General features: G+C 67.5%; 51 protein-coding genes and 2 tRNA genes (1 of these 53 only partly in view). 32 read left to right on the forward strand and 21 right to left on the reverse strand.

Annotated elements, in window-relative coordinates; all coding sequences use genetic code 11:
- From tuf to VES41_RS09105, 17 genes are all read left to right on the forward strand, one after another.
- The coding region (gene tuf, locus VES41_RS09025; protein ID WP_324815780.1) for an elongation factor Tu at positions 1 to 1,152 on the forward strand (1,152 nt) is incomplete at its 5' end.
- A 12-nt stretch (positions 1,153 to 1,164) separates the two neighbouring features.
- Positions 1,165 to 1,240, forward strand: a tRNA-Trp gene (locus tag VES41_RS09030).
- Positions 1,241 to 1,351: 111 nt separating this feature from the next.
- Positions 1,352 to 1,735, forward strand: a complete 384-nt coding sequence (gene secE / locus VES41_RS09035; RefSeq protein WP_324815782.1) for a preprotein translocase subunit SecE — start codon at positions 1,352 to 1,354, stop codon at positions 1,733 to 1,735.
- Positions 1,736 to 2,320, forward strand: coding sequence for a transcription termination/antitermination protein NusG (gene nusG / locus VES41_RS09040; protein WP_324815784.1), 585 nt, complete (start codon positions 1,736 to 1,738; stop codon positions 2,318 to 2,320).
- A gap of 131 nt (positions 2,321 to 2,451) precedes the next feature.
- Positions 2,452 to 2,883 (forward strand): 50S ribosomal protein L11, encoded by a 432-nt coding sequence (rplK, locus tag VES41_RS09045; RefSeq protein WP_324815787.1) that lies wholly within the window; start codon positions 2,452 to 2,454, stop codon positions 2,881 to 2,883.
- A gap of 3 nt (positions 2,884 to 2,886) precedes the next feature.
- Complete coding sequence (gene rplA / locus VES41_RS09050; RefSeq protein WP_324815789.1) at positions 2,887 to 3,588, forward strand: 50S ribosomal protein L1; 702 nt, start codon at positions 2,887 to 2,889, stop codon at positions 3,586 to 3,588.
- Positions 3,589 to 3,846: 258 nt separating this feature from the next.
- Positions 3,847 to 4,383: a 50S ribosomal protein L10 gene (gene rplJ, locus VES41_RS09055; RefSeq protein ID WP_324815791.1), complete on the forward strand. Its 537-nt coding sequence runs from the start codon at positions 3,847 to 3,849 to the stop codon at positions 4,381 to 4,383.
- A 51-nt stretch (positions 4,384 to 4,434) separates the two neighbouring features.
- Positions 4,435 to 4,809, forward strand: coding sequence for a 50S ribosomal protein L7/L12 (rplL, locus tag VES41_RS09060; protein ID WP_324815794.1), 375 nt, complete (start codon positions 4,435 to 4,437; stop codon positions 4,807 to 4,809).
- Positions 4,810 to 5,149: 340 nt separating this feature from the next.
- Complete coding sequence (gene rpoB / locus VES41_RS09065; protein WP_324815797.1) at positions 5,150 to 9,274, forward strand: DNA-directed RNA polymerase subunit beta; 4,125 nt, start codon at positions 5,150 to 5,152, stop codon at positions 9,272 to 9,274.
- Between the two features lie 77 nt (positions 9,275 to 9,351).
- A complete protein-coding gene (gene rpoC / locus VES41_RS09070) occupies positions 9,352 to 13,608 on the forward strand; it encodes a DNA-directed RNA polymerase subunit beta' (RefSeq protein WP_324815799.1) in 4,257 nt (1,418 codons plus the stop codon).
- A gap of 115 nt (positions 13,609 to 13,723) precedes the next feature.
- Entirely contained in the window at positions 13,724 to 14,431 is a 708-nt protein-coding gene (locus VES41_RS09075) for a lema family protein (protein WP_324815801.1), read from the forward strand.
- Positions 14,432 to 14,508: 77 nt separating this feature from the next.
- Complete coding sequence (gene rsmB / locus VES41_RS09080) at positions 14,509 to 15,867, forward strand: 16S rRNA (cytosine(967)-C(5))-methyltransferase RsmB (protein WP_324815803.1); 1,359 nt, start codon at positions 14,509 to 14,511, stop codon at positions 15,865 to 15,867.
- Between the two features lie 34 nt (positions 15,868 to 15,901).
- A complete protein-coding gene (locus VES41_RS09085; protein WP_324815806.1) occupies positions 15,902 to 16,486 on the forward strand; it encodes a DUF4390 domain-containing protein in 585 nt (194 codons plus the stop codon).
- Complete coding sequence (locus VES41_RS09090) at positions 16,483 to 18,825, forward strand: sensor histidine kinase (protein WP_324815808.1); 2,343 nt, start codon at positions 16,483 to 16,485, stop codon at positions 18,823 to 18,825. The genes VES41_RS09085 and VES41_RS09090 overlap by 4 nt, the downstream gene beginning before the upstream one ends.
- Positions 18,826 to 18,846: 21 nt before the next feature.
- Positions 18,847 to 19,542 (forward strand): response regulator, encoded by a 696-nt coding sequence (locus VES41_RS09095; RefSeq protein ID WP_324815810.1) that lies wholly within the window; start codon positions 18,847 to 18,849, stop codon positions 19,540 to 19,542.
- A gap of 36 nt (positions 19,543 to 19,578) precedes the next feature.
- Positions 19,579 to 19,654 (forward strand) — tRNA-Phe (locus tag VES41_RS09100).
- Positions 19,655 to 19,858: 204 nt separating this feature from the next.
- Complete coding sequence (locus VES41_RS09105; protein ID WP_324815812.1) at positions 19,859 to 20,449, forward strand: GAF domain-containing protein; 591 nt, start codon at positions 19,859 to 19,861, stop codon at positions 20,447 to 20,449.
- A 56-nt stretch (positions 20,450 to 20,505) separates the two neighbouring features.
- Here VES41_RS09105 and VES41_RS09110 read toward each other — a convergent pair whose 3' ends face one another.
- Complete coding sequence (locus tag VES41_RS09110) at positions 20,506 to 22,011, reverse strand: DASS family sodium-coupled anion symporter (protein WP_324815815.1); 1,506 nt, start codon at positions 22,009 to 22,011, stop codon at positions 20,506 to 20,508.
- 191 nt (positions 22,012 to 22,202) lie between these two features.
- Between VES41_RS09110 and VES41_RS09115 the strand changes: the two genes are divergently transcribed.
- The gene (locus VES41_RS09115) at positions 22,203 to 22,991 is read left to right on the forward strand and encodes an HpcH/HpaI aldolase family protein (RefSeq protein WP_324815817.1); all 789 of its coding nucleotides are present in this window, start codon (positions 22,203 to 22,205) and stop codon (positions 22,989 to 22,991) included.
- 173 nt (positions 22,992 to 23,164) lie between these two features.
- The gene (locus VES41_RS09120; protein ID WP_324815820.1) at positions 23,165 to 23,656 is read left to right on the forward strand and encodes a YbhB/YbcL family Raf kinase inhibitor-like protein; all 492 of its coding nucleotides are present in this window, start codon (positions 23,165 to 23,167) and stop codon (positions 23,654 to 23,656) included.
- Between the two features lie 24 nt (positions 23,657 to 23,680).
- Here the strand turns inward: VES41_RS09120 and VES41_RS09125 are convergent, their stop codons facing one another.
- The gene (locus VES41_RS09125) at positions 23,681 to 24,001 is read right to left on the reverse strand and encodes a hypothetical protein (RefSeq protein WP_324815823.1); all 321 of its coding nucleotides are present in this window, start codon (positions 23,999 to 24,001) and stop codon (positions 23,681 to 23,683) included.
- A 374-nt stretch (positions 24,002 to 24,375) separates the two neighbouring features.
- On the opposite strand from VES41_RS09125, the gene VES41_RS09130 reads away from it, so the two are divergent.
- From VES41_RS09130 to VES41_RS09140, 3 genes are all read left to right on the forward strand, one after another.
- Positions 24,376 to 26,604, forward strand: coding sequence for a sensor histidine kinase (locus VES41_RS09130; protein ID WP_324815825.1), 2,229 nt, complete (start codon positions 24,376 to 24,378; stop codon positions 26,602 to 26,604).
- Positions 26,595 to 27,302 carry a response regulator transcription factor gene (locus VES41_RS09135; protein ID WP_324815827.1) on the forward strand — a complete coding sequence of 236 codons (708 nt, stop codon included), beginning with the start codon at positions 26,595 to 26,597 and terminating at the stop codon, positions 27,300 to 27,302. Before VES41_RS09130 ends, VES41_RS09135 begins: the two co-directional genes overlap by 10 nt.
- A 140-nt stretch (positions 27,303 to 27,442) precedes the next feature.
- On the forward strand, positions 27,443 to 28,243 hold the full coding sequence (locus tag VES41_RS09140; RefSeq protein ID WP_324815829.1) for a winged helix-turn-helix domain-containing protein: 801 nt from the start codon (positions 27,443 to 27,445) through the stop codon (positions 28,241 to 28,243).
- Between the two features lie 99 nt (positions 28,244 to 28,342).
- On the opposite strand, the gene VES41_RS09145 is transcribed toward VES41_RS09140, so the two are convergent.
- From VES41_RS09145 to VES41_RS09170, 6 genes are all read right to left on the reverse strand, one after another.
- Positions 28,343 to 29,017, reverse strand: a complete 675-nt coding sequence (locus VES41_RS09145) for a hypothetical protein (RefSeq protein WP_324815831.1) — start codon at positions 29,015 to 29,017, stop codon at positions 28,343 to 28,345.
- A gap of 8 nt (positions 29,018 to 29,025) precedes the next feature.
- Positions 29,026 to 29,847: a hypothetical protein gene (locus VES41_RS09150; protein ID WP_324815834.1), complete on the reverse strand. Its 822-nt coding sequence runs from the start codon at positions 29,845 to 29,847 to the stop codon at positions 29,026 to 29,028.
- Positions 29,844 to 30,347, reverse strand: a complete 504-nt coding sequence (locus VES41_RS09155) for a hypothetical protein (protein ID WP_324815837.1) — start codon at positions 30,345 to 30,347, stop codon at positions 29,844 to 29,846. Before VES41_RS09155 ends, VES41_RS09150 begins: the two co-directional genes overlap by 4 nt.
- Positions 30,348 to 30,360: 13 nt before the next feature.
- Complete coding sequence (locus tag VES41_RS09160; RefSeq protein WP_324815839.1) at positions 30,361 to 31,008, reverse strand: hypothetical protein; 648 nt, start codon at positions 31,006 to 31,008, stop codon at positions 30,361 to 30,363.
- Positions 31,009 to 31,031: 23 nt separating this feature from the next.
- Positions 31,032 to 31,625, reverse strand: coding sequence for a hypothetical protein (locus tag VES41_RS09165; RefSeq protein WP_324815841.1), 594 nt, complete (start codon positions 31,623 to 31,625; stop codon positions 31,032 to 31,034).
- A gap of 146 nt (positions 31,626 to 31,771) precedes the next feature.
- Positions 31,772 to 34,006: an SdrD B-like domain-containing protein gene (locus tag VES41_RS09170; RefSeq protein ID WP_324815843.1), complete on the reverse strand. Its 2,235-nt coding sequence runs from the start codon at positions 34,004 to 34,006 to the stop codon at positions 31,772 to 31,774.
- Between the two features lie 484 nt (positions 34,007 to 34,490).
- Here VES41_RS09170 and htpG point away from each other — a divergent pair, with 484 nt between their 5' ends.
- Entirely contained in the window at positions 34,491 to 36,413 is a 1,923-nt protein-coding gene (gene htpG / locus VES41_RS09175; RefSeq protein WP_324815845.1) for a molecular chaperone HtpG, read from the forward strand.
- Positions 36,414 to 36,444: 31 nt separating this feature from the next.
- Here the strand turns inward: htpG and VES41_RS09180 are convergent, their stop codons facing one another.
- The 7 genes from VES41_RS09180 to VES41_RS09210 form a co-directional block, all read right to left on the reverse strand.
- Positions 36,445 to 36,873 carry a PaaI family thioesterase gene (locus tag VES41_RS09180; protein ID WP_324815848.1) on the reverse strand — a complete coding sequence of 143 codons (429 nt, stop codon included), beginning with the start codon at positions 36,871 to 36,873 and terminating at the stop codon, positions 36,445 to 36,447.
- 65 nt (positions 36,874 to 36,938) lie between these two features.
- Positions 36,939 to 37,964 (reverse strand): serine/threonine protein kinase, encoded by a 1,026-nt coding sequence (locus tag VES41_RS09185; RefSeq protein WP_324815850.1) that lies wholly within the window; start codon positions 37,962 to 37,964, stop codon positions 36,939 to 36,941.
- A gap of 75 nt (positions 37,965 to 38,039) precedes the next feature.
- Positions 38,040 to 39,155: a DUF2855 family protein gene (locus VES41_RS09190; RefSeq protein WP_324815854.1), complete on the reverse strand. Its 1,116-nt coding sequence runs from the start codon at positions 39,153 to 39,155 to the stop codon at positions 38,040 to 38,042.
- Between the two features lie 141 nt (positions 39,156 to 39,296).
- A complete protein-coding gene (locus VES41_RS09195) occupies positions 39,297 to 39,722 on the reverse strand; it encodes an organic hydroperoxide resistance protein (protein ID WP_324815856.1) in 426 nt (141 codons plus the stop codon).
- A 46-nt stretch (positions 39,723 to 39,768) separates the two neighbouring features.
- Positions 39,769 to 40,239: a MarR family transcriptional regulator gene (locus VES41_RS09200; protein WP_324815858.1), complete on the reverse strand. Its 471-nt coding sequence runs from the start codon at positions 40,237 to 40,239 to the stop codon at positions 39,769 to 39,771.
- Positions 40,240 to 40,325: 86 nt separating this feature from the next.
- Positions 40,326 to 41,144: a crotonase/enoyl-CoA hydratase family protein gene (locus VES41_RS09205; protein WP_324815860.1), complete on the reverse strand. Its 819-nt coding sequence runs from the start codon at positions 41,142 to 41,144 to the stop codon at positions 40,326 to 40,328.
- A 44-nt stretch (positions 41,145 to 41,188) separates the two neighbouring features.
- Positions 41,189 to 42,040 carry a 3-hydroxybutyryl-CoA dehydrogenase gene (locus VES41_RS09210; protein WP_324815863.1) on the reverse strand — a complete coding sequence of 284 codons (852 nt, stop codon included), beginning with the start codon at positions 42,038 to 42,040 and terminating at the stop codon, positions 41,189 to 41,191.
- A gap of 101 nt (positions 42,041 to 42,141) precedes the next feature.
- Here VES41_RS09210 and purT point away from each other — a divergent pair, with 101 nt between their 5' ends.
- A complete protein-coding gene (gene purT, locus VES41_RS09215; RefSeq protein ID WP_324815865.1) occupies positions 42,142 to 43,347 on the forward strand; it encodes a formate-dependent phosphoribosylglycinamide formyltransferase in 1,206 nt (401 codons plus the stop codon).
- Between the two features lie 139 nt (positions 43,348 to 43,486).
- Positions 43,487 to 43,630 (forward strand): hypothetical protein, encoded by a 144-nt coding sequence (locus VES41_RS09220; RefSeq protein ID WP_324815867.1) that lies wholly within the window; start codon positions 43,487 to 43,489, stop codon positions 43,628 to 43,630.
- 10 nt (positions 43,631 to 43,640) lie between these two features.
- Here VES41_RS09220 and VES41_RS09225 read toward each other — a convergent pair whose 3' ends face one another.
- From VES41_RS09225 to VES41_RS09235, 3 genes are all read right to left on the reverse strand, one after another.
- Complete coding sequence (locus tag VES41_RS09225) at positions 43,641 to 43,805, reverse strand: hypothetical protein (RefSeq protein WP_324815869.1); 165 nt, start codon at positions 43,803 to 43,805, stop codon at positions 43,641 to 43,643.
- A gap of 136 nt (positions 43,806 to 43,941) precedes the next feature.
- Positions 43,942 to 45,399, reverse strand: a complete 1,458-nt coding sequence (locus VES41_RS09230; protein WP_324815871.1) for an NAD-dependent succinate-semialdehyde dehydrogenase — start codon at positions 45,397 to 45,399, stop codon at positions 43,942 to 43,944.
- Between the two features lie 52 nt (positions 45,400 to 45,451).
- On the reverse strand, positions 45,452 to 45,685 hold the full coding sequence (locus VES41_RS09235) for a DUF3820 family protein (RefSeq protein ID WP_324815873.1): 234 nt from the start codon (positions 45,683 to 45,685) through the stop codon (positions 45,452 to 45,454).
- A 142-nt stretch (positions 45,686 to 45,827) separates the two neighbouring features.
- Between VES41_RS09235 and VES41_RS09240 the strand changes: the two genes are divergently transcribed.
- Both VES41_RS09240 and VES41_RS09245 read left to right on the forward strand, forming a co-directional pair.
- Positions 45,828 to 46,421 carry a DUF4124 domain-containing protein gene (locus tag VES41_RS09240; protein ID WP_414719078.1) on the forward strand — a complete coding sequence of 198 codons (594 nt, stop codon included), beginning with the start codon at positions 45,828 to 45,830 and terminating at the stop codon, positions 46,419 to 46,421.
- 138 nt (positions 46,422 to 46,559) lie between these two features.
- Entirely contained in the window at positions 46,560 to 46,895 is a 336-nt protein-coding gene (locus VES41_RS09245) for a hypothetical protein (RefSeq protein WP_324815876.1), read from the forward strand.
- Between the two features lie 56 nt (positions 46,896 to 46,951).
- Here VES41_RS09245 and VES41_RS09250 read toward each other — a convergent pair whose 3' ends face one another.
- Positions 46,952 to 47,419 (reverse strand): CopD family protein, encoded by a 468-nt coding sequence (locus VES41_RS09250; RefSeq protein WP_324815879.1) that lies wholly within the window; start codon positions 47,417 to 47,419, stop codon positions 46,952 to 46,954.
- A 116-nt stretch (positions 47,420 to 47,535) separates the two neighbouring features.
- Between VES41_RS09250 and VES41_RS09255 the strand changes: the two genes are divergently transcribed.
- Entirely contained in the window at positions 47,536 to 48,483 is a 948-nt protein-coding gene (locus VES41_RS09255; protein WP_324815882.1) for an alpha/beta hydrolase, read from the forward strand.
- Position 48,484: 1 nt separating this feature from the next.
- On the opposite strand, the gene VES41_RS09260 is transcribed toward VES41_RS09255, so the two are convergent.
- A complete protein-coding gene (locus VES41_RS09260; RefSeq protein WP_324815885.1) occupies positions 48,485 to 49,396 on the reverse strand; it encodes a LysR family transcriptional regulator in 912 nt (303 codons plus the stop codon).
- A 105-nt stretch (positions 49,397 to 49,501) separates the two neighbouring features.
- Between VES41_RS09260 and VES41_RS09265 the strand changes: the two genes are divergently transcribed.
- The 3 genes from VES41_RS09265 to VES41_RS09275 are packed head-to-tail and all read left to right on the forward strand — an operon-like array spanning position 49,502 to position 54,108.
- Complete coding sequence (locus VES41_RS09265; protein WP_324815888.1) at positions 49,502 to 52,378, forward strand: molybdopterin oxidoreductase family protein; 2,877 nt, start codon at positions 49,502 to 49,504, stop codon at positions 52,376 to 52,378.
- Between the two features lie 31 nt (positions 52,379 to 52,409).
- On the forward strand, positions 52,410 to 53,168 hold the full coding sequence (locus VES41_RS09270) for a 4Fe-4S dicluster domain-containing protein (RefSeq protein ID WP_324815891.1): 759 nt from the start codon (positions 52,410 to 52,412) through the stop codon (positions 53,166 to 53,168).
- Between the two features lie 4 nt (positions 53,169 to 53,172).
- Positions 53,173 to 54,108: a dimethyl sulfoxide reductase anchor subunit family protein gene (locus tag VES41_RS09275; protein WP_324815895.1), complete on the forward strand. Its 936-nt coding sequence runs from the start codon at positions 53,173 to 53,175 to the stop codon at positions 54,106 to 54,108.
- A gap of 33 nt (positions 54,109 to 54,141) precedes the next feature.
- On the opposite strand, the gene VES41_RS09280 is transcribed toward VES41_RS09275, so the two are convergent.
- Positions 54,142 to 54,558, reverse strand: a complete 417-nt coding sequence (locus VES41_RS09280) for a PaaI family thioesterase (protein WP_324815898.1) — start codon at positions 54,556 to 54,558, stop codon at positions 54,142 to 54,144.
- 233 nt (positions 54,559 to 54,791) lie between these two features.
- Between VES41_RS09280 and VES41_RS09285 the strand changes: the two genes are divergently transcribed.
- Positions 54,792 to 56,457 carry the 5' portion of a peroxidase family protein gene (locus tag VES41_RS09285; RefSeq protein ID WP_324815900.1) on the forward strand. The gene runs 5 nt beyond the window's last position, so only the first 1,666 of its 1,671 coding nucleotides appear in the window; the start codon lies at positions 54,792 to 54,794; the stop codon falls past the right edge of the window.

The following is a 56,457-nucleotide window of genomic DNA, read 5'->3' on the forward strand; positions in this document are numbered from 1 at the left end:
AACGTGGGCACGATCGGTCACGTTGACCACGGCAAGACCACGCTGACGGCGGCGATCGCGACGGTGCTGTCGTCCAAGTTCGGCGGCATGGCCAAGAAGTACGACGAGATCGACGCTGCGCCCGAAGAAAAGGCGCGCGGCATCACGATCAACACCGCCCACGTCGAATACGAGACGGCCAACCGCCACTACGCTCACGTGGACTGCCCGGGCCACGCCGACTACGTCAAGAACATGATCACCGGCGCTGCCCAGATGGACGGCGCCATCCTGGTGTGCTCGGCCGCTGACGGCCCGATGCCCCAGACGCGCGAGCACATCCTGCTGGCCCGCCAGGTGGGTGTGGGCTACATCATCGTGTTCCTGAACAAGTGCGACATGGTCGACGACGCCGAGCTGCTCGAGCTGGTCGAAATGGAAGTTCGCGAGCTGCTGGACAAGTACGAGTTCCCTGGCGACGACACCCCGATCATCCACGGTTCGGCCAAGCTGGCGCTCGAAGGCGACAAGGGCAAGCTGGGCGAGGAAGCCATCATGAAGCTGGCCGATGCGCTGGACAGCTACATCCCCACGCCTGACCGCGCGGTGGACGGCACGTTCCTGATGCCCGTCGAAGACGTGTTCTCGATCTCCGGCCGTGGCACGGTGGTGACCGGTGCCGTCGAGCGCGGCGTGATCAAGGTCGGCGAAGAAATCGAGATCGTTGGCCTGAAGCCGACGCAAAAGACGACCTGCACGGGCGTGGAAATGTTCCGCAAGCTGCTGGACCAGGGCCAGGCGGGCGACAACGTGGGTGTGCTGCTGCGCGGCACCAAGCGCGAAGACGTCGAGCGCGGCCAGGTGCTGTGCAAGCCCGGTTCGATCAAGCCGCACACGCACTTCACCGCCGAGGTGTACGTGCTGAGCAAGGACGAAGGTGGCCGTCACACGCCGTTCTTCAACAACTACCGTCCGCAGTTCTATTTCCGCACGACCGACGTCACCGGCTCGATCGAGCTGCCCAAGGACAAGGAAATGGTCATGCCTGGCGACAACGTGTCGATCACCGTCAAGCTGATTGCCCCGATCGCCATGGAAGAAGGCCTGCGCTTCGCCATCCGCGAAGGCGGCCGTACCGTCGGCTCGGGCGTGGTTGCCAAGATCATCGACTGATCGAGAGATCGTAGGGGTATAGCTCAATTGGCAGAGCGTCGGTCTCCAAAACCGAAGGTTGTAGGTTCGATTCCTACTGCCCCTGCCACCTGATGCCGGTGGCCCCGCAAAACGAGCCCGTCACGCGTGACGGGCTTGCGCGTCTTGTCAAAGGCGCAATGCATAGCTGGCCGAGAGGCCTTTGGAATATTTGCCCAAGATGGCCACATCTCAAATAGAAACCGTCACCACGACGGCCGACAAGGCCAAGCTGGCCGCGGCCGTGGTGTTGGCGGTCGGCGCCATCGTGGCGTTCTACCTGCTGACGCGCCAGGGTTCCCTGGCGCAGTGGGCTGCGCTGCTGGTCGGCCTGGCTGCGGCGGTGGGCGCGTTCGGTTCGTCCGAGCATGGCCGCCAGCTGTGGGCTTTCGGCCGCGACGCCTGGCGCGAGGTCAAGAAGGTCGTGTGGCCGTCCCGCAAGGAGGCCATGCAGATGACGGCGTACGTGTTCGGCTTCGTGCTGATCATGTCCATCTTCCTCTGGCTCACCGACAAGACCTTGGAGTGGGTGTTCTTCGACCTCATCCTGGGCTGGAGAAAGTAAATGACCGACGACGTCGATAGCCCCGAGCCGATCCTGGCGCCGCCCGCCAACCCGGACCTTCGCTGGTACGTGGTCCATGCCTATTCGGGCATGGAGAAGGCGGTGGAGCGCAACATCATCGAGCGCATCAATCGCGCCGGCATGCAGGACAAGTTCGGCCGCATCCTGGTCCCCACGGAAGAAGTGGTGGAAATCAAGAACGGCCAGAAGCGCACCACCGAGCGTCGCTTCTTCCCGGGCTACGTCCTGGTCGAGATGATCATGGACGACGAGTCCTGGCACCTGGTCAAGCACACCAACAAGGTGACCGGCTTCGTCGGCGGCGCCAAGAACCGTCCGGCGCCGATTTCGCAGAAGGAAGTCGAGGACATCGTCAGCCAGATGCAGCAGGGCACCGAGAAGCCGCGCCACAAGGTCGAGTTCACCGTGGGTGAGTTCGTGCGCGTCAAGGAAGGCCCGTTCACCGACTTCAACGGCACCGTCGAGGAAGTCAACTACGAAAAGAGCAAGGTGCGTGTGTCGGTCATGATCTTCGGCCGTGCCACGCCCGTGGAGCTGGAGTTCGCGCAGGTCGAGAAGACCTGAGCAACCCACGTCCCGTTCATCGGGGCCGGCGCGCATTCTGGCTCGGCGCGCGGGCCCGTCATCCCGAGAGCCTCAACCCCGGGGAGCCGTGGCGAGTCCACGGCGCTATCACCCGCAAGGAGTACTAAAGCATGGCGAAGAAAATCGTCGGCTTCATCAAGCTGCAAGTGCCAGCTGGTAAGGCCAACCCGTCGCCGCCGATCGGCCCGGCACTGGGTCAGCGCGGTCTGAACATCATGGAGTTCTGCAAGGCGTTCAACGCCCAGACCCAGGGCGTCGAGCCCGGTCTGCCGCTGCCGGTGGTCATCACCGCGTTCGCGGACAAGAGCTTCACCTTCATCATCAAGACGCCCCCGGCGATCACCCTCATCAAGAAGGCGATCAAGCTGGACAAGGGCTCGGCCAAGCCGCACACCGACAAGGTCGGCAAGATCACCCGGGCGCAGCTCGAGGACATCGCCAAGGCCAAGATGAAGGACCTGACGGCTGCCGACCTGGACGCCGCCGTTCGCACCATCGCCGGCTCTGCCCGCTCGATGGGCGTGACCGTGGAAGGGGTGTAAGACATGGCCAAGATCACCAAGAAGCAAAAGGCCCTCGAGGGCAAGGTCGACAGCAACAAGCTGTACGCCCTGACCGATGCCCTGGGCATCGTCAAGGAAGCCGCCACGGCCAAGTTCGATGAGTCCATCGACGTCGCCGTGCAGCTGGGCATCGACGCCAAGAAGTCCGACCAGGTGGTGCGTGGCGCCGTCGTGATGCCCAACGGCACCGGCAAGACCAAGCGCGTGGCGGTGTTCGCACAAGGCGCCAAGGCCGAGGAAGCCAAGGCTGCCGGCGCCGACATCGTGGGCATGGACGACCTGGCCGCCATGGTCAAGGCCGGTGACATGCCTTTCGACGTCGTGATCGCCGCACCTGACGCGATGCGCGTGGTCGGTACGCTCGGCCAGATCCTGGGCCCGCGCGGCCTGATGCCGAACCCGAAGGTCGGCACCGTGACGCCCGACGTCGCCACGGCCGTGAAGAACGCCAAGGCCGGTCAGGTGCAGTTCCGCGTCGACAAGGCGGGGATCATCCACGGCACCATCGGCCGTCGCTCGTTCGACACCGACAAGCTGCAGGGCAACCTGGTGGCGCTGATCGAGGCGCTGAACAAGGCCAAGCCGGCCTCGAGCAAGGGTGTCTACCTGCGCAAGGTGGCTGTGTCGTCGACCATGGGCGTGGGCGTTCGCGTCGACACCCAGTCGATCTCGCAACAGGGCTGATGCAAGAAATGCACCGCAACGCTTCCAACAGGAGCGGTGCGGTGATGTGGTGGGCCGTCGCGGCAAGCAACGCGCGACGGGCCATCCAAGACCGCTGGCGTGCACCCTTCCGGGACGCACTTAATCGCCGCAAGGCAGCCAGCGCAGATGGCGATCCCACTGCAAGGAACGGTTTTATCGGATCCGAACAGTTGGTCGCTGCATGAAGCGCACTTCGAAGCCCTCCGGGGCGACGCGGTGCATTGAAAGGAGTAGACCTTGAGTCTGAATCGCAGTGAGAAGGAAGCGGTCATCGCAGAAGTGACCGGCCTCGCCGCTAAAGCTCAAACGCTCGTGATGGCGGAATACCGTGGCATCACGGTGGCCGACATGACCCGTCTGCGTGTGCAAGCCCGTGAAAAGGGTGTGAGCCTGAGTGTTCTGAAGAACACCCTGGCCCGCCGTGCGGTGGCTGGCAGCGCGTTCGAGGTCGTCGGCGACCAGATGACCGGCCCGCTGATCTATGGCTTCTCCGAGGATGCCGTGGCTGCCGCGAAGGTGGTGGCCGATTTCGCGAAGACCAACGACAAGCTGGTCATCCGCGGCGGTGTTTTCGGTGGCAAGGCCCTGGATGTCGACGGCGTGAAGCAACTGGCCAACATCCCTTCGAAGGAAGTGCTGCTGGCCCAGCTGCTGGGCTTGATGCAATCCCCGATCTCGCGCACGGCCCGTGTTCTGGCCGCGCTTGCCGAGAAGCGTGGTGGTGGCGAAGTCGCACCGGAAGCAGATGCACCGGCAGAGGCAGCGGCGGCCTGATCGGCCAAGCCTTGCTTTCTAGAAATTCAACCCAATTGTTAGGAAACCCAAATGGCATTCGATAAAGACGCATTTCTGACCGCGCTGGACAGCATGACGGTCCTGGAACTCAACGACCTGGTCAAGGCCATCGAAGAGAAGTTCGGCGTGAGCGCCGCTGCAATGGCCGCTCCGGCCGCTGGTGGCGGTGCCGCCGCTCCGGCCGCCGAAGAGAAGACCGAGTTCAACGTCATGCTGATGGAAGCTGGCTCGAACAAGGTCGGCGCCATCAAGGCCGTGCGCGAAATCACGGGCCTGGGCCTGAAGGAAGCCAAGGACCTGGTGGAAGCCGCTCCGAAGGCCGTCAAGGAAGGCCTGTCGAAGGCTGACGCCGAGGCCGCCAAGAAGAAGCTGGAAGACGCCGGCGCCAAGGTCGAACTCAAGTAAATCGGTCTGGAGCTACTGCGCGACGCGATCTCGGCACCCCGGTGCTCGCCGTACGAAAGTACGGCTGCGCTCCTCCTGCCGACCTCGCGCCGCTCGCCACGCTCCATCCTCGATTTACCCAGGCTGGTTTCAACGCCAGCCTTTTGCGCTTTCAGAGCGCACTCAAAAATCGCCTCGCGGCAGACGGTTTTTGAGTGTCTTCTGACCCCGACTGCAGAAGACCCCTTGGTTCGGGTGGCGTGCAACGCGCCATCGTCCGCCATCGGCTGGTAGTGGCCAGCCGCCAAGCGGCGCGCAAGCGCTGAGACAAGTCGCGCAAGATCTCATGTCCGGAGCTCTCATGGCCCAATCGTCCACGTACAGTTATACCGAACGCAAGCGCATCCGAAAAAGTTTCGGCAGCCGCGACAGTGTTGTCGAGATCCCCTACCTGCTGCAGATGCAAAAGGACGCCTACACCGCGTTCCTGCAAGCTGGGGTTCCGCCGCAGAAGCGTTCGCTCGACGGGCTGCAAGCCGCGTTCAACTCCGCCTTCCCCATCGTCTCCCACAACGGTTTCGTGGAGATGAAGTTCCTCGAGTACAACCTGGCCAAGCCGGCCTTCGATGTGCGCGAGTGCCAGACCCGTGGCCTGACCTTCTCCTCGGCCGTCCGCGCCAAGGTGCAGCTGATCATCTATGACCGCGAGTCCTCGACGTCGCAGTCCAAGGTGGTCAAGGAAGTCAAGGAGCAAGAGGTCTACATGGGCGAAGTGCCGCTCATGACCGACAAGGGTTCCTTCATCATCAACGGCACCGAGCGTGTCATCGTCTCGCAGCTGCACCGTTCGCCTGGCGTGTTCTTCGAGCACGACAAGGGCAAGACGCACAGCTCGGGCAAGCTGCTGTTCTCGGCGCGGGTGATCCCCTACCGCGGCTCCTGGCTGGACTTCGAGTTCGACCCGAAGGACATGCTGTACTTCCGCGTCGACCGTCGCCGCAAGATGCCGGTGACGATCCTGCTCAAGGCGATCGGCCTGACGCCGGAGACCATCCTGGCGAACTTCTTCGTCAACGACAACTTCCGCCTGATGGACAGCGGCGCGCAGATGGAGCTCGTCTCCGATCGCCTGCGCGGCGAAGTCGCGCGATTCGACATCACCGACAAGTCGGGCAAGGTCGTCGTCGCCAAGGACAAGCGCGTGACCGCGCGCCACACCCGCGAACTGGAGCAGTCCGGCACCACGCACATCAGCGTGCCCGAAGACTTCCTGGTCGGTCGCGTCCTGGCCCGCAACATCGTCGACCCCGATTCGGGCGAGATCCTTGCCAAGGCCAATGACGAGCTGACCGAGGCGCTGCTCAAGAAGCTGCGCGCCGCCGGCGTGCTGGACATCCAGTGCATCTACACCAACGAGCTCGACCAGGGCCCGTACATCTCGCAGACGCTGCGCATCGACGAGACGGTCGACGAGTTCGCCGCCCGTGTCGCGATCTACCGCATGATGCGCCCCGGCGAGCCGCCGACCGAGGACGCGGTGCAGGCCCTGTTCCAGCGCCTGTTCTACAACCCGGACACGTACGACCTGTCGCGCGTGGGCCGCATGAAGTTCAACGCCCGTGTCGGTCGCGACGAGCCGACCGGCCCGATGGTGCTGACCAACGACGACATCCTGGCCGTCGTGAAGATCCTGGTCGACCTGCGCAACGGCAACGGCGAGGTGGATGACATCGATCACCTGGGCAATCGCCGCGTGCGCTGCGTCGGCGAGTTGGCCGAGAACCAGTACCGCACCGGCCTGGCTCGCATCGAGAAGGCCGTCAAGGAGCGCCTGGGCCAGGCCGAGCAAGAGCCGCTCATGCCGCATGACCTGATCAACAGCAAGCCGATTTCGGCGGCACTGAAGGAATTCTTCGGCGCTTCGCAGCTGTCCCAGTTCATGGACCAGACCAACCCGCTGTCGGAAATCACGCACAAGCGGCGCGTCTCGGCCCTCGGCCCGGGCGGCCTGACGCGCGAGCGCGCCGGCTTCGAAGTGCGCGACGTGCACGTGACGCACTACGGCCGCGTCTGCCCGATCGAGACGCCGGAAGGTCCGAACATCGGCCTGATCAATTCGCTGGCCCTGTATGCCCGCCTGAACGAGTTCGGCTTCATCGAGACGCCGTACCGCCGCGTGGCCGACGGCAAGGTGACCCACGACATCGACTACCTGTCCGCCATCGAGGAAGGCAAGTACGTCATCGCCCAGGCCAATGCGGCCCTGGACGGCGAAGGCCGCCTGACCGGCGACCTGGTGTCGGCGCGCGAGAAGGGCGAATCCATCCTGGTCAGCGCCGAGCGCATCCAGTACATGGACGTGTCGCCGGCGCAGATCGTGTCGGTGGCCGCGTCGCTGGTGCCGTTCCTCGAGCACGATGACGCCAACCGCGCACTGATGGGCGCCAACATGCAGCGCCAGGCGGTGCCGGTGCTGCGTCCCGAGAAGCCGCTGGTCGGCACCGGCATCGAGCGCGTCTCGGCCGTCGACTCTGGCACGGTGGTCACGGCCACCCGTGGCGGCGTGGTCGACTACGTCGACGCGACGCGCATCGTGGTGCGCGTGAACGACGCCGAGGCTCAGGCCGGCGAAGTGGGTGTGGACATCTACAACCTGATCAAGTATCAGCGTTCGAACCAGAACACCAACATCCACCAGCGTCCGATCGTCAAGCGCGGCGACAAGATCGCCAAGGGCGACGTGGTGGCCGACGGCGCCTCGACCGACCTGGGCGAGCTGGCGCTGGGCCAGAACATGCTGATCGCGTTCATGCCCTGGAACGGCTACAACTTCGAGGACTCGATCCTGATCAGCGAGCGCGTGGTTGCCGACGACCGCTACACCTCGATCCACATCGAGGAACTGGTGGTGATGGCCCGCGACACCAAGCTGGGCGCCGAGGAAATCACCCGCGACATCCCGAACCTGGCCGAGCAGCAGCTCAACCGCCTGGACGAATCCGGGATCATCTACGTCGGCGCCGAAGTGCAGCCGGGCGACGTGCTGGTGGGCAAGGTCACGCCGAAGGGCGAGACCACCCTGACGCCGGAAGAGAAGCTGCTGCGCGCCATCTTCGGCGAGAAGGCGTCCGACGTGAAGGACACCTCGCTGCGCGTGGACCAGGGCAGCTCCGGCACGGTCATCGACGTGCAGGTGTTCACCCGCGAGGGCATCCAGCGCGACAAGCGCGCCCAGCAGATCATCGACGACGAGCTCAAGCGCTTCCGCCTTGACCTGAACGACCAGCTGCGCATCGTCGAGGCCGACGCGTTCGACCGTATCGAGAAGCTGCTGGTGGGCAAGGCTGCCAACGGCGGGCCGAACAAGCTGGCCAAGGGCACGAAGCTGGACAAGGCCTACCTGGCCTCGATCGAGAAGTTCCACTGGTTCGACATCCGCCCGGCCGATGACGACATCGCCATGCAGCTGGAGTCGATCAAGAACTCGCTCGAGCAGACGCGCCACAGCTTCGACCTCGCCTTCGAGGAAAAGCGCAAGAAGCTCACGCAGGGCGACGAGCTGCCCGCGGGCGTGCTCAAGATGGTCAAGGTGTACCTGGCCGTCAAGCGCCGCCTGCAACCGGGTGACAAGATGGCCGGCCGCCACGGCAACAAGGGCGTGGTGTCCAAGATCGTTCCGGTCGAGGACATGCCCCACATGGCCGACGGCACGCCGTGCGACATCTGCCTGAATCCGCTGGGCGTGCCCTCCCGGATGAACGTGGGCCAGGTGCTGGAAGTCCACCTGGGCTGGGCTGCCAAGGGCATCGGCCACCGCATCGGCGACATGCTGCAGCGCGAGTCGCAGGTGGCCGAACTGCGCAAGTTCTTCGACGAGCTCTACAACAAGTCGGGGCGCAAGGAAGAGCTGGCCCAGTTCAGCGACACCGAGGTGGTCGAGATGGCGCGCAACCTCGCCACCGGCGTTCCGTTCGCGACGCCGGTGTTCGACGGTGCCTCCGAAGAGGAAATCCGCGCCATGCTCAAGCTGGCGTACCCGGACGACCTGGCCGCGCTCAAGGGCCTGACCGATACGCGTACCCAGGCCCACCTGTTCGACGGCCGCACCGGCGAGCAGTTCGAGCGTCCGGTGACCGTCGGCTACATGCACTTCCTGAAGCTGCACCACCTTGTCGACGACAAGATGCACGCGCGCTCGACCGGCCCGTACTCGCTGGTCACGCAGCAACCGCTGGGCGGCAAGGCCCAGTTCGGTGGCCAGCGCTTCGGTGAAATGGAAGTGTGGGCGCTGGAGGCCTACGGCGCGTCCTACGTGCTGCAGGAGATGCTGACGGTGAAGTCAGACGACGTTCAGGGTCGTACCAAGGTGTACGAGAACATCGTCAAGGGCGAGCACGCGATCGAGGCCGGCATGCCGGAGTCGTTCAACGTGCTGGTCAAGGAAATCCGTTCGCTGGGTCTCGACATCGAGCTGGAGCGCTCCTAAGGGCTTTGCGGGCCGGGCCGCGAATTGCAAGGCAGTTCGTGCTCCGGCCCCAACCGATCAGAAAAGGATAGAGTCAAATGAAATCGCTACTCGACCTGTTCAAGCAGTTCACCCCGGATGAGCATTTCGATGCCATCAAGATCGGCCTGGCTTCGCCCGAGAAGATCCGCTCGTGGTCCTTCGGCGAGGTGAAGAAGCCCGAGACCATCAACTACCGTACCTTCAAGCCCGAGCGCGACGGCCTGTTCTGCGCCAAGATCTTCGGGCCCATCAAGGACTACGAGTGCCTGTGCGGCAAGTACAAGCGCCTGAAGCACCGCGGCGTGATCTGCGAGAAGTGCGGCGTCGAAGTGACCCAGACCAAGGTGCGCCGCGAGCGCATGGGCCACATCGACCTGGCCGCCCCGTGCGCGCACATCTGGTTCCTCAAGAGCCTGCCGTCGCGCCTGGGCCTCGTGCTCGACATGACGCTGCGCGACATCGAGCGCGTGCTCTACTTCGAAGCCTACGTGGTGACCGACCCCGGCATGACCCCGCTGAAGAAGTTCGGCATCATGAGCGAGGACGACTACGACAACAAGCGCAAGGAATACGGCGATGAGTTCATCGCCAAGATGGGCGCCGAGGGCATCAAGGACCTGCTGCAGGGCATCGAGCTCGACATCGAGATCGAGCGGCTGCGCGGCGACCTGACCGGCTCCGAAGTCAAGGTCAAGAAGAACTCCAAGCGCCTGAAGGTGCTCGAGGCCTTCCGCAAGTCGGGCATCAAGCCGGAGTGGATGGTGCTGGACGTGCTGCCCGTGCTGCCGCCGGACCTGCGTCCGCTGGTGCCGCTCGACGGCGGCCGGTTCGCGACCTCCGACCTGAACGACCTGTACCGCCGCGTCATCAACCGCAACTCGCGCCTGCGCCGCCTGCTGGAACTCAAGGCTCCGGAGATCATCGCTCGCAACGAGAAGCGGATGCTGCAGGAGGCTGTCGACAGCCTGCTGGACAACGGCCGCCGCGGCAAGGCCATGACCGGCGCCAACAAGCGCGCGCTCAAGTCCCTGGCCGACATGATCAAGGGCAAGAGCGGCCGCTTCCGCCAGAACCTGCTGGGCAAGCGCGTCGACTATTCGGGCCGTTCGGTCATCGTGGTGGGCCCGACGCTCAAGCTGCACCAGTGCGGCCTGCCCAAGCTGATGGCGCTCGAGCTGTTCAAGCCCTTCATCTTCTCGCGCCTGGAGGCGATGGGTATCGCCACCACCATCAAGGCGGCGAAGAAGGAAGTCGAATCCGGCACGCCGGTGGTCTGGGACATCCTCGAGGAAGTGATCAAGGAACACCCGGTCCTGCTCAACCGCGCGCCGACGCTGCACCGCCTGGGCATCCAGGCGTTCGAGCCGATCCTGATCGAAGGCAAGGCGATCCAGCTGCACCCGCTGGTGTGCGCGGCGTTCAACGCCGACTTCGACGGCGACCAGATGGCCGTCCACGTGCCGCTGTCGGTGGAAGCCCAGATGGAGGCGCGCACGCTGATGCTCGCGTCCAACAACGTGCTGTTCCCGGCCTCGGGCGAACCGTCCATCGTGCCGTCGCAGGACGTGGTGCTGGGCCTGTACTACACCACCCGCGACCGTATCAACGGCAAGGGCGAGGGCCTGATGTTCTCCGACATCGGCGAAGTGCAGCGCGCCCTGGACGCCGGCGTGGTCGACCTGACCACCAAGGTGGCCGTGCGCATCACCGAGTGGAACAAGAACAAGGAGACGGGCGAGTTCGTCCCATCGACTTCGCTGGTCGACACCACCGTCGGCCGCGCACTCCTGTCCGAGATCCTGCCCAAGGGGCTGGCCTTCTCGAACATCAACAAGGCGCTCAAGAAGAAGGAAATCTCCAAGCTCATCAACGCCTCGTTCCGCAAGTGCGGCCTGAAGGAAACGGTGGTCTTCGCGGACAAGCTGCTGCAGAACGGCTTCCGCTTGGCGACCAAGGCCGGCATCTCGATCGCCATCGACGACATGCTGGTGCCTTCCGAGAAGCACGACATCATCGAGACGGCTTCGAAGGAAGTGAAGGAGATCGAGCAGCAGTACGTCTCGGGCCTGGTGACCGCCGGCGAGCGCTACAACAAGGTCGTCGACATCTGGGGCAAGGCGGGCGACGCCGTGTCCAAGGTGATGATGTCCAAGCTGTCGAAGCAGAAGGTGATCGACCGCAACGGCAAGGAAGTGGACCAGGAGTCGTTCAACTCCATCTACATGATGGCCGACTCCGGTGCCCGCGGCTCGGCCGCCCAGATCCGCCAGGTGGCCGGCATGCGCGGCCTGATGGCGAAGCCGGACGGCTCCATCATCGAGACGCCCATCACGGCCAACTTCCGTGAAGGCCTGAACGTGCTGGAGTACTTCATCTCCACCCACGGCGCCCGCAAGGGCCTGGCCGACACGGCACTGAAGACCGCGAACTCGGGCTACCTGACCCGCCGCCTGGTCGACGTGACGCAGGATCTGGTCGTGACCGAGCAGGATTGCGGAACCAGCAACGGCTCGACGATGCGCGCCATCGTCGAGGGCGGCGAGGTGATCGAGTCGCTGCGCGACCGTATCCTGGGCCGCAGCGCCGCTGACGACGTGCCGCATCCCGAGACCCGCGCCGTGCTGGTCAAGGCCGGCGACATGTTCGACGAGGACAACATCGAAGAGCTGGAGAACGCCGGCGTCGACGAGGTGCGCGTGCGCACCGCGCTGACCTGCGAGACCCGCTTCGGCATCTGCGCCAAGTGCTATGGCCGCGACCTCGGCCGCGGCGGCCTGATCAACATCGGCGAAGCGGTCGGCGTGATCGCTGCCCAGTCGATCGGCGAACCGGGCACGCAGCTGACGATGCGTACCTTCCACATCGGTGGCGCCGCTTCGCGTGCCGCCATCGCCTCGAGCGTGGAAGCCAAGAGCAACGGCGTGATCGGCTTCAACGCCACCATGCGCTACGTGACCAACTCCAAGGGCGAGCTGGTGGTGATCGCGCGCTCCGGCGAAGTGATCATCCACGACGAGCACGGCCGCGAGCGCGAGCGTCACAAGGTGCCCTACGGCGCGATCCTGTCGGTCAAGGCCGACCAGCAGATCAAGGCCGGCCTGATCCTGGCCACCTGGGATCCGCTGACCCGCCCGATCATCACGGAGTTCGCCGGTTCGGTGAAGTTCGAGAACGTCGAGGAAGGTCTCACCGTCGCCAAGCAGGTGGACGAGGTCACGGGCCTGTCCACGCTGGTGGTGATCGATCCCAAGCGCCGCGGCGCCGCCAAGGTGGTGCGTCCGCAGGTCAAGCTGGTCGACGCCTCGGGCGGCGAGGTGAAGATCCCCGGCACCGACCACTCGGTGACCATCGGCTTCCCGATCGGCGCCCTGATCCAGGTGCGTGACGGCCAGGACGTGGGCCCCGGCGAAGTGCTGGCCCGCATCCCAGTCGAAGGCCAGAAGACGCGCGACATCACCGGCGGTCTGCCGCGTGTGGCCGAGCTCTTCGAAGCCCGTTCGCCCAAGGACAAGGGCCTGCTGGCCGAAATGACCGGCACCGTGTCGTTCGGCAAGGAGACCAAGGGCAAGATCCGCCTGCAGATCACCGACCCCGAAGGCAAGGTCTGGGAAGACCTCGTGCCCAAGGAAAAGAACATCCTGGTGCACGAAGGCCAGGTGGTGAACAAGGGCGAAGTGGTGGTGGACGGCCCGGCCGACCCGCAGGACATCCTGCGCCTGCTGGGCTCGGAAGAGCTGGCGCGCTACATCGTCGACGAAGTGCAGGACGTGTACCGCCTGCAGGGCGTGAAGATCAACGACAAGCACATCGAGGTGATCGTTCGCCAGATGCTGCGCCGCGTCGTGGTCGAGAGCGCGGGCGATTCGAACTACATCGTGGGCGAACAGGTCGAGCGTTCGGAGATGTTCAACACCAACGACGCACTGCGCTCGGCTGGCAAGATCCCCGCGACGTACACCAACCTGCTGCTGGGCATCACCAAGGCCTCGCTGTCCACCGACAGCTTCATCAGCGCCGCGTCCTTCCAGGAGACCACGCGCGTGCTGACCGAAGCCGCCATCATGGGCAAGCGCGACGAGCTGCGCGGCCTGAAGGAAAACGTCATCGTCGGCCGCCTGATTCCGGCGGGCACCGGCATGGCGTACCACCAGGCACGCAAGGCCAAGGATGCGATGGACGAGGCCGAGCGCCGCGCCATCGCCGAGTCCGAGGCGGCCGAGCTGGATGCGGCGCTCGCCGCGACCGCCGAGGCCGAGGCCGACGCCGGTGGCGCCACCGCGGCTGCTGCCAGCGAAGGCACTGCGACCGAGTAAGGACGACGCGGCCCAGCGCCTTCGCGCGCCATGACCGTATGACCTGCCTTCCGGCTGGCCCGCAACGCCTCTCTGCCTCACGGCAGGGGGGCGTTTTTTTTCACCGTGCCTCTTCATGAACGGATTGACTCAACTCATTCCGGCGTCCTTCCACTGGTGGGTGGTGGGCGCCGTCCTGGTGTTCTGGTTCGTCGGTGCGTACAACCGCCTGGTGCGGATGCGCTCGGCGGCGCAGGCGGCATACACCGCGTTGGACTCGGCCTTGAACAGGCAGATCGACTACGTCAAGGCGCGGGTCGGCCAGGCGCGCGATGGCGCGGCCGAAGGCCGGTCCGGCGGCGGTGATGCGCCGCCGGCCGGCAGCCTCAACGCAGTGCCCGAAGGCGCCGGCGGCGCGGCCCTGGACCTGGACGCCGCCAACTCGCTCTGGGCTGCCGCCGCGCAGACTTCCGCGATGATGGGCGTGGCCCGGCTCAAGCCGCTGGACCCCGTCAGCATCGCGGCGCTGGGCACCGCGCTCGATGTGCTGCTGCAAGCCTGGGAGCGCCTTTTTCCGGGCGAGGCAGTCCGGTTCGACGCCGAGGGCTCGCTGTCGCGGCCGGCGCCGCTGGGTGGCGCGGCGCTTGCATCGGTGGACGCGGCGGGCGCCGAGTCGAGCGGCCTGCCATCGTCCCTGGCCTGGCCGGAGCCGTCCGCGGCGACGGAGATCACGCGGGGCCAGTTCAACCTCCTTGTGCTTCAGTACAACCGGGCGATCGGCCAGTTTCCAGCCGTGCTCGTCGCCTGGGCGTTCCGCCTGCAGCGGGCCGCGCCCCTGCTGTAGACGCCGCGGGCCTCAGCCGCCCCAGCGCAGGGCTTACTATCGCCTGAATCTTGCCGTCCAATTCTTCACTTCCCCCGATGCCTGAACCCGCTGCGCCGCCAGGGCAGCCCGCCCTGTGGCGCCAGCTGCAGGCATGCGCCGCGGCCATTGCGGCGATTCGTGCCGGCCAGTCCGGCACTGCGGCGTTCGACGCGGTCGAGCCGGGCCTGCGCCCCGGCGTGCAGGCCTTGGGTTTCCAGGTCCTGCGCTCGCTGGGCCGGGCCGAGGCCTTGCGGCGCCACCTGGCGCGCCGCACGCCGCCTCCGGCTGCCGATGCGCTGCTCTGCACCGCCCTGGCGCTCGCCTGGCGGCGCGACGTGGCCCCCTTCGAGCCGTTCACGCTGGTCGACCAGGCTGTCGAGGCGGCCAAGCGCCATGCCGGCACGCGCGCGCAGGCCAGCTTCATCAACGCCTGCCTGCGGCGCTTCCTGCGCGAGCACGACGAACTCGTGGCCGCGACCGACAGCGAGCCGGTTGCCCACTGGAACCATCCGCGCTGGTGGATCGAACGGCTCAAGCATGATCATCCGCACGACTGGCAACAGGTGCTGCGGGCCGACAACACGCAGGCACCCATGACGCTGCGGGTGAACCTTCGGCGCATCGGTGTCGGTCCCTACCGCGAAGCGCTTCAGCACGAGGCTGGCCTGGCAGCCCAGCCGGTCGCCGGCAGCGGACTGCAGTTGGCCCGGGCGCGTCCGGTTCGGCAGTTGCCCGGCTTCGCCGAGGGCGAGTTCTCCGTGCAGGATGCCGCAGCCCAACTCGCCGCCCCCTTGCTGCTGGACGGGCTGGCCTGGCCAGCCGGGGCGCCGCTGCGCGTTCTGGACGCCTGCGCCGCGCCAGGAGGCAAGACCGCCCACCTGCTGGAACATGCGCAGGACCGGCCGATCGAGGTGACGGCGCTGGAGGTGGATGCCGGGCGAAGCCAGCGCATCGGCGAAACCCTCGAGCGCCTGGGCCTGGTCGGCCAGGCCCGCATCGTGGTGGCCGACGCCGGGCGCCCGAACCAATGGTGGGACGGCCGACCCTTCGATGCCATATTGCTCGACGCGCCATGCACCGCCTCCGGCATCGTGCGGCGCCATCCCGACGTGCGCTGGCTGCGCCGCGAGACCGATGTCGAGCAGTTGGCGGTCCAGCAGGCCACCCTGCTGGCTGCTCTGTGGCCCCTGGTCCGGCCGGGCGGGCGGCTGCTCTATTGCACCTGTTCGGTATTCCGCGCGGAGGGTGTGCACCAGATTGATGCGTTCCTTGCGCACAACACCGACGGCCGATTGATGCCTTCGCCAGGGCATTTGCTGCCCCAAAGCGGGCGGAATGGGGGTGGCCTCCCGGAAAATCCCTTGGGTGACCACGACGGCTTCTTCTACGCCCTGCTCGAGAAACGCCCCGCCTGAAGCTCGCCGCCCGGCTCGTTTCGGGGGGATCCTCGTGGTTCTCGCCCTGTGCCTGTCGCTTCTGACGCTGTCGACGGGCGTGCGGGCCGACGACGCCAACACCGAACTGACCCAGTTGCGGCTGGTGCGCATCGACGACGGCGTCTACCTGAGCGCGGCCGTCCAGTTCGATCTGCCCGAACTCGTGGGCGAGGTCCTGGAAAAAGGGATCGCCGTCTATTTCGTCGCCGAAGCCGAGGTCTACCGGGAACGCTGGTACTGGTGGGACACAAAGGTTGCCTCTGCAGCGCGACACATGCGGCTGGCCTATCAGCCGCTGACCCGGCGCTGGCGGCTCAACGTTTCGCCGGTGCCCATCAGCAATGCCGGCTTCGGCGCCTCGGTGGCCCAGAACTTCGATTCGCTGCAGGAGGCGCTGGAGGCGATCAAGCGCATCGGCCGGCTCCGGCTGGCCGACGCCGCCGCCATCGGCGACGATCCCGAGCACGCGGTGGTGTTTCGCTTCCGGCTCGATACTTCGCAGTTGCCCCGGCCGTTCCAGATCGGCGCCGTCGGCCAGTCCGACTGGAACATCTCGGTCGAACGCAGCGTGAAGCTTCCCATGGAGAAAGGCCCGTGAGCGACAAGTCCGTCCGGCCTCCGGCCTCGCCCGAGGCACGCCGGGCGCGTGCCCGGCGCTGGACGCTGGGCGTGGTCGCCGCGCTGGTCACGGCCATCGGCCTGGTGCTGATGTTCCTGCTGGCCCAGGCCACCAACAACCGCACCTTGTACGAGCGCAATTACGCGCGCCTGTTCGGCATCAACGTGGTGGTGGCCGTGCTGCTGGCACTGGTGCTCGCATGGGTGGCGTTCCGGCTCGTCAAGCGCCTGCGCCAGGGCAAGTTCGGCAGCCGCCTGCTGATCAGGCTGGCTGCCATCTTCGCGCTGGTCGGCGTGGTGCCGGGCTTGCTGATCTACGTCGTGTCCTATCAGTTCGTCTCCCGCTCCATCGAGAGCTGGTTCGACGTCAAGGTCGAGGGCGCGCTGGACGCCGGCCTCAACCTCGGCCGGGCCACGCTGGACTCGCTGTCGCAGGACATGTCCAACAAGGCGAGGGCCGGCGGCGCCCTGCTGTCCGACGTGCCCGATACCGCGGCGGGCTTGGCGCTCGAGCGGGTACGCGAGCAGTTCGGCGCCACGGACGCCCTGCTGTGGACCGCGAACGGCCAACTGATCGCCGGTGCCGGTGCCTCGCGCTTCCAGATCAACCCCGAGCGCCCGCCGGCGCAGATGCAGCGGCAGGCCCGCGCCAACGGGGCCGTCGCGCAGATCGAAGGCCTGGACGACACGCCCACCGTCGCTGGCACGCCCCCGACGGCGACCGTGCGTGCGCTTGCGCTGGTGCGTCGGCCGGGCTTCGAGCTGGGCGCTGAAACGCGCTTTCTCGAGCTGACCGTTCCCTTGCCAACGGCCGTCGTCGCCAATGCGCTGGCGGTGCAGGAGGCGAACCGCGAATACCAGGAGCGGGCGCTGGCGCGTGGCGGACTGCTGCGCATGTACATCGGCACCCTCACCCTGAGCCTGTTCCTGGCCGTGTTCGGTGCCGTGCTGCTGGCGGTGCTGTTCGGCAACCAGCTGGCGCGGCCTCTGCTGGTGCTGGCCGATGGCGTGCGCCAGGTGGCCGGCGGCGATCTGCGTCCCACCACCGTGCTGCCCGGCAAGGACGAACTCGGCGGCCTGACCCGCTCCTTCGCGCTCATGACCCAGCAACTGGCTGACGCGCGCGGCGCCGTCGAGAAAACCCTGGGCGAACTCGACGCCGCGCGCGCCAACCTCCAGACCATCCTGGACAACCTGACGTCGGGCGTGATCGTGCTGGCGGTCGATGGCACGGTGCTGTCGACCAATCCCGGCGCTACGCGCGTGCTGCGCATGCCGCTTGCCGCCTACGAAGGCCGCAACCTGGCGGAAGTGCCGGGCCTCGAGGAATTCGGCCGGGACGTGCACCAGCAGTTCGAGGAGTTCGAGGTGGAGCGGTCGCAGCATGGCCTGGACCATTGGCAGCATGCGTTCGAGCTGCATTCGGGCGGCATGGCCGACGACACCGTCAACCTGGTGGCGCGCGGCGCCGAGCTGCCGGGGCCGGCGCGCCTGCTGGTGTTCGACGACATCTCCGAGATCGTCTCGGCGCAGCGGGCCCAGGCCTGGGGCGAGGTGGCCCGGCGCCTGGCGCACGAGATCAAGAACCCGCTGACGCCGATCCAGCTGTCTGCCGAGCGGCTGGAGCTCAAGCTTGCCGGCAAGCTCCAGGGCAGCGCCGAGCAGGCGATACTGGCCAAATCGGTCAAGACCATCGTCGACCAGGTGGATGCGATGAAGCGGCTGGTCAACGAGTTCCGCGACTATGCCCGCCTGCCGGCCGCCGACCTGAAGGCGGTGGACCTGAACGCACTCGTCTTGGACATCCTGCACCTGTATGAAAGCGACAGCAACCACGACCGGGTGCAGGCAGAGCTGGATCCGCGTTGCCGCTCGATCCGCGGCGACGCCCAGCAACTGCGCCAGGTGATCCACAACCTGCTGCAGAACGCGCTCGACGCCACCGAGGCCGCGCAGGCCGCCCGTCACCAGGCCGAGGGCGACGCGCCCCCCGTCCCGCCGGTGGTGGTGCGGACCCGGTTGAGCGAATCGGGCGAGCGCGTGCGCATGACCGTGCAGGACTCTGGCACCGGATTTGCTGAGAACATCCTCAAGCGCGCCTTCGAGCCGTACGTCACCACCAAGGCCAAGGGCACGGGGCTCGGCCTGGCGGTGGTCAAGAAAATAGCTGACGAACACGGGGCCCGTATCGAACTTTCCAATCGCGTTCAGGACGGGGCTGTGGTAGGGGCCCAAGTCTCGCTATCATTCGCGCTGTCGCCGGAACGGCCCGCCGTTGCTGCGGCGCCGCATTCTTCTCAAGAACATCCCGTCATCTGAGCATCGCCGCAACAAGCATTCATGGCAAATATTCTCGTGGTCGATGATGAGTTGGGCATTCGCGACCTGCTCTTCGAAATCCTCAATGACGAAGGCCACAACGTCGAACTGGCCGAAAACGCCGCCGAGGCGCGGGCCGCGCGCCAGCGTGCCCGGCCCGACCTGGTGCTGCTGGACATCTGGATGCCCGACACCGATGGCGTCACGCTGCTCAAGGAGTGGTCCACTGCCAACCTGCTGAGCATGCCGGTCATCATGATGAGCGGCCACGCCACCATCGACACCGCCGTCGAGGCCACGCGCATCGGCGCGTTTGCGTTCCTGGAAAAGCCGATCACCCTGCAGAAGCTGCTCAAGGCCGTGGAGCAGGGGTTGGCCCGCGAAAGCGCCCGCCGCGCCGCCGCCGCCGTCGTGCCGCCCGCGAGCCCGTACGCCACGGTCGTCACCACCACCGGCGAGAGTGCGCTGCTGCCGTCGGCGGCATTGGCGCCGCTGCCCGACCCCGGTCCGCAATCGACCCAGAGCTTCGACCTCGACCGCCCGCTGCGCGACGCGCGCGACGGCTTCGAGAAGGCCTACTTCGAGTTTCACCTGGCGATGGAGAACGGCTCCATGACCCGCGTGGCCGAGAAGACCGGCCTGGAGCGCACCCACCTGTACAGAAAGTTGAAGCAGCTGGGCGTCGACCTGTCGAGAGGCCGCAGAAGCACTGTATAATCGCAGGCTCGACGCAAATATGCGTTGAGCCCAAAAGGCCCGGTAGCTCAGTTGGTAGAGCAGCGGATTGAAAATCCGCGTGTCGGTGGTTCGATTCCGCCCCAGGCCACCAGATTCAAACCTTGAGCAATCAAGGACTTAGACGGCCTCCTCGAGAGGCCGTTTTCGTTTCCGATCCGGAATGCGTCGCCAAGACGGCCGGTGAGGTCGGTGTCTGGAAATCGTCGGCGCAACGCTGACGCAACGGCCGCGCGCGGTCCCGGCGCCATGCTGCGTATCATCGAAGCCGACCAACGATCCACGATCAAGAGTGACGATGAATCCGCTGCACGATACCGGCTACACCCCCGACGCATTCGAGGTCCGCATCTCCGAGTTGCTGGTGGCAACCCCGGAACAGGGCGACGCGCTGATCAGCGGCGCTGTGCCGCAGGTGCTGCGCCAGTTGCGCGAGCACCTGAAGATGGACGTGATCTTCGTGTCCGAGTTCTGCGACGGTCGGCGCGTGTTCCGCCGCGTCGATACCGCCGCCGATGCGCGCGTGATCAACGAAGGCGAGTCCGCTCCGCTGGAGCAGAGCTTCTGCCAGCGCGTGGTCGACGGGCGCCTGCCTGAGCTCGTGCACGATGTCGCCGCGCTGCCCACCGCGGGCGAACTGCCCGCCACGCCGTTTCCCGTGGGCGCGCACCTGAGTACGCCGGTCGTGCTGAACGACGGCCGCATCTACGGCACCTTGTGCTGCTTCAGTTTTGCGCCCAACCCGACGCTGAGGGAGCGCGATCTTCACAAGCTGCGCATGTCCGCGCGGCTCACGGCCAAGCGCATCGACGACCAGCGGGCGCGCGATGCCGAGCGTGTCATGGCCAACTGGTCGATCGACGACGGCGCGCCGCAGCGCCGGCGGTAGAAGCGCCCGGCCGGTGCCGGTCCGTCGCGGCGCCGGCTGCGGGTTGGTGGGCGTGCCTACCAATGCCCAAGCACCTTCCACCACAGCAACCCGACCGTCGCGAATACCAGCAGTTCCAGCACGGCCATCACGAAGCCGACCGACCACCACTTGCCCATGCTCACGTAGCCGCTGCCGAAGATGATCGGCGACGTGCCGGTGGCATAGTGGGTCAGCGTCATCATGATCGCCGAGCCCGCGGCCATCATCAGCAGGAATGGCGTCAGGTAGTCGGGCGGCACCATCGCAGCGCCCACGGTCAGAAACGCCAGCATCATCGCGCTGATGTGTGCGGTGGTGCTGGCGAAGAAGTAGTGCGAGAACACGAAGACCAGCACCAGCACCCCGGCCGCATAGGGCCAGGCCATGCCGCTGGCCTGGATGGTCGATTGCAGGCCCCCGGAGAACCAGGCGATCACGCCGGCCTTGTTGAGCTCGCCGGCCAGCATGACCAGCGAGCCGAACCAGATCAGCGTGTCCCAGGCGCTTTTTTCCGAGAGCACGTCGTCCCAGTCGAGGGTGCCGGTGATCAGCAGCACGAACAGACCGAGCATGGCCACCACGGTGGCATCGAGCCTGAATGCCGGGCCGAAGAGCATGGCAGGTACGTCGGCCCACAGCAGGAGCAGCATCGCGAAGGTGCCGATCATGACGCGCTCCTTCGGTTGCAGCGACCCCATCGCCGCCAGCTCGCTGCGCGCGAACTGAACCGCGTCCGGCGTCTTCTTGAGCTGCGGCGGCGACAGCAGGTAGATCACCAGCGGCATCAGCAGCATGCACACCAACCCGGGCAGCAGCATGGCCAGCGCCCAGGTGCCCCAGCTCAGGTGGAAGCCCTGGTGCGTCACCTTGGCCACGTAGTCCACCACCAGCGGGTTGGGTGCCGTGGCCGTGACGAACATGGCTGAGGTGATGGGGTTGGCGTGGTAGTTGACCAGCGCCAGGTACGTGCCAACCTTTGCCTCGGTCTTCTGCTCGGGATCGGAGCCGAAGGCACTTGCGATCGATCGCATGATGGGGTGCACGATGCCGCCGCCGCGCGCCGTGTTGCTGGGCGTGAACGGTGCCAGCACCAGTTCGCACGCCGCCAGGCCGTAGCCGATGCCGATGGTGCGGCGCCCCAGCAGGGCGATGAAGCTCAGGCCGATGCGCTGGCCGAGCCCCGTCTTCTTGAGGCCGCGCGAGATCATCACCGACACCACGATGAGCCAGATGAGCGGATTCGCGTAGCTGGCCAGCGCGTCGGCGATGGCCTGCCTGGACGAATCGGCCGTGACCTGCGAGAGCGCGACGATCATCACGGCCATCAACGCCATCACGCCGATCGGCATGACCTTGAGGATGATGGCCACGATGGTGGTCAGGAATATCGCCACCAGCCCCCAGGCCTTCGGCGTCAGGCCGTCGGGCGTGGGCACGAGCAGGAGCCCTGCGAGCACCAGCGTGGTGATGATCGCGGGCACGATGCGAAAGGGCACCGCGCGCTTGAAGTACTTCGCAGCGTCGATCAGTCGTTGCAGCATGGCAAAGCACCTCCGTTTGGCGGGTCTCGGTCCGGGCGGGCGATTCGTGCGCCGGCGGATTCTCGCACCCGGCCGGATCCGCCGTGTCCCGCGCCGGGCCGCTTCACGCCCGCTTGGAACCATGCCAGACTGCGCCCGGACGCCTGGAGTCGAATCGACAGCCAATGCCTGCCTGAACAAGGAGCCAGCCCATGATCTCGTCCGATACGCAGCGGGTCCCGCGTCTGAATCGACTTCGAGACCTCTGGGCCGAGGGAGGCTGCGCCTACGGCGTCATCGCCACGATACCGTCCGTGCAGACGGTGCAGGTCCTGGCGCGCTCCGGGCTCGACTTCATGATCATCGACATGGAGCACGGGCCGATCGACCCGCTCAGCGCCCACGCGATGATCGCGGCAACTGGTGGAACGCCCTTGGTGCCCCTGGTGCGGGTGAGCGGCAAGGAGCCTTGGCATGCAAAGATACCGCTGGACATCGGGGCGATGGGCGTGTGCTTTCCAATGACGAGTGAACGTGCTGATGCAGAGGCGGTCGTCAGGGCGGTGCGCTATCCACCGGCCGGCGAGCGCTACTGGGGACCGTTCTTCGCGCCCTTGCGATGGGGCGTCACCATGCGCGACTACCTCGACCGCGCGGATGAAGAGGTGCTCGCCGTCGGCGTCCTCGAGTCCGTCGATGCGCTCGGCACTGCCGGCGAGGTTGCGGCCACCCCCGGCCTCGACATGGTGTGCATTGGTCCCGGCGACCTGGCCACGAGCATGGGCCTGCGCGGCCAGAGCGACCACCCCGACGTACAGGCGGCCATCGCGAGTTTCGAGACCGCGGTCCGCGGCAGCCAGGTCGTGCTCGGCGGCGTCGCGCTGAACGCGCAGCAAGGTCGCGCCATGCGCGAGCGCGGCTACCGCGCCTTGGTGATCGGTTTCGACTGGTCGCTGCTGCAACGCGGCATCAACGCGGCCATGGAAGGCATGTCGAACTAGCGCCGTCAGCCATCACCGCAAGCGCCGCCGCCGAATGGCCTCGGCCTTCCTCCGGCCGCCCGTTGGTTCAAAATGCCCGGTCATCCCGACGCGCGGCCGATCGGCCGCGATGCGGCGGGCACCCCGCATCCGTGCATGCAGCGGATGCCATTCATTTCTCAGGAGCACGACACATGGCATTCACCTTGCGCAGCCCCAGCTTCAATGAGCAGGACAGCCTGCCGCGCCAGTTCGTCCACCAGGCCATGGGCGCTGGTGGCGACAACATCTCGCCGGAACTGGTGTGGGAAGGCGCACCCGAAGGCACCAAGAGCTTCGCGCTCACCATGTACGACCCGGACGCGCCAACCGGCTCGGGATGGTGGCACTGGGTGGTGTACGACATCCCGGCCGATGCGACCGGCCTTGCGCAAGGCGCCGGCGCGGCCGGTGGCGCGTCTCTGCCCAAGGGCGCCCGCCTGGGCCGGACCGATTTCGGCACTGCCGAATACGGCGGCGCCGCTCCGCCGCCCGGCCACGGCCCGCACCGCTACATCTTCACCTTGTACGCGCTCAACACCGACAAGCTGGACGTGCCGGCCGACGCCACGGCGGCCTACGTCGGCTTCAACATCCACTTTGCCAAGATCGGCGAGGCCAGGCTCACCGCCGTCTACCAGCGCTGAGCAGCCAGGCGCCGCCTCCGGCTGCTACAGCCCGGGGGCGACGTACAGCGCATCGGGCGGCGTCGGCAGTTCCATCGTGGATTCGCCGACGTGGTCGAAATGCACCAGCCGCCCGTTGAAATGCGCCGACGGCATGTTGGTCCAGACGTGGTAGCGATAGCCGCCCGCAACGCGCTCGACCCGCAGGATGTTGAACACGGGCGGCACCACCACGCGCAGCGTGACGCGCACCGACGCACTGTCGGTCCCTACAGAGGATCCGGCAATGCATGGCAACACCAGCAGCAAGGGCGCTGCCACCGCGGCACACGCACTGCGGCCGCTCAACCCGTTCCGATTCAACATGACATTCCATCTGCCAAGGGTCTGGCGTTGTGGATATCGGCACAAAGATCGAAAACTTGAGCGGGCCGGCGTTTGGCGCCGAACAGGCCGGGTGTCTGCACGCGCCAAAGGTCGCGATGCCCGGGTCGATGCAACCATCTTCTCAGTCTGTGCGGCTGAATTCCATTCTCATATTAGTAACAAAGTGCGCGGATTTGCGCAGAAGGCGGCAAGAACATCCGAGTACAGGGGTGAAGCATCCGCTGCGCCGCAAGTGACTGCTTTAATAAGAGGGTGACATCGAGGTTTCTCGATGTTTCGTGAAGGCCTTGCGCGCATCCACCGTCTCGGGTGGGCGTCAGTGCAAGCGCCAAGGAAAGGGAGCAGTCAGAACAATGAAGCCCGCGGTCAAGGGGCGGTGGCGGTGTGCCTGCGCCATCGCCGTATTGCTCGGTGCACCGGCCGCTGCCGGCGCCACATCGGCCGACGTCCTGGTCGTCTATTCCCAGAACCGCCTCTTGCCGGCGAGCGTGCAGTTCGACCGCGGATTGAACCCGCCGGCAGAACGCTGGCGGCCGAACGCCAGGCTGCGCTTCTTTACCGAGTTTCTGGACCATCCGGATTTCACCGGCCTGGCGTACGAGACGCGCACGGCCCGGTACCTCGGCCAGAAGTACGCGGCGCGCAAACCCCGCCTGATCGTGGCCGTGGGCTACGTCGCGCTGACGTTCCTGCTGCGGTTTCGCCAGCAGATGTTCCCCGGCGTCCGCATCGTCCACGCAGGCGTGGACCGCGACTTCCTGAATGCGGCCGTGGGGCTGCGCGCCGGGCTGACCGGGATACCGGTGGACTACGACGTCGCCGGAACGATCGAGCTGGCACGCCGCCTTCATCCGAACGCTCGCCGTCTGGTCGTCGTCACCGGCGCGGCGCCGTGGGCCGAGGACCGCCTGGCCGACGTGCGCGACGCGCTGGCGCAGAGCAAGCCCGGTCTGCAGGTGCAGTACTGGTCGCACCTGAGCACCGACGTGTTGTTGCGGCGCCTGCGTACGCTCGACGCCGGCACCATCGTCTACACGCCCGGCTACTTTCGCGACGGGGCCGGCCAGAGCTACGCGCCACGGGAATCGGTGCGGCTCATGGCGGCCAACTCCGCAGCGCCGATCTATACGGTCGTTCCCAGCCACATCGGCTCAGGCGTGGTCGGGGGGCGGATGAGCACGTTCATCGACATGGGCCGCGCCACGAGGATGCTGATCGACGACATTCTCGAAGGAAGCGATGCTTTTCCCGCCGCGGCGTTGCCTGCGCTGCCCGCGTCGGCGCAACTCGACTGGCGGCAGTTGCGCAAATGGGATGTGTCCATGGATCGGGTGCCACCCGATGCGCTCTTGCGCTACCGCACGCCCACGTTCTGGGAGCTCTATCGTTCCCAGGCCTTGATGGGCGCGCCCGTCGTGCTCGGCCAGGCCGGCTTGATCGTCGCGCTGTTGTTCGAACGCCGCCGGCACCAGCGCACGGCGAACGCCTTGGCGGCCAGCCAGGAGCGCATGCGCGTCGCGGCCAAGGCGGCACGCCTGTCCATGTTCATCTGGGACATGGCCGGCACGTCGCCGGGCCACGCCGGCTGGCGCAATCCCGCGCCGCCGGGGCGCGGCGAGGCGAGGGGTTTCGACGCGGTGATCGAACAGGCGCACCCCGGCGACCGGGAGCGCTTGCGCGTCGCGGCCCAGCGCACCCTGGAGCACGGCGAGGACCTGGACACCGAATTCAGGACCGTAGCGGACGACGGCGGCGTTCGCTGGTTCGCCGCGCGGGGCCACCTCGGCCGGGGCGACCAGCTCACCGGCGTGGTGATGGACATCAGCGAACGCAAGGCCGCCGAACTGCAGGCCGCACAGGACCGCGCGGCCCTCGCGCACCTCGCGCGCGTCTCGACCATGAGCCAGCTGTCCGCCGCGATCGCGCACCAGATCAACCAACCCCTGACATCCATCCTCTCGAACGCCGAGGTCGCGCAGAAGATGCTGGGCCGTGCGGTTCCGCCTGTCGATGCGCTGCAGGAGATCCTTGGCGACGTGATCGCCGAGCAAGGCCGGGCGGTGGGCATCATCCGCCAACTCACGGCCCTGTACCGGCGGGGTCCGGCCGAACGCGCCAGCTTCCAGATGAACGGCCTGGTGCGCGAGACGCTCGAGCTGGTACACGCCGAGGTGGCCGGCCGTCAGGTGTCGACACGCCTGGCGCTCGGCGTCGCCATGTCGCCCGTCGAAGGCAGTCGCATACAGCTGCAGCAGGTGCTGCTCAACCTCGTCATGAACGCCATGGACGCCATGGCGGAAATTCCCGCGCCCGATCGCATCCTTGAAATTCGCACGTCGCAGGCGGGTGCGCAAATCGAAGTCAGCGTCTGCGACCGCGGCAAGGGGATGGGGCCGGAGGCGCTCGAACGCGTCTTCGCCCCGTTCTGGACCACCAAGCCCAACGGCGTCGGCGTGGGGCTGGCAATCAGCCGCGCCGTCGTCGAGGCGCACGGCGGCACGCTCGTCGCCGGCAACCGTCTGGACGGCGGGGCCTCGTTTCGCATTTCCCTTCCGCTACCGGCGACCAACCCATGCAAGTGAACACCGCAAATCCCGTCGTGTTTCTCGTCGACGACGACCCAGCCGTTCGAAGTGCGCTGTCGCGCGTGCTGCGCGAAGAAGGCTTCGACGTGCACGCCTACCCGTCCGCCGAAGCCTTCCTCGAGCGCCCGGATCCATCGTCGTACGGCTGCATCGTGCTGGACGTTTCCATGCCCGGTCTCGACGGCCTGGCTTTGCAGCAGCAACTGTCGAGCACCGGCGTGACGCTGCCGATCGTGTTCCTCAGCGGGCATGCCGACATTCCGATGACCGTCAGCGCCATCAAGGGCGGCGCGGCGGACTTCCTCACCAAGCCGGTCGGCAGCGCGCAGCTGGTCGAGGCCGTGCGCGATGCGATGGTCACCTGCGAATTCGCGCAACGCGAATACGAGGCGTTGACCGAACTCCTACGGCGCTTCGGCACGTTGACGCCGCGGGAGCGCGAGGTCCTCGACGCGCTCGTCGAAGGCAAGCTCAACAAGCAGATTGCGGCCGATCTGGGCGTGGTCGAACAGACCGTCAAGTTCCATCGTGCGCGTGTGATGGAGCGGATGCAGGCACGCACGGTGGCCGAACTCATGCACATGGCGGCAAGGCTCGGCACGACCCGCATGTCGCGTCATCGTCCTGAACAGAGGCTGCAACCACCCTTAAACCAAGGTCTAGTTTGCGCAGCGACCATTGGCAGCAACAATTAATTCATGGCGTGACATAAAGCACGGACGGGCTTCGAGCGGGCGGTGTCTGTGCTGAAAGCGCACGTGTGGATCTGGGATCGCCGCCGGCTCGCCGGCGCGTGATCTTCGTTGTGAAAGCTGTCGAAAAAGGGAGGCAAAGAATGAACATCGCTCTTGAAGCCGAGGCTGGCGACGCGTTGGCCGAACTCAACGGCCCCGACGAGAACATCCATCTCCAGGTCTGCCTGGCGGAGACAGAGTTGCGCGTGCGGCAACTGGTGCTCTGGGCGATCAAGGAAGCCGGCCACGACGTGGTGCTCGCCAAGGAGGCGCGTGACCTCGTGCGCTACCAGCGCCAGGGCATCGAGCCGAACGTGCTGGTCGGTTCATCGGCATTCATGCAGGCCACGGCGCGGGCGGGCGTACAAGGTGCCGCCGGGCCGGCGCTGCTGCTCGCCCGTACCCGCGACACGTCCTTCCTTCCCGCGTTCATGCGGCGCAATCCGGCCAACGACATCGTGGTGCTGCCCCAGTCCGACGATGCATTGCGGATGTGCGTCGCCGATTTCCTGCGGCGCCAGCAGCAGCACCGGCCACTTCGTTCATCGATCCGCGGGGACTACCTGTTCATGCCGCAGGTGTCGCAGGTGCATTTCGCGGGCCGGCTGGTCGTGCTGTCGCGCAGCAAGTTCGCGCTGGCGCAGGCGCTGTTTCTCAACCCCGACATGCCCATGTCCAGGGCGACGCTCTACAAGTTGGCATGGGGCGGAAAGCGCCGCGAAGTATCGCGGCTGATCGATTCGAATGTTTCACTGCTGGCGCATCTGCTGGAACTCGATGGGCGCCACGGCTACCTGATCAGGCACCACTTGCCGGACGCGTACTGCCTGGCCAGCACGCCGGAGCGCGTCGCGTCGCGTCAGCCTGGCAGGACCTCGGCGCGGGCGATGACCGTGCATTGATTTTTGAGCACCGGCCAGTCTCGGAGTGGCGTCAAGAGACGCCAGGGAGGCCCGGGCGGCCGGTGCTCGCCTTCTCGTGCAGGCCGCGGCTCGCGGCGCTCAGGGAACGCTTGCGGTGAAGCGGACCTGGCCGCTGTAGTTGCCGGCCAGCGGCATCTGCGCACCGGTGGGCGCATAGGTGAACGTCCAGGTGGCATTGCGCACCGTCACCCGATTGCCGAATGCCGTGCCCGCGACGTTGACCGAGGCGCCGTTGCCGGAGTCCGCCAGCGGCGGCGCCGGCAGGCCGCTGTCGCTGCTGCTGATGCCGATCCGCGACATCGGGATGGTGGCGCTGCCGCTGGCCAGCGGCGTGACCGTGGTCGCCCGCAGCGAAACGGTGCCGCCGTTGCTGCGCACCTCCACCGGCAGCGCGTTGCCGCTGGCCGAGACGGTGAAGGTGGGCGCTGCGCCGCTCCAGGCGCCGGTGCGGTTGTTGCCGTTGCTCGGCGCCGGGCCGCCCGGAACCGCCGGCGCCAGCGTGTAGGCCACGGTGGGAACGTCGCTGCCTTCGCCGCCCAGCTTCAGGTAGACGAACTTGTCGATGTTGATGGCAAAGCGCAGCGATGCGCTGGCCGGGCTGCCCAGCCCGTTGCTGTCGCCGGTGTCGGCCCGTCCCTTGCCGGGCGCCGCCGCCATCGCAATCGCGAGCGCGATCGGCAGCGCCAGCGCGACGCCATGCAGCCGCGCGCGTAATGGCGCGGGCCGCGGGCATGGGCGGGTGCGGACCGGCATCGCGTGGGTCAGCGCAGTTCGGCCTCGACCTTGAAGCCGCCCTTGTCCCAATCGATCACGCCCTTGAGCTTGATCGGGTACACCGGCTGCACGGTCTTGCCCGCCTCGCCACGCGCCAGCAGCGCGATGTCGCGGGTCTGGCCGGGCATGACGGGCGTGCCTTCGGGCGCCATCTCGAACTCGGTGCCGCGGGCGTCGATGGCCTGCAGGCTGCCGTCCAGCCGTCCGTGCGCATCGCCGGCGTTGCTGACCGTGACCACCGGCGTGCGCTTGCCGCCGACATCCTTCATGGCAACCCGGCTGAGCGTCATCTTCGGCTCGGCGCCGTTGAGCGCCACATACACCGCCACCGCGACGCGCCCTGAAACCGGAAGGGACAGGCTGGCGCCGCCGCGGGCGATGTCGGCGCGATAGGCCGGCTCCGCGCCTTCCAGCGCGATCATGAAGCGGCACTCGCCGCGCGGTGCGTCGGCCGGCGGCTCGAGCTGGAAGCGAAAGCTCGCCTTGTCGCGCGCGCCGACCTTCACGGTGCGGCGCTCGAGCGTCACCCAGGGGCGGCAGCTGCCCGGTTGCAGCGCGTCGTAGTAGCCGACCTCGCCTTCGGGCGAGTAGGTCCAGTCGAGTGTGCGCACGTTCACCTCGGTGGCCTCGCCGCCGAGGTTGTGGATCTCCAGGGACTGGCCCAGGCGCTTGCCGGACTGGGCCGACAGCTCGAAGCGCGACGGCGTCACCGCCACCTCGAAGGGGGCGGCCGAGGCCTGGCCGGCCGCGAGTAGTACCGGCAGCAGCGCGCAAGCGGCGGCGCGTCGGGAAAGGGAGAGGAAGTTCATGGCAAAAGTTCGATCTCGAAATAGGCCTCGAAACCCAGCGGCATGCCGGGCGACAGGCGCAGCTCGCGCATATCCACGCGCCAGGACAGGTCCAGCGACTCCTGCAGCCACGGGCCCGGCACGACGCCGTTCCACACCGGGATGCGCTGGCCGGGCCGGCCCTGGCCGCTGGCGAACAGGCCCTGGGTGTTCCACTGCACCGTAATGGCGCCGGGGGTGCGCACCCCGGGCACGCCCGCAGGCAGGACATAGTAGACGCGCGCACGGCGGCCCACGTAGCGGGCGGTGTTCAGCCGGTACTCTATGCGGCCGAACGACACCCGCGCAAATGGCGTGACCGGAACGCCCGGGCGCGCGATGCCGCCGTCGTCGAAGGTCGCCTGGACCTGGGCGCGTGGCGAGGCCGAGTCGTCCAGGCGCTCGACTTGCGCCCGCGCCGGCAGGGCGGCTGCCAGCAGCAGGGCCGCGACGGCGGCGGCGGCGCGAATGGCGCGTTGCATCCGGCGCATCATGTCAGAGCATGGTCGCCGTGAAGCGCACCGTGCCGCGATAGGTGCCGGCCGGATACACGGTGCTGTTGGCGTATTCGAAGTTCAGCGTGTTCGACAGCTGGCGCGAGCCCTGCAGCAGGGCAACCGGGTCGAACCGGGCCAGTTGCTGCCCCGCGGTGCCGCTGAAGGTGCCGTTCTGGATGTCGATGTTCGCGCCGGCCGACGAGCTGGCGTCGGTGGAGGTCCAGCGGATGCTGGTGAAAGGGATGCTCACGCCGCTGCAGGTTGCGGGCGTCTGGCAGCTCAAGGCCAGCGACGAGTCCACGGTCAGCGTGACCGTGTCCGGCTGCAGCCCGAAAAAGGGGCGGCTGGGCGTCACCCGCACGGTGACGCCGGCCTGGTTGGTGGAACTGTTGGTTCCGGCGACGGGCGCGGGCGTCAGGCCCACGTTGTTGCCCGCCACGTTGAAGACGATCTCGTCGATCGCGTTCGCCGAGCCCACCTGCAAGGTCAGGCCGTAGGAGCCGTATGCATTGGTGAAGGTGAATACGGCGCCCGCGTCGCGCGCGCCGCCCAGCAGCGCCGCCAGGCCCAGCAGCGCATGCGCGAGGCGGCGCCCCGGGCCGATGCGGCCCGGGCGGAGCATTGCAGCAAAGCGTTGCAGGTCCATGGCGTCGGTCGTGGCGCTGACGCTCAGAGCGTCGTGGCGGTGTAGGTCACCGTCGTCGTGTAGGTGCCGGCTTGCCAGCTGGACGGCGTGCCGCCGCTCAGCTGGTACGTCCAGGTCGACGTCTTCAGGTCGTTGGCGCCGAACGTGGTTGCGGAGCCGCTGGCCGTGGCCAGGGCGCCGCCGGGGTGGTTCAGCGTGCCATTGTTCTGGACCGTGAAGTTGGCCAGCTTCGGGCCGGTGCCGGTGAACTCCGTCGCCGCGTACGAGAGGCTGCCGCCGCCCGCCGCGTTGGTCCACGCGTAGACCTGCAGGCCGGTGGGGTTGGCACTGGTGCCGGTCGTGGGAGCCGCGCCGTTCCAGTCGAACTGCTTGTTGCTGCCGTCGGTCAGGCCGCTCAGGCTCAGGCCGGCCGTCCAGCTGAGCGTGTTGATCGTTGCGTTGGCATCGCCGATGCGCAGCAGCACCAGCTTGGGCACCGCGACGCTGAGCTTGACGTTCGCCTTCGCGGTCACGGTTGCGCTGCCGGCAGCGTCGTATCCGTATTGGCTCTCGGCCAGGGCGGTGCCGGTTGCAAGGGCCAGGGCGGCCGCGGCCACGAGGGTGTAGATCGATTTCATTTTGAAGGTCCTAGGGAAGAAAACGTTGGAACGGGAGATGAGAAAGAAGCCCGCAACGGGCGCTCGACTGGAAAGAGCTCGGTCGGCTGCGCTCGCCCCTTGGAGGGGGCGTGCGTAAAGCGCCTGGCCCGTTGTCTGCTGCATGGTCATTCCCCCACCTTGATCACGGGGATGTCGGCGTAGGCTCGGCCACGCAGCGGAACGAAGGCGCTCGACGCGGCGTCGGCGTTCGTGCCCCAGGGCAACGGAACGCTTTCGGGCGTGAGCGTGATCTGGTGACTGCCGGTGGTCACCATCGGGAATTCATAGCGGCCGTCGCGGTCGGTCACCGCTCGGTAGCGGCCGTCGAGCACCACCTCGACGTTGGCAACGCCGTTCTCGCCGGGTTGCTGGCGCCCGTCGCGGTTGGCGTCCTGGAAGATGCGACCCGACAGGCTGCCGGTGCCGGCACCGCCGTTGCGCACGCCCACGGTCTGGAACGGCACGCCGGTGCTGCCGTCGTAGCGCAGGTAGACGTACACCGTCTTGTCGTCGCTGCGGTAGACGTTCGGGCTGTTCAGCGGCGCCTGGAACGCCGTGGAGCGCGCCTGGTTGAGGTTGGCCGACACGCCGGCATGCCAGCCGGGCGCGAGCTGTTTCTCGGCCGAGATGGCGCCCGACAGGCCGCGGCTGGTGTACAGGTCGCTGTCCTGCGAGGTCCAGCGCAGGTTGGCTGCCACGTAGAAGTCGCTGTCGAACCAGTAGCGCGCGATCACCCCGGCGGTCGGGTATTGGCGCGTGGTGCCGCCGCTCTGGTCGTTCGCCCAGCCCAGCGTGGTCGTCAGCTCGGGGCGCTGGGCCTCGTAGCGGCCGCTGATCCAGTCCTGCTCCCACTGCACTTCCTGGCCGGTGGCCTTGTCGCCGAACAGCACGATCTGTTCGTTGCGCAGGGCCGTCACGCTCAGGCGGGTGCGCGGGAGATCGAAGAACTGCGTCTGGTAGTAGAGGTTGGCGTACACGCCGCGGTTGTCCGCGGGCTGGTAGCCGCTGGGCGCGTCGTCGAACTGCGTCTGATAGACATTGAAGGTGCCGCCCACCGAGCTGACCCGGTCCAGCGTGAACTGGAAGTTGCCGCTGGCGCCGGTGCGTGCGTAGGCATAGGGGCTGAACAGGGCGTCCGATTCGCCGCGCTCGTAATCCAGCCCGCCGCCCCACGACAGGCGGTAGCCGTTGTGGTCCACCCGCCAGTAGGCGCCGCGCGTGCCGTTGGCCAGCGACATGTCGCCGAAATGCAGGTCGGGGTCGGCGGTATAGGCGCCGACCTGATGGGCATAGCGGCCCAGGCGGGCGCTGGCCTCGACGAACACGCCCTCGGCTCCGCCGGTGGGAACGCCGAAGGTGTCCGAGCCGACCTGGCTGCCGACCACCGTCGTGCGCACCCGTACGTCCTGCTCGGCCAGGGCACGGGGGGCGTAGGCCACCGAACCAGCCCAGCTGGACACATCCTTGGAACCCAGGCCCAGCGGCGAGTAGAGGCTGTAGTAGTAGGCCGGGACGTCCTGCGCGTGGTCGAATTGGCCGGAGACCGTCCACTCGTCCGACAGGCGGCGCGTCGCGCCGAGCCAGCTCAGGTTGCCCTGGCTCTTTTCGAAGCCAGGATAGGGGCCGCCGGCCCAGTAGCCGCGCTGGCCGGTGCCGGCGCGCACGTCGAGCCCGTCGCCGAACACCCGGGTCGACAGGCCGCGAACGGTGCTGCTGCCCAGGGAAAGACGGTAGTTGCGCGACAAGCCGTCGGTCACCTCGCTGTACATGTCGCCGAGCGTGTTGTCGGCGAACAGGCCGGGCGTCAGCGGCATGCCGACGTTGCGCAGCGTGATGCGATCGCTGGTGGTCTCGCGCGCATAGCCCAGCGTGCCGATGCCCCCGAAGTCGGTGAAGCGGTCGCCTTCCAGGTGGCGGGTATCGATCTGCAGGCGGATGTCGCCCCAGTTGAGTGTTTCCTGCCGGTATTCGGCGCGCACGCCCATCTCGGTGGCCTGGCGGCTCGGATAGTCGCTGTCGTTGCTCTGGCCCCAGCCGATGCGGCTTTCCAGCGACCAGGCGCGCAGGCCCTGCGGCGCGTCAGCGGCCGCCTGCGCGTCGTCCACCGACGCCGCGGCGCCGGCCTCGGACTCGCTCATGACCTTGTCCTCGTAGGCCGGCGGCTGCGCATCCTGCTTGGCGCGCAGGCGCTCCTGCTCGGCCTGCAGGCGATCGATGGACTGGATCTGGGCGTCGGCCACGGTCAGTTGCTTCGTGGATTCAGGCGCGCCGGCCGCACGCGTCGGCGCCGCGGGAAGGCCCAGCAAGCCGAAGACGACGCAAAGCAACTGCGTGCGCGGCGCGGCAAGTCTCTGCGTCAAAAAAGTCTCGGCTGTCAATTGGGAACATCTCCAGGCCTTTGAATCGTTGTCGGTGTGGACTGTAGGAAATTTCCCTCAAAGAGAGGAGAGATAAAGTTCTCACTTTTAACATTTCGCACAACGTTCGTTGCAATCAGGAACAATTTGGCATTCAAACGTTGGCCGGGTGTTGTGCCTATGCCATTGAGAGCGGCAGCCGCATCCGGACGTAGGCCGGCGCCTACACATCGTTGCCGAGGTGAGACAAGGCGTCTTCAACATTCCGGCTAACGTTTCCGTTGACAGGGTCCAGGCGCAAACGTGCAGGACTTGGCGGTCGGGCGGCCTGTGCGATGCCCTTCGGGCCGGCTGGCGATGCCGCCGCCGGTCCTTGAAAATGGGCCGTTTCGCCTCACCTGCGGCCCAGCCGCACCCGGGGCCGCCCGCGCGAGGGGGCACCGCGGCGTCACATCACCAACAACTCTTGCGTTTTTCTGATCGATCCATGACCAGCGCCACCAGCAAACATTCCTTCCAGGCCGAAGTCGCACAGCTTCTGCATCTCGTCACGCACTCGCTGTATTCGAACAAGGAGATCTTCCTGCGCGAGCTGATCTCGAACGCGTCGGATGCCTGCGACAAGCTGCGCTTCGAGGCCATCAACAACGATGGCCTGTACGAGGACCAGCCGGAGCTGAAGGTGTTCGTCAGCTTCGACGAGGCGGCCCGCACGCTGACCATCCGCGATACCGGCATCGGCATGTCCAGCCAGGAGGCCATCGACCACCTGGGCACCATCGCCAAGAGCGGCACGCGCGAATTCATGAACCGGCTGACCGGCGACCAGAAGGCCGACGCGCAACTGATCGGCCAGTTCGGCGTGGGCTTCTACTCCGGCTTCATCGTGGCCGACCGCATCACGGTGGAGTCGCGCCGCGCGGGCCTGCCGGCCGACCAGGGCGTGCGCTGGTCCAGCACGGGCGCCGGCGATTTCGAGGTCGAGACCATCGACCGCGCCGAACGCGGCACCAGCGTGATCCTGCACCTGCGCGAAGACGCCGCCGAATACCTCAACGGCTGGAAGCTGAAGTCGGTCATCGGCAAGTACTCCGATCACATCTCCTTGCCCATCCTGATGGAAAAGGAGGAGTGGAAGGACGGCGAGAACGATCAGCCGGGCGCCATGGTCAAGACCGGCGAGTGGGAGGCCGTGAACAAGGCCAGCGCTTTGTGGACGCGCCCGAAGAAGGACATCACCGAGGAGCAGTACGTCGAGTTCTACAAGACCCTGAGCCACGACTTCGAGCCGCCGCTGGCCTGGAGCCACAACCGCGTCGAAGGCAGCAGCGAGTACACGCAGCTGCTGTACGTGCCGGCCAAGGCGCCGATGGACCTGTGGAACCGGGAGCGCACCGGCGGCGTCAAGCTGTACGTCAAGCGCGTGTTCATCATGGACGATGCCGAGGCGCTGCTGCCGTCGTACCTGCGCTTCGTCAAGGGCGTGGTCGATTCGGCCGACCTGCCGCTCAACGTCAGCCGCGAGCTGCTGCAGGAAAGCCGCGACGTCAAGGCCATCCGCGAAGGCAGCACCAAGCGCGTGCTGTCCATGCTGGAAGACCTGGCGCGCCAGGAGAAGGAGGGCGCGGACGAGGGCGGCGACGAGGCCAGCCGGGGCAAGTACGGCAAGTTCTACGCCGAGTTCGGCGCCGTGCTCAAGGAGGGCCTGGGAGAAGATTTCGGCAACCGCGACCGCATCGCCAAGCTGCTGCGCTTCGCCAGCAGCACCACCGACACCGTCAGCGTGAGCCTGGCCGACTACAAGGCTCGCATGAAGGAAGGCCAGGAGGCGATCTACTACATCACCGCCGACACGCCGGCCGCGGCCAGGAACAGCCCGCAACTCGAGATCTTCCGCAAGAAGGGCATCGAGGTCCTGCTGATGACCGACCGCGTCGATGAATGGGCGCTGTCGTACCTGCACGAGTTCGACGGCACGCCGCTGCAAAGCGTGGCCAAGGGCGCGGTGGACCTGGGCAAGCTGCAGGACGACGACGAGAAGAAGGCCGCCGAGGAGGCCGCCGAATCCTTCAAGCCCCTGCTGGAGAAGCTCAAGGAAGCCCTCAAGGACAAGGCCGAGGACGTGCGCGTGACCACGCGCCTGGTGGACTCGCCCGCCTGCCTGGTGGTCAAGGACGGCGGCATGAGCACCCAGCTGGCGCGCATGCTCAAGCAGGCCGGCCAGCCGGTGCCGGAGGTCAAGCCGGTGCTGGAGGTCAATGCCCAGCATCCGTTGGTCAAGAAGCTCGAGGGCAGCGCACACTTCGACGACCTGGCGAACGTGCTGTTCGACCAGGCGCTGCTGGCCGAAGGCGGGCTGCCGGAAGACCCGGCCGCCTATGTGCGCCGGGTCAATGCCCTGCTCGCCTGAGCGGGCGCGCTGATCGGGGCGCGGGCGCGGACTACGCGCTCGCCGCCTTGCGCTCGACCAGCTTGAAGGTGCCGGTGGCCAGCGCGAGCAACTCGCCCTGTTCGCTGCGCGCTTCGCCGCGCACGAAGCACAGCGAGCGGCCGCGGCGCTCGCAATGGCTGACGGCGATCACGTCGCCGTCGCTGGGCGCCACGAAATGCAGCGTCATGTCCACGGTGACGACGCCGAAACCGGTCGGCGAATGGGCCCGGGCGGCGCACGCCAGCGCGCAATCGAGCAGCACGGCGAGCGCGCCGCCGTGCACTTCGCCGCGGCTGTTGCTGTGGATGCGGTTGCGCGGCATGCGCACGCGGGCCCGGTCGTCGCCGATGGCTTCTCCCTTGAGGCCGAAGGCCTGCACCATGGGCATGGGCAGGCCGAAGAGATGATCGGGGGTGTCGTTGAAGCGAGAGGTTTCCATGAGGCCGCCAGCCTACCACCGCGCGTGCGAATGGCTGGGCCGAGCGACGGCCCGGGCGTGCGCGCTCAGGCGTAGATCGGCTCTTCTGCCATCGCCTCGCACTGGTCCTGCAGCATCTGGATCTGGCCCTTCCAGTAGTCGCTGGTGCCGAACCATGGGAAGTTGATCGGAAAGATCGGGTCTTCCCAGCGCCGCGCCAGCCACGCGCTGTAGTGGATCAGGCGCAGCGTGCGCAGCGGCTCGATCAGCGCCAGCTCGCGCCGGTCGAACGGGCGGAACTGTTCGTAGCCGTCCAGCAGGCCGCTCAGTTGGGTGGTGCGCTGCGCGCGGTCGCCGGACAACAGCATCCACAGATCCTGCACCGCAAAGCAGGTGCGTGCGTCGTCGAGGTCGACGAAGTGCGGGCCGCCGCCGGGGCGGTCGGTCGGCGTCCACAGGATGTTGCCGGGGTGGCAATCGCCATGCACGCGAAGCAGGGTGCCGCTGGGTGGCGAAGCCCCGGCGCCGGCAAGCGCCGTGGCGCCGATCATCTGCAGCGCCTCGTTGCAGGCGCTTTCCCATTCGCGCTGGACGTCCAGCGGCACCTTGTCGTTGCGCAGGAGCCAGTCGCGCGTGGCGATGCCGAAGGCATGCAGGTCCAGCGCCGGACGATGGGCAAACGGCTTCGTCGCGCCGACCGCGTGGATGCGCGCCAGGAACCTGCCGATCCACTCCAGCACCTCGAAATCGTCCAGTTCCGGCGGGCGCCCGCCGCGGTAGGGGCTCACGCAGAAGTCGAAGCCGGCGTGATGGTGCAAGGTGGCGCCGTCGAGCACCAGCGGGGCCACGGCGGGCACTTCGGCGGCGGCCAGTTCGGCGGCGAATTCGTGTTCTTCCTCGATCTGCTCGCGACTCCAGCGGCCCGGCCGGTAGAACTTGGCCACCACGACCTGGCGGTCTTCCAGGTGGATCTGGTAGACCCGGTTCTCGTACGAACTCAGCGCCTGCAGCCGGCCGTCGCCATGCAGGCCCAGCGTGGCCAGGGCGTCGAGCACCACGTCCGGGGTGAGCGATTCATAGGGGTGCACGCTCGTGGGCGCCGGGGATGTCATGGCGCGATTGTCGCCTTGCAAGGTAAAGCGCGGCGCGATGGCCACGCCGGCGCCGGTCTTTGCGCGCGGCGCCGGTCAGCGCAGCGCGATCAAGTGGCCGGCGCGCGGATCTGCGCGTCCTGCCGCAAGCGCCTCCCAGACCATGCTGGCCGCGGCAATGCCCTGCGTCCGCTCGATCCGCAGCCACGGCGCATGGGCGTCGGTCGCGCGTGCCGAAAAGTCCCGCCAGGCGCGGGCCATGCGCTGGCCGAACGTTTCTGCGCCCCATTCGCGCGTGCGGATCCTGATGTGGTCGGGCGCGAAGAAGAACACCATGCGCGGGCCCGGCAGTGTCTTGCCGTTGCCGGACGGGGCCACTTCGTCCAGGTGCGTGCTGCCGATGGCCAGGCTGTGCGCGAGCGCGGTCAGGCGCGTGTGAATGGCGCGGCGCAGGTCGCCGCTGCCGGCAAAGTCGACGAACACGCATGGCGTTTCGGGTGCCAACTGATCCAGTGCGTCATAGCGCAGCACCCGGTGGTAGCAGCCCAGGCTCCGGCAGAAGGCCTCGTTGGCGGCGGAGGTGAGGCCGATCACCTGCACGTCCGGGCGCTGCGACAGTGCCCAGGCGGTGCCGTAGGCGGCCTTGCTGGACGCGCTGGACAGGATGACCAGCGCCTTGCCCTGCGCGTCACGGGCGCCGAAGAACTGGTTGCCCGCCAGATGGTCGTCGATCAGCCAGGAAGTGATGAACAGGGGCCTGAGCAGCGCCTGCACCGCTTCGTCGTCGTCGCGGTACAGCGGATCCGCCGTCACCCTGAAGTACTGGTTGTAGGCCGCCGCGAGCGTCGCGCGGTGCGGCGTGGCATCGCAAATGCGCGCTGGCGACAGGCGGTCGGGCGCCAGCACGGCATGCGTGGCCACGGGCCAGAAGCCGTACAGCCGCTCGCCGACCGCCACGCCCGGGTGCAGCGACTGCACCACGTCGCCGAAGCCCCACGCCGGCACGATGCCCCATCCGGGTTCGCCGCTGGGGTAGAAGTCCCAGTAGTGCATGGCGTCGCCGAAGCCGGCGTAGGTGACGTTGTTGCTGGTCAATGCCAGCAAGTCGATGCGCACGCGCACCTGCCCGGGGTCGAGTGGCGTGTCGGCGCGGGTGCGCACGCGCGTGCGCAACAGCGCGTCGCGGGCGATGAGAAGTTCGGTGGTGGCCATGCGCGCTCCGGTGATGACGCAGGCGCAACTTAGCGCATCCGCGCACGCGCTGCGATGACGCTGGCATGTCCGCCGTCGCGCAGGTGACGGCGGGCTCCCGGTGGCCGGGCAGGCGGCGGCCGGGAGGCGCAGGCCGATCGATCAGGCGATGCTGAGGTCGACGTCGATGTTGCCGCGGGTGGCGTTCGAATAGGGGCAGACCTGGTGTGCCGTGTCCACCAGCTTCTTCTTCTGCTCGGCATCCAGTCCGGGCAGGCTGACCGCCAGCTTGACGGCAATGCCGTAGGCCGCGCCCTCGCGGATCGGGCCGAGCGAAACGCTCGAGTCGATCGACACGTCGTCCGGCACCTTGACGCCGATCTTCGGGCCCACCGCCTTCATGGCGCCGATGAAGCAGGCGGCGTAGCCCACCGCGAAAAGCTGCTCGGGGTTGGTGCCGGCCTTGTTCTGGCCGGGCGAGACGAGCTTGACGTCGAGGTTGCCGTCGCTGGTCTTGCCGGCGCCTTCGCGGCCGCCGACCACGTGCGCTTCGGCGGTGTAGAGCACTTTGTCCAGGGGAGTCGTCATGGTCTTTCCTTAGGGAGGGTTGGGAAACGGAGGGAAATGGCGGCGGTCAGGCCGCCGAACGGGCGATGCGGTCGCGCAGTTGCTGCACCTGCCGGGTCAAGGCCACAACCTCGTCGACCGGGCACTGGGTGGCCGCGAACAGGCAGGCGGGCAGTCGCGCCGCGCGCGATTTCAGGCGGCGCCCGGCGGGGCTGAGATGGATGTGCACCCGGCGCTCGTCGCTGGCGTCGCGCCGGCGATCGACGAAGCCGGACGCCTCCAGGCGCTTGAGCAGGGGGGTGAGCGTCCCGGAATCGAGCGAGAGTCTGTGTCCCAGTTCGGACACCATGAGCCCGTCTTGTTCCCACAGGACCAGCATCACGAGGTACTGCGGATACGTCAGGCCCAGCGGCTCCAGCAAGGGCTTGTAAAGCCGCGTCATCGCCAGGGAGGCGGAATAGACGGCAAAGCACAGCTGGTTGTCCAGGCGCAGCATGTCGTCGTTGGACGCCGTGCGCGCTTGCGGCTTGGAAGACATGCGCAAATGTTAGGCATCAATTAAATTGTGCGCAATCTAATTGGCGGCAACCCTGCGTGGCGCAAGGTCTATGGGAGGCTGGCCGCTTAGCGGCCCGAAAAGCGTGCAGGCCGGCGTTCGACGAAGGAGCGAACGCCTTCGGCCGCGTCTTCGCTGTTCGACAGGCGCTTTTGCGTCTCGACGAAGTCGGCCATGGCGGCCAGCGGGCCGTGCTCGACGGCCTTGAGCACGTTGAGGCGGGTTGCGACCACCGCCAGCGGCGCCTGTGCGGCGATGCGCCCGGCGATGTCGAGCGCTTCGTCCAGCACCTGCGCGTTGGGCACCACTTTCTGGACGAAATTCAGGCGCAGCGCCTCGGCACTGCCGAATTCATCCGCGGTGAGCAGGTGCAGCATGGCGTTGCCCAGGCCGGCGCGCTCGGCCATGCGCAGCGTGGCGCCACCGGTGGCCATGATGCCGCGCTGCACCTCCAGCTGCGAGAAGCGGCACTCCTCACCTGCCACGACGATGTCGGCACCCAGCATCAGCTCGATGCCCACGGTGAAGCAGATGCCCTTGACCGCCGCCACCATCGGCTTGGTCCGGCGGCGCCAGCCGGGCATGCCCAGGTCGTGCGGCTCGACCAGGCCGAACGGCACCGCCTTTTCGCCGCGCTTCATGTACTCGGCGATGGCCGGCAGGTCCAGGCCGGCGGTGAAATGGTCCCCGAACGCGTGCAGCACGCCCACACGCAGTTCGGGGTCGTCGTCCAGCCGGGTGTAGGCCTCGGCCAATTGGCGGAACATCGGTGCGGTCCAGCCGTTTCGCTTGGCCGGCCGGTTGATGCCGATCAGCAGCACGTGACCGCGTACTTCGGTGTCGATGCAGCCTTCGGCCGGCGGCGTGGTGGGTTCAGGGGCACTCACTGGCTTGTCTCCGGTTCTTGCCTGTGGATGGGCGACGGTCCGTCTCAGTACGTGTAGACGCCGCTGCCGGTCTTGCGGCCGAGCCGGCCTGCGGCGACCATCTCGCGCAGCAGGGGGCACGGCCGGTACTTGGAGTCGCCGAACTCCTTGAGGTAAACCTCCATCACCGCCAGGCACACGTCCAGGCCGATCATGTCGGCCAGCGCCAGCGGGCCGATGGGCTGGTTGCAGCCGAGCTTCATGCCGGCGTCGATGTCCTCGGCGCTGGCGGTGCCTTCGGCCAGCACGAAGAAGGCCTCGTTGATCATCGGCACCAGGATGCGGTTGACCACGAAGCCGGGCGAGTTCTTCACGGTGATGGGCGTCTTGCCCAGGCGCTCGGCCAGGTCCTTGACCGCGTCGTGGGTGGCGTCGCTGGTCTGCAGGCCGCGGATGATCTCCACCAGCGCCATCATGGGCACGGGGTTGAAGAAGTGCATGCCGACGAAGCGGTCGGCCCGGCCGGTGGCGGCGGCCAGCTTGGTGATCGAGATGGACGAGGTGTTGGTCGCGACGATGACCTCGGGCGCCAGCAGGGCGTCGACCTGCTTGAGGATCTTGAATTTCAGGTCCTCGTTCTCGGTGGCCGCCTCGATCACCAGTTGGGCCTGCTTGAGGTCGTCGTAATTCGTGCTGCCCTGGATCAGGGCCAGCGCGGCGGCCTTCTGCTCGGCCGTGAGCTTATCCTTCTTGATCAGGCGATCGAGGCTGCCGGCCACGGCGGCCAGGCCCTTGTCGACCGCGGGCTGGGCGATGTCGACCATGACGACGCGCACGCCCGAGGTGGCGCAGGCCTGCGCGATGCCGTTGCCCATGGTGCCGGCGCCGATGATGCCGACGGTCTGGATGGTGTTCATGATGGGATCGATCCTCCGAAAGTAAGCAAACGAAACCGCGGGTGGTCCCGCGCTGCACAGCCTCCATTGTCGCGATCCGGCGCTCGATTACAGTCGCCGGCATGACCACGATCGGCACCCCGCTTTCCCCTTCCGCAACCCGCGTCATGCTGCTGGGCTCCGGCGAACTCGGCAAGGAAGTGCTCATCGCCCTGCAGCGCCTGGGCGTCGAGACGATCGCGGTGGACCGCTACGGCAACGCGCCAGGCCACCAGGTGGCGCACCATGCGCGCACCATCACCATGAGCGACCCGGCACAGCTCAAGGCGCTCATCGAAGCCGAGCGCCCGCAACTGGTGGTGCCGGAGATCGAGGCGATCGCCACGCCGATCCTCGAGGAACTGGAAGCCGCCGGCGTGGTGCGCGTGATTCCCACCGCGCGTGCAGCCCGCCTGACGATGGACCGCGAGGGCATCCGCAGGCTGGCCGCCGAGACGCTGGGCCTGCCGACCAGCCCCTACAGATTCTGCGACTCGCTGGCCGAACTGCAGGCCGCCATCGATGGCGGCATCGGCTATCCGTGCGTGGTCAAGCCGGTCATGAGCAGCTCCGGCAAGGGCCAGAGCAAGATCGACGGCCCCGCGGACGTGAAGAAGGCCTGGGACTACGCGATGGCCGGCGGCCGCGTGAGCCACGGCCGCGTCATCGTCGAGGGCTTCATCGACTTCGACTACGAGATCACGCTGCTGACCGTGCGCGCGCGCGGCGAAGACGGCCAGGTCGCCACCGCGTTCTGCGCGCCGATCGGGCATCTGCAGGTCAGCGGCGACTACGTGGAAAGCTGGCAGCCGCACCCGATGGCGCCGGCGGCGCTGGCCAGGGCGCAGCAGATTGCCGCGGCCGTGACGGCCGACTTGGGCGGGCAGGGGCTGTTCGGCGTGGAGCTGTTCGTCAAGGGCGAGCAGGTCTGGTTCAGCGAAGTCAGCCCGCGTCCGCATGACACCGGCATGGTGACCATGGCCACCCAGTGGCAGAACGAGTTCGAGCTGCACGCCCGTGCCATCCTGGGCCTGCCGGTGGACACCGGCCTCAAGAGCCCGGGCGCCAGCGCCGTCATCTATGGCGGGGTGGACGCGCAAGGCATCGTCTTCGAGGGCGTCGACCGCGCGCTTCGGGTGCCGGGTTCCGAACTGCGGCTGTTCGGCAAGCCCGAGAGCTTCGCCCGGCGCCGGATGGGCGTTGCGCTGGTCCACGCCCAGGACACCGACACTGCGCGCCGGCTGGCCCGCGAATGCGCCGCAGCGGTCGAGCCCCGCGCGGCCGGTTGACGCGCCCCGGCGCCCTGAGGGAAATCCCCTGAGGCGGCGGCGCCACTTCCTGGGGTGATCCCGAACCCCGCCGCGCGCTGCATCGCCTAGTCTCGAGTGCGATCTCCACCGTCGATCAAACAAGAAGAAAGGCGCGCAGATGCACGTTGCTATCGCAATGCTGGCCGGGGCCCTGGTCCTGTTGTGTGTGGCCTCGCTGGCCTATGTCTATCGCCACCAGCGCCAAGGCGCAGTGGACTCCGACGAGGCCTCGCCGAACTCGGGGCCCGACCGGGCCGGCTGACGCGACGGTCTCAGGCCGCGTTCTGGTAGCGATCGATCTGGCAGGCATAGCTGCCGGGCTGCTCCGCGCACACCCCGTACCCGCCGGGCGGCGGGGCGGCGTTGCCAGCGCATCCGGCCAGCACGGCCAGCATGGCCGCCAAGGCGGCACCGAGGGCGAATTGCTTGAGGTTCATGCCGCGCAACATAGCAGATGCGCAATGCCCACTGCGTCGCCACGACGCCGATTGGCGCGGTGGTTCGCGATGGGCGTGGCGCGGGCGAAAAAAAGCCCGGGCGAGCCCGGGCCTGGTGTCATGACACCGGTCTGGTTCAGACCGCCGTCATCATGACCGCCTTGGCGACGAGGTAGGCCTCCATCGCTTCCGGGCCGCCTTCCGAGCCGTAGCCCGAATCCTTGACGCCGCCGAAGGGCGCCTCGGGCGTGGGCGTTGCCGGCTGGTTGATCCACAGCATGCCGACTTCCATGTTGTGCATCAGCGTGTGGGCGTTCTTGATCGACGCGGTGTAGGCATAGCCGGACAGGCCGAACGGCAGGCGGTTGGCTTCGGCAATGGCCTCGTCCAGGTTGTCGAAGCCGCGGATGGCCGCAATCGGGCCGAATGGCTCGTTGTTGAACACGTCGGCCTCCAGCGATACCTCGTCGAGCACGGTCGGGGCGAAGAAATTGCCGCTGTCGCCGATGCGCTCGCCGCCCGTGAGCACCTTGGCGCCGGTCGCGCGGGCGTCCTTCAGGATCTTGGCCATCGCGTCCAGCCGGCGCGAATTGGCAAGCGGTCCCATCCGGGTATCGGCGGCCAGGCCGTCGCCCACCTTCAGGCCCTCGGCATGGCTGGTCAGCAGCTTGGCGAACTCGGCGCGCACGCTGTTGTGCACCAGGAAGCGGGTGGGCGAGATGCAGACCTGGCCGGCGTTGCGGAACTTGGCCGCGCCGGCGGCCTTGACCGCCAGGGCCAGGTCGGCATCTGCACAGACGATCACCGGCGCATGGCCGCCCAGTTCCATGGTGGCGCGCTTCATGTGCTGGCCGGCCAGCGCCGCCAGTTGCTTGCCCACCGGGGTCGATCCGGTGAAGGTCACCTTGCGGATGATCGGGTGCGGGATCAGGTAGTTGGAGATCTCGGCCGGATTGCCGTAGACCAGGCCGACCACGCCCGGGGGGATGCCGGCGTCCACGAAGCACTGCAGCAGCGCGGCGGGCGAAGCCGGCGTTTCCTCGGGCGCCTTCACCAGGAAGGAGCAGCCGCTGGCCAGGGCAGCGCCCAGCTTGCGCACGATCTGGTTGATCGGGAAGTTCCAGGGCGTGAAAGCGGCCACCGGGCCCACCGGCTCCTTGATCACCAGCGACTGCGCCGCCAGGTTGCGCGACGGGATGATGCGGCCGTAGGTGCGGCGGCCCTCGTCGGCGAACCATTCGATGATGTCGGCGCCGGCCACGGCCTCCAGGCGCGCCTCGGGGAACGGCTTGCCCTGTTCCTGGGTCAGGATGCGGCCGATTTCGTCGGCCCGGTCACGCAGCAGGCCGGCGGCCTTGCGCATCAGCGCGGCGCGTTCGTGCGCCGGGGTCTTGCGCCACTTGTCGAAGCCGGCCTGCGCTGCGGCCAGCGCGCGATCCAGGTCCGCAATGCTGGCGTGGGCCACCTTGCCGATGGTCTTGCCGGTGGCGGGGTTGACGACGTCGAGCGTCTTGCCGCCCTGGGCGTCGCACCACTCGTTGTTGATGAGCAGCCGGGTGTCGGGGTAGGTGGTGTTTGCGGTGGTGCTTGTCATGCCTTGAATCCTCGGAACAGAAGAGAGCGAAAGAGAAAGCGGCAGGCGCCGATCAGCGACCGGCCGGGCTGCCCTGGCCGGCGCGAAGCGGTGCCAGCAAGGGCTTGAGGCCGTTGTGGTCGATCTCGTGCATCAATTGCAGCAGGCGCCCGATCTCGCCCTTTGGAAACCCTTCGCGCGCGAACCAGGTCAGGTAATTGCCGGGGAGGTCTGCGATCAGGCAACCCTTGTGCTTGCCAAAAGGCATGGGAAGGGTGACCAGGCGCTGGAGATCTTCCGGCTTCATTGCGTGCGGGGATGGAGGGCGGGCGGAACGGCGCTGCATGAAGGACGCCAGCCCGTCATCATAGGCGTTGCGCCGCAGGCCTGCGCGGCCGCCGCGGCCGGCGCACAATGCGCGGATGCACTTCGCCTGGCCCCACCCCGCCGTGTTCATGCTCCTCCTGGCCCTGATCGGGGGCGCCCCCTCGGCGGTGGCCGAGGTCCTGCGCTGCGTGGACGCGGCGGGCAAGATTGCCTACACCGACGGCAGCTGCCCGGCCGGCGCGCGGCCGGAGCGGCGGGTGGCGACGCAGGCCCCGGTGCAGGTGCTGCCCGATCCCAAGGCCGACGCAGCCGACAGGCGGCAGGCCGAGCGCTCGGCCGCCGAGGACGAGCGCCTGGCTGCGCGCCAGGAAGCCACCGCGCGGGCGGCGCCGCCTGGGCCGGTCATCATCGATGGGCGCGGCAACGCTTCCGCCGCGACGGAGCGAGAGCAGGCGCGCGCCGAGGAGGCCGAGCGCTGGAGCCAGCCAACCGGCGATCCGCTGGTGGTGGAGCCGGGCTGGGAGGGCGCCTATCCCTACGCCGGCGCCGCCCGCCCACCGCCACGCGACCAGCGCCCGCGCATCCGCGGCTGCGATGGCACCGGCTGCCAGGACACGCGCGGCAACACCTACAACCGCCAGGGCCAGCTCGACCGCTACCAGAGCCTGGACGGCAAGACCTGCCGGCCCGTGGGCACCACGGTGGTCTGCCGCTGACGCTTGCTGTCGGGTCTGCGCGACGCTGGCCCGTGTCGGAGTTCACGGACATTCAAAGCTTGTGAACAGCCTTCAGCCTTGCTTAAGTGAGGCGGCGCACACTTTTTTGCCTGGATATTTCATATCAAGGCACATTTCATGAATTCAGTTTCCAGCCGCCCGGGCCTGTCGCTCGACGGCACCCAGATGCGACGCGTGCTCGAATTGCTCGAGCTCCATGCGGAAAGTCCCGCCCGGGCCCGCCAGGCCCTGGACAGCCTGGTCCAGGCCGAAGCCCTGCCGGCGTCGCTGCGCACGGGCGTCACCGCCTTGTTCGCCCTGGGCCGCGCCGAGGCCGACCGGGCCTTGAACGCCGCCTGCAGCGATGACGAGGCGGTCGAATGCCTGTTGCAGCTGCGCACGCATGAAGCAAGGCTCGAGTTCGTCGGCGATTCCGCCCGGCGCAAGGTGACTCGGACCGGCGCTGCCGCCTGAACGGGGCTTCCAGCGGCGCATGCCGCGCGGACGCGCCGCGCCCGCCCTGCCGCCGCTCAGGCCCGCGGCAGCAGCACCACGGCGAACACGACCACGCCAAGCAGCAGGTTGACGAACACCCGGCTGCGTATCACGTTGAGCGCGGCGCCGGCCGCGGCCCAGTCCGACGCCGCCACGGCAGCCACCATGCGCGGATGATGGGTCAGGCGGATGCGCGCGAAAATCGCCATCATCGCCAGGCCGATGCCCAGCATGGCATGCACCGGCCAGCCCACCGCGCCCATGCCGCCCAGCCCCTGCACCATCGCAAATCCGGTGGCCAGCAGCAGCACGATCGCCACCTGAACCCAGCGCAGGAAGCCGGCCAGCACGGCCGCCAGCAGCCGTAGGCGCTGCGGAGGCTCCAGCGTTCGCACCGCGGCGGGTCGGACGCAGAAATGCAACGTGGCCATTCCGCCGACCCAGAATGCCGCCGCCAGCAAGTGCAGGACGAGAAGAAGGAGATGGAAGAACGCAGCTGGCATGAGGACGGGCGCAGGGAAGAAGCCGGCCATCATCGGTGCGGCTGGCGCCTTGTCAAGTTAAGCTCTTTCGCGCGCGGCGCGCCGACGCCGTGCATCCACGCGAGGAGACAAGCCCTATGTTGCATCCCCAGGCCCGCGCCCTGATCGACCTGATGGCCGCGCGCGGCGTGCCGCCCACGCATACCCTCACGCCCGAGGAGGCGCGCCGCCTGTACCGCGAACGGCGCGTCTTCACCCAGCCGGAGCCGCCGCCCCTGGCGCGCGTGGAAGACCTGGCCGCGCCGGGCCCGGGCGGAGCGATCCCGCTGCGCCTGTATGCACCCGTGCCCCGCGAGGCGGGGCCGCTGCCGGTGCTCGTCTACTACCACGGGGGAGGCTGGGTCATCGGCGACCTGGACACGCACGACGTGCTGTGCCGGCAGCTGGCGCTGGGGGCGGGCTGCGCGGTCGTCGCGGTGGACTACCGCCTGGCGCCCGAGCATCGCTTCCCGGCGGCGGTGGACGACTGCATCGCCGCCACCGCCTGGGTGGCGCAGCAGGCGGGCGCCCTCGGGCTGGATGCGTCGCGCGTCGCCGTCGGCGGCGACAGTGCCGGCGGCAACCTGGCGGCCGTGGTGGCGCTGCATGCGCGCGACGCGGGCGGACTGCCGCCCATCGCCCTTCAGCTGCTGATCTATCCGGCCACCGACCAGCGCCGGACCGCCCCTTCGCATGCCGCCAACGGCGAAGGCTATCTGCTGACGAAGCAGTCGATGGACTACTACCACGACCACTACCTGGGCGATGCGCGGCACGACTCCGACTGGCGCGCCTCGCCGCTGTTGCATGAAGACCTTGCCGGCCTGCCGCCGGCCTTGGTCATCACCGCCGGCTACGACCCGCTGCGCGACGAGGGCCTGCAATACGCGCAGCGCCTGACCGAGGCGGGGAACCGTGCAACGCTGGTGAACTTCGAGCGCATGGTCCACGGCTTCGCGCTGATGGGCAAGGCCCTGGACGAGGCGGATGCGGCGATCGCGCTGTGCGTGTACGCGTTGCGGCGCGCGCTGGCAACGGCCGGGTGAGTCAGCCAGCCGCGGTGTGCGTGTCCATGCAGTGCTGCAGGAACACCTGCGCCACGCTGCCCAGCGTCTTGGAGCGATGAACCGCGATCGACAGCGTGCGGCGCAGCTCGGTCAGCGGCGTCTTCAGCTCGACCAGCCAGCCCTGGCCGATGGCATCCGCCACCGTATGGCGTGACAGGCATCCCAGGCCGAGGCCCAGCGCCACCGTGCGCTTGACCGCTTCGTTGCTGCCCAGTTCCAGGTCGACCCGGACCTCGTCGAGCTGCCGCAGCAGCCAGCGGTCGGACGCCTCGCGCGTGCCCGAGCCGGCTTCGCGCAGGATCCAGTTGCTGACCGCGAGCTGGGCCAGGCTCGGGCGCCGTCCGGCGAGGGGATGCTTGGGGCTGGCCACCACGACCATGGTGTCGCTGCGCCAGCGGCGCAGTACCAGGTCCGGGTGGGTGTGCTGGCCCTCGATGAAGCCGACGTCGGCGTCGAAGGCGGCAATCGCCTCCAGCACCTCGTGCGTATTGGTGATGCGCAGCTGGATGCGGCTGGCGGCGTGCGCCTTCTTCCAGCCGGCCATGAGTTCGGGCAGCAGGTATTCGCCGATGGTGTAGCTGGCCGCCAGCCGCAGCGCGGCCGGATGCGTCTCGGAAAACAGGGCCTGCGTCTGCGACGCCTGTTCGACGATGCCCGCCGCGTGCGGCAGGAGCGCCCGGCCGTTCTCGTTGAGCACCAGACGCTTTCCGACTCGGTCGAACAGGGGTACGCCGAGCGTGCCCTCCAGCTCGGCCAGCGCATTGCTGGCGGCGGATTGCGAGCGCGCCACCTGGTCGGCCGCGGCGCGGGTGGAGCCGCCGCGGGCGATGGCGCTGAACACTTCCAGCTGCCGGATGGTCAGGCGCACGCGCGGATCGGTCGGACGGTTCATGCGGAGACGACGCGTGGGGCGCCGGGGGTACTGATCGAATATATCGTTCAGTTATATCTTAATTTCCCGTTTTGCTAATAAGGGCGGCGTGCCTAGCATGCGCCGATGCTCAAGCTCTTCTCCCGCGCGCCCGTGCACAACCCCACGGCCAGCCACACCGCCCGCACGGAGGTCAAGACGACCACCTGCTACATGTGCGCCTGCCGCTGCGGCATCCGCGTGCACCTGCAGGAAGGGCAGGTGCGCTACATCGACGGCAATCCCGAGCACCCGCTGAACAAGGGCGTGATCTGCGCCAAGGGCAGCTCGGGCATCATGAAGCAGAACTCCCCGGCCCGGCTGACGCAGCCACTGCTGCGCCGCCAGGGTGCCGACCGCGGAGCCGGCGATTTCGAGCCGATTTCCTGGGAGCGCGCCTATGAGATCCTCGCCGAGCGGCTCGGCCGCATCCGCGCCACCGACCCCAAGAAGTTCGCCCTGTTCACCGGCCGCGACCAGATGCAGGCCCTCACGGGCCTGTTCGCACGCCAGTTCGGCACGCCCAACTATGCGGCACACGGGGGCTTCTGCTCGGTCAACATGGCCGCCGGCATGATCTACACGGTCGGGGGCAGCTTCTGGGAGTTCGGCGGCCCCGACCTCGACCATGCCAAGCTGTTCGTGATGATCGGCACTGCCGAGGACCATCACAGCAACCCCATGAAGATGGCGCTGGGCAAGTTCAAGCGCGAGGGCGGCCGCTTCATCTCGATCAACCCGGTGCGCACCGGCTACTCGGCGATCGCCGACGAGTGGATCCCGATTCGCCCCGGTACCGACGGTGCGCTGTTCATGGCGCTGATGCACGAGCTGATCCGCCAGGACCTGATCGACCGCCCCTTCCTGCAGCGATTCACCAACGCCCCGCAGCTGGTGGTGCTCGAGGACGGCGAGCGCGAGGGCCTGTTCGCCTTCGACCCCGCCGCCGGACCGCCCGGCGACGGCCGCAACCCGCACAACAAGCTGGCATGGGACAAGGCCAGCGCCAGCGTGGTGGGCGCCTATCCGCAAGGCGTCGAAGACGGCCGCGACCTGGCGCTGGAGGGCCACTATCAGCTGGCGGACGGAACGCGCGTGGCACCGTCCTTCCAGCTCCTGCGCGAGCGCGTGGCCACCACCACCCCCGAGTGGGCCGAGCAGATCACCGGCATTCCGGCCGAGCGGATCCGCCGCCTGGCGCTGGAGCTGGGCGAGACGGCGCTGCACAAGGCCTTCACGCTGCCCATCCCCTGGACCGACGCGTGGGGCAAGGTGCATCCGCACACGCAGGCACGGCCCGTGGCCTTCCACGCCATGCGCGGCCTTGCGGCGCATTCCAACGGCTTCCAGACGGTGCGCGCGCTGGCGGTGCTCATGAGCCTGCTGGGCACGATCGACGCACCCGGCGGCTTCCGGCACAAGGCGCCGTACCCGCGGCACATCGTGCCCAACTACCGGGCCTTCAACGACCCGGAGCAGGTCAAGCCCAACACCCCGCTCAATGCCGCGCCGCTTGGCTTCCCTGCGTCGCCGGAGGAACTGGCGGTGCACGCGGACGGCACGCCCATCCGGATCGACCATGCCTTCTCCTGGGAGCATCCGCTGTCGGCGCACGGGCTGATGCACAACGTCATCACCAACGCCACGCGCGGCGACCCCTACAAGATCGACACGCTGCTCATCTTCATGGCCAACATGGCCTGGAACTCCACCATGAACACCATGGCGGTGCGCGAAATGCTCAACGCCAGGGACGACAGCGGCGAGTTCAAGATTCCCTTCCTGGTGGTGTGCGACGCGTTCCAGAGCGAGACCGTGGCCTTCGCCGACCTGGTGCTGCCCGACACCACCTACCTCGAGCGGCACGACGCCATGAGCATGCTCGACCGCCCGATCTCCGAGTTCGACGGTCCCATGGACTCGGTGCGCATTCCGGTGGTGCCGCGCACCGGCGAGTGCCGGCCCTTCCAGGAGGTGTTGATCGAGCTGGCCTCGCGCCTGAAATTCCCGGCATTCACCAAGGAAGACGGCACACGCAAGTTCAAGGACTACCCGGATTTCATCGTCAACTTCCAGCCGCAGCCGGGCGTCGGCTTTCTCATGGGCTGGCGCGGCAAGGACGGTACCGAGCACCTCAAGGGCGAGCCCAATCCCAGGCAGTGGGAGATGTACGAGAAGAACAACTGCGTCTTCCACTACCACATGCCGCTGGACCAGCAGTACATGCGCAACTGGAACCAGCCCTACCTGGACTTCGCCAAGGACAAGGGTTGGCGCCAGCGCAACTGCCCCGTGCAGCTGGCGCTCTACTCGGACACGCTGCAGACCTTCCGCCTGGCCGCGCAGGGCAAGACCAGCGGACGCCAGCCGCCGGACGCCTTGCGCCAGCGCATCGAGCAGTACTTCGACCCGCTGCCTTTCTGGTATGAGCCGCTGGAAAGCGCATTCACCGACGGCGATGAGTTCCCGCTTGCCGCCATCACCCAGCGGCCGATGGCGATGTATCACTCGTGGGATTCGCAGAACGCCTGGCTGCGCCAGATCCACAGCCACAACTACCTCAACGTCAACCCGGTCACGGCCCTTGCGGCCGGCATTGCGGACGGCGGCTGGTGCTGGGTCGAGAGCCCCTGGGGCCGCGTGCGTTGCATGGTGCGCCACAGCGAGGCGGTGGAGCCCGGCACTGTCTGGACCTGGAACGCCATCGGCAAGGCCAGCGGCGCCTGGAAGCTCGCGCCGGGCGCGGACGAATCGCGGCTGGGCTTCCTGCTCAACCACCTCATCACCGAGGAGTTGCCGTTCGCCGGAAAGACCATCAGCAACTCCGACCCGATCACCGGCCAGGCCGGCTGGTACGACGTGCGGGTGAGACTGCGCCCGGCCCCTGCGCCGGAGGCAGGCGAGGAAGAGCCCGAGCGGAGTCTGCCGCGCGCAGCGAGCCCGCACCGCGTGCAGCCCGCCTGAATCGACCAAAACTAAAACGAAGACCCCGACGATGACTACCGCGGAACCGGACAAGACCCTGGCCAAGCAGCTGGCCCTGGTGATCGACCTCAACGTATGCGTGGGCTGCCACGCCTGCGTCACCTCGTGCAAGGAATGGAACACGCAGGGTGCGGCCGGGCCGATGACCGACATCAACCCCTACGGCGCCGAACCGAGCGGCACCTTCTTCAACCGCGTCCAGACCTACGAGGCCGGCGCGTTTCCCGCCACCGAAACCATTCACTTCCCCAAGAGCTGCCTGCACTGCGAAGAGCCGCCGTGCGTGCCGGTGTGCCCGACCGGCGCAAGCTACAAGCGCGCCGAGGACGGCATCGTGCTGGTCGACTACGACAAGTGCATCGGCTGCAAGTACTGCAGCTGGGCCTGTCCGTACGGTGCGCGCGAGTTCGACGAGGACCGCAAGGTCATGACCAAGTGCACCTTGTGCGTGGACAGGGTCTACGACGACCTGCTGCCGCCGCAGGACCGCAAGCCCGCCTGCGTCAAGGCCTGCCCCACCGGCGCGCGCCTGTTCGGGGACATCAAGGACCCGCAGTCGGAGGTGTCGCGGCGCATCCGCGACCATGGCGGCTACCAGCTCATGCCCGAGTGGGACACGCAGCCGGCCAACCACTACCTCCCACGCCGCAAGACCGAGGTGGCCGCCGGCCCGGCGCAGGGCCCCGGTTCGCAGGATCGGCCGCAGAACGTGGACGAACTCAAGCCGCGCCTGGCCGAGGTGATGGCTGCCCAGACGCTGGAGGGCTGAACCGATGCATCCCGCCTGGTCCATCCTGCTTTTCACCACCATTGCCGGCGCCGCCCAGGGGCTGGTGGTCGCGCTCGCCGTGGCCTGCCTCGCCGGGCTGGCGCTGGACGGCACTTTCCTGGCCGGCAGCCTCGCGGTGTCCGCGGTTCTGCTGGCGGCGGCATTGCTCGCCTCCTTCTTCCACCTGGGCCACAAGTTGCGCGCGTGGCGCGCGGCGCTGATGTGGCGCACGTCCTGGATGTCGCGCGAAGTCATCGCGCTGCCGGTCTTCATCACGCTGGTCGTGGGCTGGGCGCTGGCGGTGGCCGGCGGCGCCGGCGCACTCTGGACGCACGGCGTGCTGCCCGTGCTGGCGATCGTGATGGCGCTGGTGCTCTGGTATTGCACGGCCATGATCTATGCGTGCCTGCGCTTCATCCAGGAATGGGCGCATCCGCTGACGGTCATCAACTACACGCTGATCGGCCTGTCGTCCGGCCTGGTGCTGGCCGGTGCGCTGGGCGTGCTGGCGGGGCAGGGTGCCTTTGCGGGCGCCGTCACTCCGTGGGCGCTGGCGCTGACGCTGGCGGCCTGGGGCACGCGCACGTTGGCGCTGCGCCGCAACGCCGGCCTCAAGCCGAAATCGACGCTGCAAAGCGCCACCGGCATTCGCGATCCGCGCATCACCCAGCGGTCGATGGGCCTGACCGGCGGCTCGTTCAACACGCGCGAGTTCTTTCACCACGCGTCGCTGGCGGTGCTGCGCCGCACGCGGCTGGTGTTCCAGGTGCTCGGCTTCGCGGTGCCGGCGGCGCTGGTGGCGCTGGCGCTGTTTGGCGGCTCGGGCGCCGCGCTGTTGCTGGCCGTGCCGGTGCAGTTTGCCGGCCTGCTGGCCGAGCGCTGGTTCTTCTTCGCGCAGGCGCGGCACCCGCAGAACCTGTACTACCAGTTCGTCAGCTGAAGCAGGCCGGCCCGACGGGGCGAGGCCGAACCCCTAGATGGCGGTCAGCATGCCGGTCGACGAGGCCTCGGCCGCCAGCTTGCCCTCGGGGTTGTAGAGCGACGCCTCGAGAAATGCGACCCGCCTGCCGCGCCGGATGACGCGTGCCTCGACCCGGCCTTCGCCGGGTCCGACCTTCTCGTAGAAGCTGACCTTGATCTCCAGGCTGAACACGGACTGCGCATGCGCGGTGTCGTGAATCACCGCATGGGCCATCGCCGCATCCAGCCAGGCGGTGATGAAACCGCCCTGCGCGATCGTGCCGTTGGTGTGGCAATACTCGCGCCGCACTGTGAACGCGGCCTTGAGTGTCTTGCCGGCGGGGTCCCAGCCGGTCACATGGAAGTTGCCCATCGATTCGCTCAGTGCCTTGCCGGAGCGGATGCGTGCGTCGAGGTCGTCGTCGGTCATCGTTCGTTCGTTCGATTGGAGTGTTCCGATTGTCCGTGACCTATGCCATTCGGCGTGACGCGCCAAGCGTACGCAAGCTTGGCGATGCGCCTGCACGGCCCTCGCGCCTAAAGTGAGTCCCCACGAACCCCAGTGGTGCGTCCACGGGCGCAACGCATCACCGGACTTCGGGCGCGGCTCGCTGGCGGCGCGCCCTGCTTCTGCGCCTTACTCGTCACAGTCAAGGAGCAACCATGCGTAGCAGCTTTCATGGACAAGTCCGCACCGTCGGGCCGGATGTCGCGTCAACGGTGATCCAGGGCGGAAAGATCAAGTACTCGAAGATCCTGAGCAAGAAGGAAGCAAAAGCCAAGAAGGGCCAGGCCAAGCCGAACGTGTTTCCCTTCGGCTACATGTTCGACGAGTTGAAAGCGGCCGACGGATCCATCCGGCCGGAGCATCGGTTGCCCGACGGCGGCAGCACGCCGGCGCAACTCGTTGCCTTGTCCGCGACGATGAGCGAGGACAACCCCAGGCTCGACCGGAAGACGAACATCGGTGCCGCCTATACCTACCTTGGCCAATTCATCGATCACGACATCACCAAGACCGAAACGCTGGATCCGGCCGTCAGCTCGGCGATGGAAGCCGCATTCCAGGCGGCGAGGGCCGGCGCCTCCTTCTCTCCGCTCGACCAGGACCGGCTCGCCAGCCTGGTCAACAAGCGAATGCCGGCACTGAACCTGGACAGCGTATTGTCGAATGCCGCGCCGCGCGACGAGCAAGGAGCGATGCGCGTTGGCAGCGTGACGACGAACGGTGTCCCGGCGCGGCCGCAACTGCCGTTCACCGAGCCGGCGGAACTGTTCAACCTGCACGACCTGCCCAGACTGCCGCCCACGTCCACCAACGAAGAACTGGACCGGCGGGCGCAGATCGGCGATCCGCGCAATGACGAGAACCTGGTGGTTGCGCAGTTGCACGTGGCCTTCCTGCGCGCGCACCGGCGCCTGGTGCACGACAAGGGCATGAGCGCCGCCCAGGCCGATACCGCGTTGCAGCAGTTCTACCAGGCCGTGGTGATACAGGACTTCCTGCCCGTGGTTTGCGATCCCGCCGTGGTCGCGGCCGTGCTGGCGGCCCCCGGGGCGTTCTATCGCCCGACGCCGGACTGTCCGTTCATGCCGATGGAATTCTCCGTGGCCGCCTATCGCTTCGGCCATTCCATGGTGCGAGAGCGCTACAACTACAACTCAGAGTTTTCGGGCCAGGGCGGCAAGCCGTTGGCAACGTTGGCGGACCTGTTCACGTTCACGGCCTTCAGCGGGCAGAATTTCGACCTGCCGACCGTTCCGCACAACTGGATCATCGACTGGACGCGCTGGCTCAAGCGCGCCGACGACACGCTAGACAACGACGCACGTCCCATCGATACCCTGCTCGCTCCAGGCCTGATGAACCTGCCGCAGCACCAGGGCGTGATCGCCGGAACCGACGTCAACATCCTGGCGTTGAGGAACCTGGTGCGCGGCTATCTGCTCAGCGTTCCGACCGGACAGGCGGTGGCACAGGCCGTTCGCAACCGGCTCCCGCAGATCGAACCGCTCACCGCGGCGCAATTGCGCGCGGTCGCGAAGGACGCAAGCGACGCACAGTTCGACGCACTGGTGGCCGGCGGCTTCGATGTGCGCACCCCCCTGTGGTACTACATGCTGGCCGAGGCCGCGCATGTTCGTGCAACCAGCGGCAAGGCTCATCTCGGGCCGATTGCCAGCGTGATCATCACGGAGGTGCTGGCTCAGCTGGTCAGGCTCGCCGACGACAACTTCATGTCCGTTCCCGGGTGGAGCTCCGCGATTCCGCTCGAACGCGCGGATCGAGCCCAACTGGTTGACCTGTTCCGCTTCGCCCAGCTGTTTC

This window comes from Variovorax sp. (assembly GCF_035634955.1).
GTDB lineage: Bacteria > Pseudomonadota > Gammaproteobacteria > Burkholderiales > Burkholderiaceae_C > Variovorax.

What these genes read in the sequence shown, in the direction of transcription:
- secE (WP_324815782.1), top strand. Translation starts at nt 1,352, where the DNA reads ATGGCCACATCTCAAATAGAAACCGTCACCACGACGGCCGACAAGGCC.
- nusG (WP_324815784.1), top strand. Translation starts at nt 1,736, where the DNA reads ATGACCGACGACGTCGATAGCCCCGAGCCGATCCTGGCGCCGCCCGCC.
- rplK (WP_324815787.1), top strand. Translation starts at nt 2,452, where the DNA reads ATGGCGAAGAAAATCGTCGGCTTCATCAAGCTGCAAGTGCCAGCTGGT.
- rplA (WP_324815789.1), top strand. Translation starts at nt 2,887, where the DNA reads ATGGCCAAGATCACCAAGAAGCAAAAGGCCCTCGAGGGCAAGGTCGAC.
- rplL (WP_324815794.1), top strand. Translation starts at nt 4,435, where the DNA reads ATGGCATTCGATAAAGACGCATTTCTGACCGCGCTGGACAGCATGACG.
- rpoB (WP_324815797.1), top strand. Translation starts at nt 5,150, where the DNA reads ATGGCCCAATCGTCCACGTACAGTTATACCGAACGCAAGCGCATCCGA.
- rpoC (WP_324815799.1), top strand. Translation starts at nt 9,352, where the DNA reads ATGAAATCGCTACTCGACCTGTTCAAGCAGTTCACCCCGGATGAGCAT.
- VES41_RS09075 (WP_324815801.1), top strand. Translation starts at nt 13,724, where the DNA reads ATGAACGGATTGACTCAACTCATTCCGGCGTCCTTCCACTGGTGGGTG.
- rsmB (WP_324815803.1), top strand. Translation starts at nt 14,509, where the DNA reads ATGCCTGAACCCGCTGCGCCGCCAGGGCAGCCCGCCCTGTGGCGCCAG.
- VES41_RS09095 (WP_324815810.1), top strand. Translation starts at nt 18,847, where the DNA reads ATGGCAAATATTCTCGTGGTCGATGATGAGTTGGGCATTCGCGACCTG.
- VES41_RS09105 (WP_324815812.1), top strand. Translation starts at nt 19,859, where the DNA reads ATGAATCCGCTGCACGATACCGGCTACACCCCCGACGCATTCGAGGTC.
- VES41_RS09110 (WP_324815815.1), bottom strand. Translation starts at nt 22,011, where the DNA reads ATGCTGCAACGACTGATCGACGCTGCGAAGTACTTCAAGCGCGCGGTG.
- VES41_RS09115 (WP_324815817.1), top strand. Translation starts at nt 22,203, where the DNA reads ATGATCTCGTCCGATACGCAGCGGGTCCCGCGTCTGAATCGACTTCGA.
- VES41_RS09120 (WP_324815820.1), top strand. Translation starts at nt 23,165, where the DNA reads ATGGCATTCACCTTGCGCAGCCCCAGCTTCAATGAGCAGGACAGCCTG.
- VES41_RS09125 (WP_324815823.1), bottom strand. Translation starts at nt 24,001, where the DNA reads ATGTTGAATCGGAACGGGTTGAGCGGCCGCAGTGCGTGTGCCGCGGTG.
- VES41_RS09130 (WP_324815825.1), top strand. Translation starts at nt 24,376, where the DNA reads ATGAAGCCCGCGGTCAAGGGGCGGTGGCGGTGTGCCTGCGCCATCGCC.
- VES41_RS09135 (WP_324815827.1), top strand. Translation starts at nt 26,595, where the DNA reads ATGCAAGTGAACACCGCAAATCCCGTCGTGTTTCTCGTCGACGACGAC.
- VES41_RS09140 (WP_324815829.1), top strand. Translation starts at nt 27,443, where the DNA reads ATGAACATCGCTCTTGAAGCCGAGGCTGGCGACGCGTTGGCCGAACTC.
- VES41_RS09145 (WP_324815831.1), bottom strand. Translation starts at nt 29,017, where the DNA reads ATGCCGGTCCGCACCCGCCCATGCCCGCGGCCCGCGCCATTACGCGCG.
- VES41_RS09150 (WP_324815834.1), bottom strand. Translation starts at nt 29,847, where the DNA reads ATGAACTTCCTCTCCCTTTCCCGACGCGCCGCCGCTTGCGCGCTGCTG.
- VES41_RS09155 (WP_324815837.1), bottom strand. Translation starts at nt 30,347, where the DNA reads ATGCAACGCGCCATTCGCGCCGCCGCCGCCGTCGCGGCCCTGCTGCTG.
- VES41_RS09160 (WP_324815839.1), bottom strand. Translation starts at nt 31,008, where the DNA reads ATGGACCTGCAACGCTTTGCTGCAATGCTCCGCCCGGGCCGCATCGGC.
- VES41_RS09165 (WP_324815841.1), bottom strand. Translation starts at nt 31,625, where the DNA reads ATGAAATCGATCTACACCCTCGTGGCCGCGGCCGCCCTGGCCCTTGCA.
- htpG (WP_324815845.1), top strand. Translation starts at nt 34,491, where the DNA reads ATGACCAGCGCCACCAGCAAACATTCCTTCCAGGCCGAAGTCGCACAG.
- VES41_RS09180 (WP_324815848.1), bottom strand. Translation starts at nt 36,873, where the DNA reads ATGGAAACCTCTCGCTTCAACGACACCCCCGATCATCTCTTCGGCCTG.
- VES41_RS09185 (WP_324815850.1), bottom strand. Translation starts at nt 37,964, where the DNA reads ATGACATCCCCGGCGCCCACGAGCGTGCACCCCTATGAATCGCTCACC.
- VES41_RS09190 (WP_324815854.1), bottom strand. Translation starts at nt 39,155, where the DNA reads ATGGCCACCACCGAACTTCTCATCGCCCGCGACGCGCTGTTGCGCACG.
- VES41_RS09195 (WP_324815856.1), bottom strand. Translation starts at nt 39,722, where the DNA reads ATGACGACTCCCCTGGACAAAGTGCTCTACACCGCCGAAGCGCACGTG.
- VES41_RS09200 (WP_324815858.1), bottom strand. Translation starts at nt 40,239, where the DNA reads ATGTCTTCCAAGCCGCAAGCGCGCACGGCGTCCAACGACGACATGCTG.
- VES41_RS09210 (WP_324815863.1), bottom strand. Translation starts at nt 42,040, where the DNA reads ATGAACACCATCCAGACCGTCGGCATCATCGGCGCCGGCACCATGGGC.
- purT (WP_324815865.1), top strand. Translation starts at nt 42,142, where the DNA reads ATGACCACGATCGGCACCCCGCTTTCCCCTTCCGCAACCCGCGTCATG.
- VES41_RS09220 (WP_324815867.1), top strand. Translation starts at nt 43,487, where the DNA reads ATGCACGTTGCTATCGCAATGCTGGCCGGGGCCCTGGTCCTGTTGTGT.
- VES41_RS09225 (WP_324815869.1), bottom strand. Translation starts at nt 43,805, where the DNA reads ATGAACCTCAAGCAATTCGCCCTCGGTGCCGCCTTGGCGGCCATGCTG.
- VES41_RS09230 (WP_324815871.1), bottom strand. Translation starts at nt 45,399, where the DNA reads ATGACAAGCACCACCGCAAACACCACCTACCCCGACACCCGGCTGCTC.
- VES41_RS09235 (WP_324815873.1), bottom strand. Translation starts at nt 45,685, where the DNA reads ATGAAGCCGGAAGATCTCCAGCGCCTGGTCACCCTTCCCATGCCTTTT.
- VES41_RS09245 (WP_324815876.1), top strand. Translation starts at nt 46,560, where the DNA reads ATGAATTCAGTTTCCAGCCGCCCGGGCCTGTCGCTCGACGGCACCCAG.
- VES41_RS09250 (WP_324815879.1), bottom strand. Translation starts at nt 47,419, where the DNA reads ATGCCAGCTGCGTTCTTCCATCTCCTTCTTCTCGTCCTGCACTTGCTG.
- VES41_RS09255 (WP_324815882.1), top strand. Translation starts at nt 47,536, where the DNA reads ATGTTGCATCCCCAGGCCCGCGCCCTGATCGACCTGATGGCCGCGCGC.
- VES41_RS09260 (WP_324815885.1), bottom strand. Translation starts at nt 49,396, where the DNA reads ATGAACCGTCCGACCGATCCGCGCGTGCGCCTGACCATCCGGCAGCTG.
- VES41_RS09265 (WP_324815888.1), top strand. Translation starts at nt 49,502, where the DNA reads ATGCTCAAGCTCTTCTCCCGCGCGCCCGTGCACAACCCCACGGCCAGC.
- VES41_RS09270 (WP_324815891.1), top strand. Translation starts at nt 52,410, where the DNA reads ATGACTACCGCGGAACCGGACAAGACCCTGGCCAAGCAGCTGGCCCTG.
- VES41_RS09275 (WP_324815895.1), top strand. Translation starts at nt 53,173, where the DNA reads ATGCATCCCGCCTGGTCCATCCTGCTTTTCACCACCATTGCCGGCGCC.
- VES41_RS09280 (WP_324815898.1), bottom strand. Translation starts at nt 54,558, where the DNA reads ATGACCGACGACGACCTCGACGCACGCATCCGCTCCGGCAAGGCACTG.